The following is a 57355-nucleotide window of genomic DNA, read 5'->3' as shown; positions in this document are numbered from 1 at the left end:
ACCGACTTCATCGACAACGCGGCCGGGGTGGACACCTCGGACCACGAGGTCAACATCAAGATCCTGCTGGGTGCGGCGGTGGCCGACGGCGAGCTGAGCGTGCCGGACCGGGACGCGCTGCTGGCCGAGATGACCGACGAGGTCACCCAGCTCGTGCTCCGGGACAACTACGACCAGGCCCGGGCGATCGGCAACGCGCTGGCCCAGGCGGCCTCGCTGCTGCCGGTACACCGGCGGATGATCTCCGACTTTGAGCGGGCCGGGCACCTCAACCGGGAGCTGGAGGCGCTGCCGCCGGACGAGGAGCTGGCCACCCGTACCGACATCGGGCTGACCGCGCCGGAGTTCGCGGTGCTGCTCGCGTACGTCAAGATCGTGCTGGAGCGGGAGATCCTGGCCGACGGGCTGCCGGACGAGGAGTGGACCTTCGAGGTGCTCTCCGGCTATTTCCCGACCCCGCTGCGCGAGCGGTACGCCGACCGGATGCCGGAGCACCGGCTGCACCGGGACATCGTCACCACCATGCTGGTGAACGAGGCGGTGAACCGAGGCGGCATCTCCTTCATCTACCGGGTGGTGGAGGAGACCGGCGCCACCCCGGCCGACGTGATCCGGGCGTACGTGGTGGTCCGCGAGGTCTTCGGGCTGCGCGAGATCTGGGCCGACATCGAGGCGCTGGACAACCGGGTGCCGACCGAGGTGCAGACCGCCGTCTACCTGGACACCCGGCGGCTGCTCGACCGGGCGGTCCGGTGGCTGGTGACGAACCGCCGGTCCCCGATCGACGTGCCGGCCGAGACGGCCCGGCTCCGCGACGGGGTCTCCCGGCTCCTGCCCGAGCTGGGCAACCTCTTCTACGGCAGCGAGCGCGAGGCGCTGGAGGCGCACGTCGAGATGTGCGTACGGCGCGGGTTGCCCCGGGAGCTGGCCGAGCGCTCCACCCGGCTGATGTACAGCTTCGGCCTGCTCGACGTGGTGGAGACGGCGAGGGCGACCGGGCGGGACGTCGGCGAGGTGGCGGCAGTCTACTTCGTCCTCTCCGACCGGTTCCGGGTCGACTCGCTGCTGTCGAAGATCTCGCTGCTGCCCCGGGAGGACCGCTGGCAGACGCTGGCCCGGATGGCCCTGCGCTACGACCTCTACGCCGCGCTGGCCGCGCTCACCGCCGAGGTGCTCGGCGGGACTCCCGCCGACCTGTCGCCGGACGAGCGGGTGCAGGAGTGGGAGCGGTCGAACTCGATCTCGATTGGCCGTACCCGCAAGGCGATGGGGGAGTTCGACGAGTCCCGGGCGGATCTGGCCGCGCTCTCCGTACTGCTGCGGCAGATCCGTACCCTGGTCCGGACCTCGGCGGCCGGCTGAGCGGGCGGGCCGCGTCGGCGGCGTACCGGGCCGGGTTCTGCCGGTCCGGAACGCCGCCGATCCGGCGTCCGGTCCCCGTCGCCAGCGACCGGGCGTTCGGTCAGGGGATCCGGGTGGCGGAGACGATCACGTTGTTGCGGTAGCTGCCCTTCTTGCGGTCGAAGGTGCCGCCGCAGGTCACCACCTGGAGCCGGGCGGTGTCCGCCGAACCGTAGACCAGTTCGGACGGGAAGGACGTCTTCGGGTACGACTTCACCGAGTCCACCGCGAACCGGACGACCTTGCCGTCCTGCCGGGTGACCTCGACCCGGTCGCCGCGCTTGAGCGCCCCGAGTCGGAAGAAGACCGCCGGCCCCATCGCGGCCGAGTCGACGTGCCCGACCACGACCGCGTTGCCGAACTCGCCGGGGCTGGCCCCCAGCCGGTACCAGCCGGCGAGCTGGGCCTGCTTGAGCGGAGGCACCTGCACGGTCCCGTCGTCGTTCACGCCGACCGACATGATCTTCGCGTTCACCTTGATCTTCGGGATGGTGATCCGGACCGGTTCCGAGCGCGGCAGTTCGGCCGGCCGGGACGGCTCGACGGCCGGGCTGCCGGCCGCCGGGCTGCCCGGCGTGGGCGACGGCGCTACCGCCTGCGGGGTCCACTGGGCCTCCGGGGTCTCCTCGGGCTGCGGCGGCGCCTCGCCGGTCTCGATCTCGGCGGGCTGCGGCGGCTGCGCCGGGGGCGGGTTCAGGCCGGCGGTGAGCAGGGCGGTGCCGCCGAGTGCGAGCAGGACGACCAGGGCGGAGCCGGCGGCACGCCACGGTTTCCCGTGCCGGCCGCCGGCGCGCCTGGTCGACACCTCAGGCGGGTGAGCCATCGGTACGACGCCGGCGGATCATCAGGAAGCCACCGATCGCGGCCGCGCCCAGCATGCCCGCGCCGGCTGCCGCCCGACCCGAGTCCGTGCTGGCGGCGCCGCCGTCACCACCGGGTACGGAACCCCGGGGCAGTACGACGATCTTGCCCGTCGCCTCGCACGCGCCCCAGGCCCGGTAGTGCCCCGGCTTGGTCTTGTACGGCACCTTGGCCCAGGCCCAGTAGACGGCCTCGTCGCCGTAGGCGGCCGCCTGGCCGCCCTGGCCGCCGTCGGGCTGCCCGTCGCCCGCCTCCGGCTGGCCGCCCTCCTCGGGCAGCGGTGGCTGCCCACCGTCCGGCGGCAGCGGGGGCTGCCCACCGTTCGGCGGAAGCGGCGGCTGCTCGCCGTTCGGCGGGACCGGCGGCTGACCGTCGTCGTCCGGCTGACCGCCGTCCGCCGGTGGGCGCTGCCGCTCCGGTACTCGAACGCCGTCCTCCTCGACGGGCTTGAGCCAGAGCTTGCCGGTGACCTTCGACGACACCCAGGCTTTCTCCACCCGGTGCTCGCACTTCAGGATGACCTTGAACTTGTGTCCCGGCTTCACCCCCTTCGGCACGGTGTGGATGTGGCCGTTGTTCTCCCGCTCGTGTGGGGCGTCGTCCGCCAGAGCGGTTCCGGGCGCGCAGATCAGCAGGGACGCGGCACCGAGACCGGCGACCGCCACCACCTTCCCCAGCAACTTCCTACTCATGACTCGTAGTCACTCCTTCCCCGTTGGTTGTGCTCGACGGCGAGCCGAGCCAGAACCGACGCTAGCTAGTTTGTGAGGAGATGTCGGGATTATGGGTGTTCCTTCGGAAACATCGCCTGTGAGTGGTAGAGAGCTCTTCACATCGGCCCTGTCCGGATCGAGTCCCGCCGCCGGCCCGGACACACGGCGACGGGGGACAGCGGCGTACCGCTGTCCCCCGTACCGCCCCGGGTGGGGCGAGCATCGGCCCGGCTACCCGGCGAGCCGGGCGAAGGCGATGACGTTGTCCGGATAGGAGCCGGTCCGCTCGTCGAAGTCCCCGCCACAGGTCACCAGGCGCAGCCCCGGCGCCTCCGTCGGGCCGTAGACGAGCTCGGTGGGAAACTCGCTCTTCGGGTACGACTTCACGCCCTCCACCGCGAAGGTGGCCAGGCTGCCGTCCTCGCGGATCACCTGGATGCTGTCGCCGGGCAGCAGGGCGCCGAGCCGGAAGAAGACCGCCGGCCCGATCTCCTTCGAGTCGACGTGGCCGACGATCACGGAGTTGCCCGGCTCACCGGGGGTCGGACCCGGACGGTACCAGCCGGCCAGCTCCGCCTTGGCCAACGGCGGCACCTGCACCATGCCCTCCGGGGTGAGCCCCACGGGCATGATGGTGGCGTTCACCCCGATCTTCGGGATCGTGATCTTGATCGGTTCCGACCTGGCCAGTACCCGTGCGGCGGGCACCGGTGCCGGTGTCGCATCGGGTCCGCCCTCCGGCGCCGCGCTGGGTGCCGGTGCGGCAGGCCCGAGATCGCTCCCGGTGTCACCGGCAGCCGACCGGTCCGGGTCGTGCGATGCGGCACCGGCGCTCGGCTGCGGCGGCGCGACCGGGTCCGGCGCGTTGAGTGCGGCGCCGACCAGGCCGGCGCCGACCAGGGCCAGCAGTGCGACGAGGACGGTGCCGGCGATCCGCCACGGTCTCCCGTGACGGCCGCCGGCACCACTCGCCGTCGCGTCAGACGGCCGACTCATCGGTGCGGCGCTGCCGCATCAGCACCAACCCGCCGAGCCCGGCCAACCCGAGCATCCCGACCCCGGCGACCGCGAGATTGTCGCTGCTGCCGGAGGTCGCCCCGCCGTCACCGCCGTCGACCCAGCCCTTCGGCAGGATGATCAGCTCACCCTCGCCGCAGGAGCCCTTGAGTTCGTACGACCCCGGCTTGGCGTCCCACGGGATGGTGACGCTGGTCCAGTACTCGTGGCCGGCCTTCTTCTCCGTCCAGCCGCCCTTGCTCTCCTCGGCCTTCCTGCTCTCCTCGGCCTTCTTGCTCTCTTCCCAGCCGTTCTTGCTCTGCTCGGCCTTCTCCCAGCCGTGCTTGCTCTCCTCGGCCTTCTTGTCCTCTTCCCAGCTGCCCTTGCTCTGCTCGGCCTTCTCCCAGCCGTGCCTGGAGTCCTCGGCCTTCCTGTCCTCTTCCCAGCCGTGCCCGCCGTCATCCAGGGCCATTCCGCCGGTACCGCCCGGTGCCGCCGGTTGCCCGCCGGGCGGCTGGTAGCCCCCGGGCTGCTGAGGCTGGCCGCTGGTCGAGGGCGAGGGTGCCGGTACCGCGTCGGCCGACGGGCCGGGTGCCGCGGGCGCCTCCTCGGCGGTCGACGGGGCGGACTCGGCGCCGTACGCCCCGTTCTCCGCCGGGGCCGACCCGTGCTTCTCCTTGTAGCGGCGGTACTCCTGGTATTCCTGGTACTCCTTGTACTTCAGGAACTCCTGGTACTCGCGCTCCTTCTTGTAGTCCTCCCCGCCCTGGTACGCCTCGCCGCCGCTGGAGTGGCCGCCGGACTCCTCGGGCTTCCGGTCGGCCTTGTGGTCGTCCTTCTGCTCGCCCTTGTGGTCGTCCTTGTGATCGGCCTTGTAGTCGTCCTTGTCGTCCTTGTGGTCCTTCGGGGCGAGGTCCACCTTTCCGGTGACCTTCGACCACAGCCACGCGTGCTGTTGCGCCTCGGGGCAGACCTCGATGAGTTCCACCTTCTCCCCGGGCTTCGCGGCGTGCGGTTTCGCGTACGCCCGGCCCGAGCCGTCCCGCTGGTGCCCCTCGGGGTGGTAGCCGCCGTCCGCGAGCGCGGCCGAGGGGGAGAAAACGAGTAGAGAAGCGCCGCCGAGCGCGGCTCCTGCGATCATCCTGCCGAGGAACTTCTTGGACATGACTTTCGTCATCCTTCCCTCTTGCCTCAGCCCGTCGGGAGACGAGCCATGACCGAGATTAGCGAATTTGTGAGCTTTCATCGGATTTTCTCACCATTTCCCCGAACGGGTGCCGAGGCACCGGAAGGGCCGGCTGGGACGTCTGGCGGTTACCGAACGGCTCGGGCCCCGCTGCGTCGGCTCGGCGGGGTCGGGCGGATTCCGCTTCCGGTGTCCCCGCTCGGCCGGAACGGCTGTTGCGGCCGGTAGCACCGCGCTCGGGTCGATCCGGGCGATCGTGCGCACTCGTCCGGTTCCCGAGCCCGCGCCCATCGCCCAGGCCATCCCGCGCCGCTCGGCGGCCGGCGTCATCCCGTGCTGCCCGGCGGCCCGGCGTCATCCGTCGGTGCCGCTGGAGTGCTCGCGCCGCGCCCCCGGGTGCCACGGCGGCGGCGAGGCTCCAGGGTGGACGGAGGTGGCGGCCGACCGCCGGGGGCGGCCGTTCTCCGGTCCGCGCCGACCGCGCCCGAGCGTGCCGCTTTCTGTACCCGGACGCGGGTGGGGCGCGAGGTAGGATCCGGTCCGGAGCGGGTCCACTGTGCCCGGCCGGCCACGCCGCCGCAGGTCGTGGCGGTGGCCGGCGACGGACGCCGCGAGCAGGGAATCGTCATCCATCGGTATCGAGGTGTTGTGATGGAAGCGCTCCCATGCAAGAATTCATCCACTGTGCTGGGGGAGCCACACCGCGCAGCGGACGTCGAGGGCAGCCGGTTCGCCGGACGGCGTCGTCACGGTCGCTGACCCGAGCGGCCGGCACCACCACCAGTTCCGCCCGTCCGGGTCGGGCATACCGCAGTCCCCCATGGCGTGCACGGACGTACCCACCTGGCGCGTCGCCGTGTGACCGCCGCGCCGGTTCCGCCTAACGTGACCGGCTGGCTCAAGGAGATCAGTGGCATGAATTTACCGAGTAGATTGTCCGTCCGGCAGAAAGCCGTCGCGGTGGCCGGTGCGAGCGCTTTGGTCGCCGCCGGTCTGGTCACCATCCCGGCGTCCGTGGCACAGGCGGCACCCGGGTGCAGCGTCACCTACAGTGCCAACCAGTGGCAGGGTGGTTTCAGCGCCAACATCACCATCCGGAACGTCGGCGACGCGATCAACGGCTGGACCCTCCGGTTCAGCTTCGCGGACGCGGGACAGCGGGTGACCCAGGGCTGGTCGGCCAACTGGACGCAGTCCGGCACCCAGGTGACCGCCACGAACGTGTCGTGGAACGGCAACCTCGCCACCGGCGCCTCCACCGGCATCGGCTTCAACGGTTCGTTCAGCGGCAGCAACCCGGCGCCGACGTCCTTCAGCATCAACGGGACGACCTGCAACGGCACCGCGCCGACCACCCCGCCCACCGGCGGACCGACGGGCAACCCGACCAACCCGCCGACCACGAACCCGACCAGCAACCCCGCGGCCCGGGTGGACAACCCGTACGCGGGCGCCCGTGGTTACGTGAACCCGGAGTGGAAGGCCAAGGCGGAGAGCGTCTCCGGCGGCAACCGGATCTCCAACAACCCGACCGGTGTCTGGCTGGACCGGATCGCCGCGATCGAGGGCACCCCGGACAGCAGCTCGAACGGCTCGATGGGCCTGCGGGACCACCTGGACGAGGCGCTGGCGCAGGGTGCCGGCTACATCCAGCTCGTCATCTACAACCTGCCCGGCCGGGACTGTGCGGCGCTCGCCTCCAACGGTGAGCTGAAGGCGGACGAGCTGCCCAAGTACAAGACGCAGTACATCGACCCGATCGCCGCGATCATGGGTGACAGCAAGTACAGCAGCCTGCGGATCATCGCGATCATCGAGATCGACTCGCTGCCGAACCTGGTCACCAACGTGGCGCCGCGGGAGACCGCGACGGCGCAGTGCGACACGATGAAGGCCAACGGCAACTACGTCAAGGGTGTCGGCTACGCCCTGGCCAAGCTCGGTGCGGTCCCGAACGTCTACAACTACATCGACGCCGGCCACCACGGCTGGATCGGGTGGGACGACAACTTCCGGGCCTCCGCGCAGATCTTCGCCGAGGCCGCCCGCGCCGAGGGCAGCACCCAGGCCAACGTGCACGGCTTCATCGCCAACACCGCCAACTACTCGGCCACCGTCGAGCCCTACCTCAACGTGACCGAGCAGAACCGGCTCTCGAAGTGGATCGACTACAACCGGTACGTGGACGAGCAGCGCTTCGCCCAGGCACTCCGTACCGAGCTGGTCTCGCAGGGCTTCAGCTCCAGCATCGGCATGCTGATCGACACCTCGCGTAACGGTTGGGGCGGCTCGGCCCGGCCCACCGGCCCGAGGACCTCGGGTACCGTCGACGAGCAGGTCGACGGCTCCCGGATCGACCGCCGGATCCACCTCGGCAACTGGTGCAACCAGAGCGGTGCCGGCATCGGTGAGCGGCCGCGGTCCGCCCCGGCCAGCGGGATCGACGCGTACGTCTGGATCAAGCCCCCGGGCGAGTCGGACGGCTCCAGCACCCAGATCGACAACGACGAGGGCAAGGGCTTCGACCGGATGTGCGACCCGACCTACACCGGTAACCCGCGGAACAACAACAACATGAGCGGCGCGCTCTCCGGTGCCCCGATCTCGGGTGCCTGGTTCCCGGCGCAGCTCACCCAGCTGATGCAGAACGCCTACCCGGCGCTCTGAACCGGCTGGTAAGACTGGGGTAACAGCACGACGTCACCACCAATGGCGGTCCCCGGCCGGCGCGGCAACGCGTCGGACGGGGACCGCCGCGGTGTGCTGCCCCGACGGTTCCGGGTACCCCGGTCAGGGCACCGTCTTCTCCACCGCGGCCGCCGTACCCTCCCGGTCCAGCTCCTCGCCGGCCCGCCGTACGTTCTCCGGTGTCGGGTCGCGGCCCTGTGCCGCCGCCAGGTCCTCCGGGTCCCACGGCTGTTCCGCTCCGGTACGCGCGTCACCCGCGCCCCCCGTACCCTGCCCGTACGGGTCGCCGAGCAGGTCGTCGGTGGGCGGAAAATCGCCCGGAACGTCCTCCGGGTCGACGAAGTCCGGGTTCTCGGCGCCCGGCCCGCCGTCGGCGGCGAGCTGCGGTACGGCGGCGTCGTCCTCGATCGCGGCGGCCACCTCCGGGCTCTCCTCCAGCGGCCGGTTGCGGGTCGGATCGCGCTCGGTCATGCGTGCTGCCCTCCTGTGGCGGATGCGACGTGCGACTGACCGGTCTTCCGGATCGATACCCCGGAGGACCCGCGCCATGCCTGCCGACCGCCACCGCCCGTCCGACCGACGGGCCGCCCATCCGCCCGTCCGCTCGTCCGGCGGCCCGGGGCACCCCGGCGCCGGGAGCCGTGCCAGGTCGGGGCGCCGGCTCACTCCCGGTCGATCGGGCGCAGCCACTGCCAGAGCAGGAAACCGAGGCCGAGCGCCAGCATGGCGAGCCCGGCCCAGAGGTTGATCCGGATGCCCTGGGCCTTCTCCACCGCCGACGCGCCGTCGAAGACGCCGACCAGGCCGACGATCACGCCGTACGCGACGAAGAGCCCGCCGATCACCCGGCGGATGTCGAAGAGCCGGGCGGCGGCCGACCGACGCTCCTGCTCGGCGGAGTCCACCGGCGTCCCTTCCGGCGGCCGGTTCTGGTCTTCCATCGCCTCGTCCCTTCTCGCTGTCGCAGCTGGCGCGCGTCCCGGTCGGATCCTGCGGTGTGCCGCCTCAGAGCACCGGCAGGTAGAGCAGTGCGGAGAGCACCACCGCGATCCCGCCGAGCAGCAGCGGCGAGCGGTACCAGCGGGCGTCGCCGCCGAGCAGGGCCTGCCGGCCGTCGGTGCCGGCGAGCCCGTACACCAGGCCGCGCAGTTCGTCGTCGGACTTGCGGGCGGTCAGCGGGGTGACGACCACCGCGACGATCGCGACCAGCACGAACGCGATGCCGGCACCCCAGAAGCTCTCCTCCAGGTCGGAGTCGAACGGCAGCACCCCGGCCTGGTAGAGCAGATAGGTGGCGAGCGCGCCGAGGGTGCCGGTCAGCAGCGACCAGAATCCCGCCCAGGCGGTCATCCGCTTCCAGAACATGCCGATGATGAAGGCGGCGAAGAGCGGCGCGTTGAAGACCGAGAAGAGCACCTGGATGTAGTTCATGATGTTGTTGAACCCGGCCGCGATGAACGCGGTGCCGATCCCGACCAGCACCCCGCCGATGGTGGCGATCCGGCCGATCCGCAGGTAGTAGTCGTCCGGCCGGTCCCTGCGGACGTACGTCTGCCAGATGTCGTAGGTGAAGACGGTGTTGAAGCCGCTGACGTTGGCCGCCATGCCGGCCATGAACGAGGCCAGCAGCCCGGTCACCGCCACCCCGAGTACGCCGGTCGGCAGCAGGTCGCGCATCAGCAGCGGGATCGCGTTGTTGTAGGTCAGGTCGCCGGTCTCCGCGCCGAGCCCGTTGACCGTGACCACCGCGACCAGGCCGGGGATCACCGTGACCAGCGGGATCACCATCTTCGGGTACGCCGCGATGATCGGCGTACGCCGGGCCGCGCTCATGTCCTTCGCCGAGATCGCCCGCTGCACCTCGGCGAAGTTGGTGGTCCAGTAGCCGAACGATAGGACGAAGCCGAGCCCGAAGACGATGCCGATCCAGCTCGCGCCGAGCGGGTTGTCGGCGCTGCCGGTGTCCGCCCAGGTGTGCAGCCCGGCCTCGCCGAGGTCGGAGCCGCGTACGGCGTCCCAGAGCCCGTCGATCCCGCCGACCTTGGCCAGCCCGATGACGGTGATCGGGACCAGGCCGGCGAGGATCACGAAGAACTGGAGCACCTCGTTGTAGATCGCCGAGCTGAGCCCGCCGATCGTGATGTAGGCCAGCACGATCAGCGCACCGACCACGATGGAGAGCCAGAGCGGCCAGCCGAGCAGGGCCTGCATGATCAGGGCGAGCGCGTAGAGGTTGACCCCGGCGATCAGCACCTGGGCGACCGCGAAGCTGAGCGCGTTGAGCAGGTGGGCCGGCCGGTTGAAGCGCAGCCGCAGGTACTCCGGCACGCTGCGTACCTTGGAGCCGTAGTAGAAGGGCATCATCACGATGCCGAGGAAGACCATCGCCGGTACGGCGCCGATCCAGTAGTAGTGCAGCGTCATCAGGCCGTACTGGGCGCCGTTGGCGGCCATCCCGATGATCTCCAGCGCCCCGAGGTTGGCGGAGACGAAGGCGAGTCCGGTGACCCAGGCCGGCAGCGACCGGCCGGAGAGGAAGAAGTCCACACTGGTCTTGATCGCTCGCCGGGCGGCGAAGCCGACCCCGAGTACGGTGCCGAAATACAGCGCCAGGATCAGATAGTCCAGGGGGCTCATGTCCAGCCGCAGGCCGCCGTCCACGCCGTCACCTTCGTCCGTACGCTCGGTCCGTCTCCCGGCGACAGGTTCGTCGGGGCGAGGGGCCTACTACCCGAGGTGAAGAGTTTTCACTCCTGTCCCCGGCGTACCCGGATGCCTGATCGCCGACGGCTCCCCGGCGCCCGCCGGTTGGCGGGCCTCGGGGAGCCGTCGGGAGTCGGGTCGCGCCGGTCGGCGCCGGCTAACGGCCGAGCAGGCGGTCCAGGAAGTCCCGGTGCCGGCGGACCACCATCCGCAGCTGTTCGGTGTCGGCGGCGCCGTCGTCCTGCCAGCCGCCGAGTTCGTCACGCTGCCGGGTCAGGGCGGCGGTGACCGCCTCCACGGACTCCCGGACCAGCCGGTGGGCCTCCTCGGTGGCGCCCGGCGGGTCGTCGACGAAGCGGAGCTGCACGTCCCGCCACCGGTCCCGCAGGCCCCGCACGGTCTCCTCGTCGAGGATCGCGACGATCGGCTCGGCCGGCGCGGCACCGGGCGGCAGGTTTCCGTCCGCCGTCCCGGTCGTGGCCGTGCCGTTCGCCGTGCCGGTCTCGTCCGGCCCGCCGGCCTCCGCCCGGGCAGGGGTACCGCCGGTCAGCGCGTCGGGGTTGCCCGCGCTGAGCACGTCCGGGTTCACCGGGTGCGCCACCCCGACCGCCGAGCCCTCCGGCACGGGCCGGCCGAACGGGTCCGACTCGACCCCGTCGGCGGCCGGTACGCCGCCCCGGTTGGCGGTGGCGGCGTCGGCCGCACCGAGGCTGCGGTCCGGTACCTCCTGCGGGGCGACGCCGTCGGCCCGCTCGTCACCGATCCCGTCGGCCCGCTCGTCGTCGACACCGTCGGTCCGCTCGTCGTCGATCCCGTCGATCCGGTCGTCGACCGGACCGTCCCCGGAGCGGACGGTGTCCTCGTTGCGCGGGTCGCGGTGGCTGCCGGCCAGCGCGGAGGCTGCGACCGCACCGCCGACGCTGGTGGCGCCGAAGCTGGTGGGCAGCGGTGCCGGCTCGTGGAACTCCGGCGCACCCGAGCGGTCCCGGGGGTCGCCTCCGGCGTCGTCGGCGTCGTCGGCCCGCGCGGTCTCGTCGGCCGGCGTCTCGTCGACCCGCTCCGGGTCGTCGACCCGGGCGGCGGCGTCCGGGGTGTCGACCCGGGCGGTGGCGTCCGGATCGACGACCGCGTCCTTGCCGGCGTCCGCCCCGGCGGTCGCGGGCACCTTCCGGGTGTCGTCCCGGATGTCGTCCTCGGCCGCGGGGTCGGCGGATTCGCCGGTACCGGTGCCGCCGGTGACGTCGGCCTGGCTGGCGTGCGCCTGGCTGGCGTCGGCGAGGTCGCCCCGGTCACCGATGCCCGCGCTGTCGCGGTCGGCGTCGCCGGAGCGGCCCGCCGGGGAGCGCTCGGTCAGCGCGTCGTCGTCCAGCGCCGCGTCCTCGGCCTCCTCCTCCGCCGACCGGTCCTCGCCGCGCCGGTCGTCCCGGGCTCGCGCCGGTGCGGCCGGGTCGGACGAGAAGGCCGGCCCCGAACCGCTGGTGGCGAGGTCGTTGTCGTAGGAGCCGCGCTCGTCGAGCGCGTCCGGGCCTTGGTCGCCGGTGCCCTCCGGGTACCGGTCCCGCTGCCGGCCCTCGGCCCCGCCGGCCTCGACCTGGCCGGGGCCGGTCACGGGTACCGGCTCGGAACGGATCACGTCGGTGCCGCCGTTGTCGGTCTGCTGTTCCTGGTGACGCATGGCGAAGTGCCTCCTCACCGGCTCGGTACGTCCTGCGGGGTGTCCGGACGGGTCCCGTCCGAGGACTGGCGTACGGGGTCCTCGCCGAGCAGGTCGGCGAAGAGTTCCCGGTAGTGCACGACGGCCTGGCGGAGCTGCTCGGTGCTGGCCTCGCCGCGCTCGTTGCGTAGCTGGATCTCGTGCGCGTCCCGGTAGTGGGTCAGGGTGCGGGCGTGCTCGACGGAGAGGTGGGCGAGCTGCTCGTCGTACTCGCCGACCGGATAGCCGCGCTCGGCGATCAGCCGGGTGACCAGTTCGTCCGCCGCGCCCACCGCCTCGGCCGGGGAGTCGACGAAACGGGCCTGGATCTCCTCCCAGTCGGCCGCGTACCGCTGGCGGGACTCGGCGGAGAGCGGAGTGAGCGTCAACTCCGCGTGGCGGCGTTCACGTTCCCGGAGTTCCTGCTCGGCGGCGGACCGGCTCTGCTGCTCGGCGACCACCCGGTCGTACTCGGGACCGAAGCGGCTGCGCAGGGCACGGCGGCGGCTGGCCACCCAGATGGCCGGTACGGCGGCGGCGACGGCGAGGACCACAAGGATGATGAGGACGACTTCTATGGGCGACATGGCTCCTCCTTCGTCTCCTGCTATTCCCGCTCGGCCCTGATCACCAATCCAGATCTGGCACACTTTCGTGCCCGCCGGCGGGAACCGGCGCGCGGCGGCAGGAACCGGTCGAGGGCTGCCTGACCGGGCAGAACGCTCCGAACCGCCGCGCCGGGGGAGGAGGGTCGCCGCCGACGCCGTGCGGCACCCCCGCGCCGAGCGCCCGGCCGAGTGGCACGCGCGACAAAACTTGACTCATTCCAGAAAACGCGGTTGGCTGGTCTGGTGCCGCTCGGGACGGCACCGGTCGGAGCGTCCGAACCGCCGCCCGTCCCCGACACCCGGCCGGTCGCCCGACCGACCTGCCGGCGACCCCGCCCCGGGACGCACGCCGCCCCGGTGCCGGGGCACCACCTCGGCCACGACGGCGTGCCCGACGATCCGGGCCGTGAGGTGGACGGCCGCGTTGAACCGGACGGAACATCCGCTCTCCGGGCGGACGACGTCGCGTACCCGGCCGTTGCCCGACTGCCAGGAAGAGCACGGACAGGAGGAGACCTGATGAGTGATCCCCAGGAGAAGAAGCCGACGCTCACGACCCGGCAGGGTCACCCCGTACACAACAACCGGCAGCAGCGGACGGTGGGCTCGCGCGGTCCGGCCACCCTGGAGAACTACCACTTCCTCGAAAAGATCAGCCACTTCGACCGGGAGCGCATCCCGGAGCGCGTGGTGCACGCGCGCGGCTTCGTCGCGCACGGCGAGTTCGAGGCGTACGGGACGATCGGCGACGAACCGGCCTCGACGTACACCCGGGCCAAGCTCTTTCAGAGCCCCGGCAAGAAGACCCCGGTCTCGGTCCGCTTCTCCACCGTGATCGGCGGGCGGGACTCCTCCGAGGCGACCCGCGACCCGCGCGGCTTCGCGGTCAAGTTCCGCACCGACGACGGCAACTGGGACCTGGTCGGCAACAACCTGCCGGTCTTCTTCATCCGGGACGCGATCAAGTTCCCGGACGTGATCCACGCGCTGAAGCCGGACCCGGTCACCTTCCGGCAGGAGCCGAACCGGATCTTCGACTTCATGTCCAACACGCCGGAGTCGATGCACATGCTCAGCTGGCTGTTCAGCCCGCGCGGCATCCCGGCCAACTACCGGACCCAGGACGGGTTCGGGGTGAACACCTACCGGATGGTCAACGCGGCCGGCGAGGGCGTACTCGTCAAGTACCACTGGAAGTCGCAGCAGGGCATCGAGTCGCTGACCGAGGAGCAGGCCGCCGCCATCCAGGCGACCGAACTGGGGCACGCCTCGAAGGACCTCTACGAGGCGATCGAGCGCGGCGACTACCCGAGGTGGGAGCTGAACGTCCAGATCATGAGCGACGACGAGCACCCCGAACTGGACTTCGACCCGCTCGACGACACCAAGACCTGGCCGGAGGACGTCTTCCCGCTCCGCCCGGTCGGGATGATGACGCTGAACCGCAACGTCGACAACTTCCACAACGAGAACGAGCAGATCGCCTTCGGCACCGGCGTACTGGTCGACGGGCTGGACTTCAGCGACGACAAGATGCTGGTCGGCCGGACGTTCTCCTACTCCGACACCCAGCGCTACCGGGTGGGCCCGAACTACCTCCAGTTGCCGGTCAACGCGCCGCGGCCGGACGTCGCGGTCAACACCAACCAGGACGGTGGGCAGATGTCGTACGGGGTGGACCACCGGGGCGGCAACCCGCACATCAACTACGAGCCCTCCTCGGTGGCCGGGCTGGCCGAGGCCGACGAGTCGTACCGGGAGTACCGGCCGCACGTCTCGGGGCAGGTCATGCGGGCCCCGATCGAGCGGCAGAACGACTACGCGCAGGCCGGCGAGCGGTTCCGCACCATGCCCGACTGGGAGCGGGACGACCTGGTGAAGAACCTGGTCAACCAGCTCGGCCAGTGCGACAAGCACATCCAGGAGCGGATGGTCTGGCACCTGCGGCAGTGCGACGAGGCGTACGGGCGGCGGGTCGCCGAGGGACTCGGGCTGGCCGCCGGCGCCTGATCGGGGCGTACCCGGAAATCACCTCCCGGCAGTCGGACGGGGCGTCCCCCGGCGCGAGCGCGCGCCCGGGGGACGCCCCCTGCCCGGCTCCCGCCGGGGCCGCCGACCGCCTAGACTGCCCGGCATGACGCACCGACATTAATTCCCCGCCGGAGGCCGGCCCGGCCCGCGCTGCCGGGGCCCGCCCGGGACGTTCGTGACCCGATTTCCGAGTCCGAATCGTCCCCGTGGGAAGGCCTCATGCCCGTCACCTCGTCACCCGCGCCGACCGCTCGCGCGCGGCGTTTGACCACCACCTTCTACCTCTACGCGTTCCTGGACGACTTCGTCCTGCTCTACCCGGTGTACGCGCTGCTCTTCACCGACACCGGGTTGTCGGTCGCGCAGATCTCCTCGCTCTTCGTCGTCTGGTCGCTGACCGGGATCCTCCTGGAGGTCCCCTCCGGGGTCTGGGCCGACGCCGTGTCCCGGCGGCTGCTGCTCGCCGTCGCCCCGCTGCTCGGCGCCGTCGGCTTCGGGCTCTGGGTCGCGGCACCCTCCTACTGGGTCTTCGCGCTCGGCTTCGTGCTCTGGGGGGTACGCGGCGCGCTCCAGTCCGGCGCCGCCGAGGCGCTGCTCTACGACGAACTGGACCGGCTCGGCCTGGCCGACCGGTACGGCCGGGTGATCGGCCGGGCCAGCACCGTCAGCCTGCTCGGCGCACTGCTGGCCATCGCGGTCGCCACCCCGGTCTTCGCGGCCGGCGGCTACCCCGCGGTCGGGGTCGCCAGCGTGCTGGCCAGCCTGCTCTGCGCGGTCGTGGGACTGGCCCTGCCGGAACACCGGACGCCGGCACCGGGCGTCGGCGTCCCGACCGGCCCGGAGACCGCCGGCCCCGGGCTCGACCGGGGGTCCGGCGGCGGCGTCGCCCCGTCCGGGGAGCTGGTCCGGGTCGCCCCGGCACAGCCGGCGACCGAGGACCCGTCGCCCGGCCCCCTCGCGATCCTCCGGGTGGCGCTGGCCGAGGCCCGGAACAGTCGGGCGGTACGCCGGGCCCTGCTGCTGCTGCCGGCGATGCTCGGCATCTGGGGCGGGCTGGAGGAGTACCTGCCGCTGCTGGCCGGCGAGGTCACCCCGACGGCCGGCGTGCCGCTGCTGGTGCTGCTGGTCTGGGCCGGGGTGATGCTGGGCGGCCTGCTCACCCCGCTCGGGCAGCGGCTGACGGCGCGGCGGTTCGGCGCGGCGGTCGGGGCGGCCTCGATCGCCCTGGCCGTGGGGGCGCTGGCCGGCCGGCCGGCGGGCTTCGTACTGGTGGCGGCGGCGTTCTGCGTCCTCCAGATGGCCAGCCTGGTGGCGGACGTACGCCTCCAGGAGAGCATCACCGGACCGGCCAGGGCCACCGTGACCTCGCTGGCCGGGCTCGGCACCGAACTGGTCACCATCGGGGTGTACGGCGGGTACGCCCTCGCCTCGACGGTCGCCGGGCACGGGGTGGTCTTCGCGCTGCTCGCGTGCCCGTACCTGGTGCTGGCGGTGGCGTTGCGCCGGGCCGGAGCGAGCTGGGACCGGCGGCGGCCGGTGCCCGGCGGGCGGCGCTGACGCCGCCGTAGTGATTTGTCCGGCCGGAATTGCTGGTGGGGGTGGGTCGGTCCGAACGGCCCACCCCCGGTCACCGCATTGGCTCATCGACGGAAGTCGAGATCAATTGGCAAAGACAGTTATCAATTTATTTGCCAGATTGGATCAACCAGAGACCCGTTGTCCGGTAGTGCGCGCGGCTTTGATTACGTATCCTGCCGAAGGCACGCGCGCCCGTGACCCTCGGACTCTGGCCGGAGCCGCGGGCCGCCGGTGCGGGTGTCGACCCTGACACATCCCCTTCCGGCGAGGTCTGATGGAAACCCAGAACTGGCCGATCCGCTCGAAGATCGTCGCGCTGGTCGCCGTGCCGATCCTCGCGTTGTCGGCGCTCTGGATCTTCGCGACCACGCTCACCGTCGGACCCGCGTCGAACCTGCTCGCCACCCAGACCCTGCTGGACGAGGTCGGGCGGCCGGGGGAGACGCTGGTGGTGGAGTTGCAGCAGGAGCGCCGGCTCTCGGTGCGGCAACTGGTCGACCCGAGCGCCGCCACCGTCCTCGCCGAGCAGCGGATCCGCACCGACCGGGCGATCGCCGACTTCCGCCGCCGGACCTCCGACGCCGACCTGCGGGACACCACCGGCGCGCTGCTCGACGCCCGGATCGACCAACTGCTCACCGCGGTCGACGCGCTGCGCTCCGGACGCGTCTTCATCGACCGCCGGACCGTCGACGCCAGCGGAGCGCTCGGCCTCTACAGCGGGATCATCGACGCCGCGTTCCGGACCTTCTCCGCGCTGAACACGCTGCCGGACGAGACGCTGGCCCGGGAGGCCCGGAGCCTGACCGAACTCGGCCGGGCCCGGGAGGTGCTCGCCCAGGCCGACGCGCTGCTCGCCGGGGTGTTCAGCGCGGGGCGCTTCGCGCCGGGCGAGCACGCCCAGTTCGTCCAGATCGTCGGCACCCAGCGCTTCCTCTACTCGGCGGCGACGGCGGAGCTGCCGGACGCCGACCGGGTCGCATACCAGCAGCTCACCGAGGGGGACGCGTACGTCCGGCTGCGCCGGATGGAGGACGACCTGATCGCCCGGGGAGCCGGCGACAGCCTGCCGGTCGACGCCCGACAGTGGCAGAGCAGCTACGACTCGGTCCAGCGGCAACTGCGCGACTTCGAGCTGACCGGTGCCGACGCGCTCGCCGACCGCAGCCGGCCGGTCGCCGCCGGCATCCTGGTCCGGTTGGGTCTCGCCGGCCTGCTCGGCTTCGTCGCCGTACTCCTCTCCGCGATCATCGCGCTGCGGATCGGCCGTTCGCTGGTCCGGCGGCTGACCAGCCTGCGGGCCGCCGCGCTGAACATGGCCGACGAGCGGCTGCCCGACGTCGTCGGGCGGCTGCGCAAGGGCGAGGAGGTGGACGTCGAGACCGAGGCGCCACCACTCGACTACGGGCAGGACGAGATCGGCCAGCTCGGTCAGGCGTTCAGCGAGGTGCAGCGCACCGCCATCGCCTCGGCGATCGACGAGGCCGCGCTGCGCCGAGGTCTGCGGGACGTCTTCCTCAACATCGCCCGGCGCAGCCAGACCCTGCTGCACCGCCAGCTCGCGCTGCTGGACCGGATGGAGCGGCGGGCGGCCCAGCCCGACGAGCTGGAGGACCTCTTCCGGCTCGACCACATGGCCACCCGGATGCGGCGGCACGCCGAGGACCTCGTCGTGCTCGCCGGGGCGGCACCCGGCCGGGGCTGGCGCAACCCGGTCTCCATGGTGGACGTGATCCGGGGCGCGATCTCCGAGGTCGAGGACTACGCCCGGGTCGACCTGGTCACGGTGGCACCGGCGGCCACCGCCGGCCGGGCGGTCGGCGACGTCATCCACCTGCTGGCGGAGCTGATCGAGAACGCGACGTCGTTCTCACCGCCGCACACCCGGGTGCAGGTCACCGGGCAGGTGGTCGCCAACGGGTACGCGATCGAGATCGAGGACCGGGGCCTGGGCATGGCCACCGAGGCGATCGAGCAGGCGAACCGCCGACTCGCCGACCCACCGGACTTCGACCCGGCGAACAGCGCCCGGCTCGGGCTGTTCGTGGTCGCCCTGCTCGGCGCCCGGCACGGCGTACGGGTGCAGTTGCGTCCCTCCCCGTACGGCGGGGTGACGGCGGTGGCGCTCATCCCCGGCGACCTCGTGGTACCCGACACCTCCGCCCCGGCGGCCGACCGGGGTGACGGGGCCGGTCCGGAGTCGGCGGGCCCGACCCGGGGCGGCGGTCCCCGCCGGACCGGCGGCGGCGCGGACGGCTCGGAGACGATCGAACTGCCGGCCCAGGCCGGCCCGGCCGCCACCGTGCCGGCGGACGCTGCCGAGCCGCCCGCCGGACCCGGCACCACCACCGGGCTGGGGCCACGACGCAAGGCGGGTGCGGCGCTGGCGGCGCTGGTCGCCGCCGGCCGGCCGGAGACACCGCAACCTGACCCGGCGGCCGACGGCGCGGCGGAGCCGGCGGCTCCCCGACGGGACACCCCGACCTCCGACCCGACCGACGCCGGCCAGCCGGACTCCACCGCCGGCCCCGGCGGCGCCGCCCCGGAGGACGGGCCGGAGACCAGCCCGCGATCCGGCGTACGGATGCCGAGGGCCGGTGCGCTGCGCCGACGCGGCGTCGACCCGACCACCGCCCCGACCCCGGCCACCGCCCCGACCCCGGCCACCGCCCCGACCGGCGCCGCCGCGTCGACCGCCCAGACCACCGCCGCTCCGGCGGCCGCCGCACCGGCCGGTACGACGGCGCCCACCGGACCGGTGTCCCGCCCGGCGATGGACGACGACACCGTGGTCCTCCCGGCGGTCCCGCCCAGCGGCGGACCGGTACGCCCGGCCACCGGCCCGGTCGGCCCGGACGGCCTGCCCCGGCGGGTCCGGCAGAAGAGTCTCGCGCCGCAACTGCGCAACGGACCCGTGGCCAACTCCGACCGCTCCCCGGGTGCCGCCGCCGGTGGCACCGTCGGCGGCGAGTTGGACGAGCCGCAGCCGCGTACCCCGGAGCAGGTGCGGGCGGTGATGGCCGCGTTGCAGTCCGGCACGGCACGGGGACGGCGGGACGCCGAGGAGCTGACGCCGCCCGGCGACACCTCCGATGCCACCGCCCGGGTCGCCGATCCGGGTGTCACGAATTCTGAAGGGGACGGGTGAGTGGTGCACACGACGAAGGCGGGTGCGGACCTCAGTTGGCTGCTCGACGATCTCGTGGAGCGCGTACCGTCCGCGCAGCAGGCCGTACTGCTCTCCGCGGACGGACTGCTGATGGCCGCGTCGCGGGACCTGGGCCGGGAGGCCGCCGAACACATGGCGGCGATGGCGGCCGGCTTCCAGTCTCTGGCGAAGGGGGCCAGCCGGCACTTCCAGGCGGGACCGGTCCGGCAGACCGTGATCGAGATGGAGTCCGCGTTCCTCTTCGTCACCGCCGCCGGTCAGGGCGCCTGTCTCGCCGTACTGGCCAGCGCCGCGTCGGACATCGGCGTCATCGCGTACGAGATGGCGATGCTGGTGACCCGGGTCGGGCAGAACCTGTCCGCGCCGAGCCGAACATCGCGGGCGCCGGCAGATGCGGAGTGACGCACCGGGGCCGCACCACGACTGGCTGGACGACGACGCCGGGCCGGTGGTCCGGCCGTACACCATGACCGGTGGTCGGGTCCAGCCGTCGGCCGGCCGGTTCGACCTGATGGCGTTCGTGGTGGCCGGTCCGCCGGAGGACGACGGCGACGACGGTCCGCAGCCGCACCCGGAACAGCGGGCGATCATCGCCCGGGCGCAGCAGCCGATCACCGTCGCCGACCTCGCCGCCGACCTCAACCTGCCGGTGGGGGTGGTCCGGGTGCTCCTCGGCGACCTGCTCACCAGCGGCCGGATTTCGATGTACGACCCACCCACCTCGCGCCAGTTCCCCGACGACGACATCCTCAAGGCGGTGGTCAATGGACTCCGGGCTCTCTGACCAGGGGACGGCGAAGCGGCGCATCCCGCTCGCGCTGAAGATCCTGATTGCCGGCGGCTTCGGCGTCGGCAAGACGACCCTGGTGGGCGCGGTGAGCGAGATCCGCCCGTTGCAGACCGAGGAGGTGCTCACCGACGCCGGGGCCGGCACCGACGACCTCTACGGGGTGGAGGGCAAGCAGACCACCACCGTCGCGATGGACTTCGGCCGGATCACCATCAACCCCGATCTCCAGGTCTATCTCTTCGGTACGCCGGGGCAGGACCGGTTCTGGTTCCTCTGGGACGAGTTGGCGTTCGGCGCGCTCGGCGCGGTGGTGCTCGCCGACACCCGTCGGCTCGCCGACTGCTTTCCGTCGGTCGACTACTTCGAGCGCCGGGGGATCCCGTTCGTGGTCGGGGTCAACTGCTTCGACGGGGCGAAGCGGTTCGGTCCCGAGGCGGTGCGCAGCGCGCTCGACCTGGACGCGGACGTGCCGGTGGTGCTCTGCGACGCGCGGAGCCGGCAGTCCGGCAAGGTGGTGCTGGTCGCCCTGGTGGAGCACGTCGCCGCCCGCCGCGCCGAGCGGGTCTCGGCGAACTGAGCGGGTAGCCCCGCCGCCCGGCCCGGTCGATCGCGTCGACCGGCCGGGTTCAGCCGGTGACCACCAGCACGTCCAGCCGGCGGGGCCCGTGCACGCCCTCGACCCGGTCGAGTTCGATGTCGCTGGTCGCCGAGGGTCCGGAGACCAGGGTGATCGGCCGGGTCGGGTCGGCGAGCCGGGCGAGCGCCTCCGGCACCCCGCCGACCACCTGCGCGGCGTGGACCACGCAGAGGTGGTGGTCGGGTACCAGGCTTAGCAGCCGGCGCCCCTGGTCCGGGCCGCCGTCCAGCAGCAGCGTGCCGGTCTGCGCGATCGCCACCGCGCAGCCGGTGACCACGGCCACGCCCGGTGCGTCGAGGTCGGCCACCGTCAGCGGCTCCGGGTCGCCGTCCCGCCGGATCCGGCCGAGGTACGTCGAGAGCCACTCTTCCGGCGCCTGCCCGGGTACGACCACGGTCGGCACCTCGCCGAGCAGGTCGGCCAGCGCCTCGGGCAGCTCCTGCGGCGCGCAGCGGCGTACCGTGGCCCGGTAGTCGACCAGGCGGTCGACCAGCAGTTCGAGCAGCTCCGCGTCGGCGGGTGCCGCCACCTGGTTGCCGGCCGGGGCGGTGCGGTAGTCCCGGGGCACCGGGACGGTCCCGTCGGGCCGGGCGGCGCGGATCCGGGCCAGGATCTCCTCCCGGGCCGACGTGGATGCCGCCATCACCGGTCCTCCTGCTCGCTCGTGCGGTCCCGCCCGGCCCACCAGTCCCGGAACGTCTGGCTGGCCGGCAGCGGGGCGTCCCGGCTGGCGGTCCAGGCCGACAGTGGCCACGGCAGCCGGCGTACCTGTCCGCGTCGTCCGGCGGCCAGCCGCAGCGGGGCCGCGCCGCGCCGGGCGGCCCGGAGCGCGGCGGCGTACCGGCGGCGGTCCCGCATCGTCCAGGCCAGCGCCCGCATCGCGGTACGTTCCGCCGAGGGTCGGCCCCGGCGCGCGTCCACGCCAACCTGCCGCAGGTGCACCAGCACCTCGGGGATGTCGATCCGGACCGGGCAGGCGTCGAAGCAGGCGCCGCAGAGCGTCGAGGCGTACGGCAGGGTGCGGTTCGCGCCCGCATCCGGGCCGGTCATCTGTGGGGAGAGGATGGCGCCGATCGGGCCCGGGTAGACCGACCCGTACGCGTGCCCGCCGACCCGTTCGTAGACCGGGCAGACGTTCAGGCAGGCGGAGCAGCGGATGCAGCGCAGCGCCTGCCGGCCCACCGGATCGGCCAGGGTCGCGGTACGCCCGTTGTCGACCAGCACGACGTGCATGGTCTGCGGCCCGTCCCCGGGGGTGACCCCGGTCCAGAGCGAGGTGTACGGGTTCATCCGCTCGCCGGTCGAGGAGCGGGGCAGCAGTTGCAGGAAGACCTCCAGGTCGCGGAAGGTCGGCAGCAGCTTCTCCACCCCCACCACGGAGATCAGCGTCTCGGGGAGGGTCAGGCACATCCGGCCGTTCCCCTCGGACTCCACCACCGCCAGCGTCCCGGTCTCGGCGATCGCGAAGTTGGCGCCGGAGATCGCCACCTTCGCGCTGAGGAACTTGGCCCGCAGGTGTCGGCGGGCCGCCTCGGCGAGCGCGGGCGGGTCGTCGGTGAGCGTGTCGAGGTCGACCCCGGGCATCCGGCTGGCGAAGATGTCCCGGATCTGCCGGCGGTTGTAGTGGATCGCCGGTACCAGGATGTGTGACGGGGTGTCGTCGGCGAGCTGCACGATCAGTTCGGCGAGGTCGGTCTCGACCGCCGCGATGCCGGCCTCGTCGAGCGCCTCGTTGAGGCCGATCTCCTGGGTGGCCATCGACTTGATCTTGACTACCTCGGTGCTGCCGGTCCGCCGCACCAGCTCGGTGACCAGGGCACACGCCTCGGCCGAGTCCCGGGCCCAGTGCACGGTCGCCCCGGCGGCGGTGGCGGCGGCCTCGAACTGTTCGAGCAGCTCCGGCAGGCGGGCCAGTACGTCGTCCTTGATCGCCGCGCCGGCCCGGCGCAGCGCCTCCCAGTCCGGCACCTCGCCGACCACCCGCAGCCGCTTGTCCCGGATCGTGTGGGTGGCCCGGCGCAGGTTGGCCCGGAGCTGCCCGTCCGCCAGTTCGCGCCGGGCCGCCGTCGGAAACGGCAGCGGCGTGACGATGTTCCCGGTACCCGTGCTCATGCCCGCTCCCCGGTGCTCGCCAGGATCTCCGCGTAGTGGATGGCGCGCGGGCCGCCTGTCCCGGTGCCGTCGCGCCGGGACAGGCCGCCGCCGATGTGCGCCAGGCAGGAGTTGTCGGCCGCCGCCACGTACGCCGCCCCGGTGTCGCAGACCGCCGCGCACTTGTCGGCCAGCATCGCGGCGGAGACGTCGGCGTTCTTCACCGCGAAGGTGCCGCCGAAGCCGCAGCACTCCTCGGCGCCGGGCAGCGGCACCAGGTCCAGCCCGCGTACCGCGCGCAGCAGCCGCAGCGGCCGGTCGCCCAGCCGCAGCATCCGCAGGCCGTGGCAGGTCGGGTGGTAGGTCACCCGGTGCGGGAAGACGGCACCGACGTCGGTCACCCCGAGCACGTCGACCAGCAGCTCGGAGAGTTCGTGCACCCGGGGCGCGAGGTCGGCGACCGCCGCCGCCAGGCCCGGGTCCGCCACGGCGAGCCGGGGGTACGACTCCCGCACCATCGCCACGCACGAGCCGGACGGGGCCACCACGGCGTCGTACCGGCCGAAGGTGTCGACGAAGCCGTGCACCAGGGGCAGCGCCTCGGCCCGGTAGCCGCTGTTGGCGTGCATCTGACCGCAGCAGGACTGCTCGACCGGGAACTCGACGGTGTGGCCGAGCCGCTCCAGTACGCGTACCACGGCCCGGCCGGTGCCCGGATAGACCAGGTCGTTGACGCAGGTGACGAAGAGGGCTATCCGCATCGGGTTCCTTCGAAGAACGGCAGGTGCCGGTCGGCGGCGGCGAGCAGGTGGTCGCGCATGGCGGTGCCGGCGGCGTCCGGGTCGCCGGTGCCGATCGCGTCGACGATCCGCAGGTGCTCCCGGGTGCTGGTGCCGTAGTGCGCGGTGGGGAAGTGCAGCCGGAACAGGTGCAGGTGGGCGCGGAGCCGGACCACGGCCGCGTGCAGCATCCGGTTGCCGGACCGTTCGGCGAGCAGGTGGTGGAAGCGGGCGTCCTGGGCGGTGAAGGCGGCGATCGCGGCGAAGCCCTCGGTCCCGGGTGTCTGGTCGGGCAGCTCGGCCTCGCGGCGGAGTTCGGCCAGTTCGCCGGTGGGCCCGGCCGGGGCGTCGGCGGTGTCGGCGCCGGGCTGTCCGGCGAAGCGTTCGGCCAGCCGCCGTACCGAGGCGGTCTCCAGGATCAGCCGCATCTCCACCAGTTCGTCGAACTCGGTCCGGCTGAGCAGCGGGGCGGCGGTGTAGCCGGCCAGCGGCCGCTTCCGGACCAGTCCGTCGGACTCCAGCCGGGCCAGGGCCTCGCGGACCGGGGTCGGCGAGACCTCCAGCCGGCGGGCCAGCGCGTCGATGTTGATCCGCTCGCCGGGGGCCACGGCATGGTCCATCACGAGGGCGCGTACCGACTCGTAGACGTCGTCGGCGAGGGTGGTCCGGCGAGCCGGTCGGAGCAGCCCGTTCACGATCGAAGATCCTATAGGTTCCGGCCCGCAGCCGGAAGATCCTCGGGTCCGACCCGGCGTGATCGCCGGGCCGACGGCGCCGGGCTCTGGTTTGATCGGGCCGGAGCGGTGCGACCCGGGGCGGTCGGCCGGGAACGGAGCGAGGCATGTCGAGCGGTGCCGAGATCGTCTACATCGGCTGCTACACGGCGCAGAGCGGGGGACGGGGCACCGGCATCGTCGCCGCCCGCCGGGACGCCCGGACCGGCGGGCTCGACCCGCTCGGCGTGGTGGCCGGTACGCCGTCGCCGTCGTTCCTGGCCCGGCATCCCCGGCTACCCGTGCTCTACGCCGTCAACGAGCTGCCGGAGGGCACGGTCAGCGCCTGGACGATCCACCCCGACGGCGCGCTGACCCCGCTCGGGGTCCGCTCCACCGGCGGCGCCGAGCCCTGCCACCTCGCCGTCGACCCGGGCGGGGAGTTCCTCTTCGTGGCGAACTACGGCAGCGGCAGTGTCGCCGTACTCCCGCTCGACCCGACCGGGGCGCCCGGTGACCGGACCGACCTGGTCCGGCACGACGGCGCCGGACCGGTACCGGAGCGCCAGGCCGGGCCGCACGCGCACATGGTCTCGCCCGACCCGGCCGGCACCGGCCTGCTCGCGGTCGACCTCGGCACCGACACGCTCTACCGGTACGACCGGGACCCGCAGGGGCGGCTGCACGCCACCGCCCGGTACCCGACCCGCCCCGGCACCGGTCCCCGGCACCTGGCCCGGCACCCGGACGGTCGGCGCTGCTACCTCGCCGGCGAGCTGGACGCCTCGGTCACCGCGTACGCCTCGGACGGCACCGACCGGCTGGTCGAGCGGGGGCGGGTCGAGGCCAGCCGGCGCCCGGGTCACGTCCAGCCCTCGGAGATCGCGGTCGGCCCGGACGGCCGGTTCCTCTACCTGGCCAACCGGGGTGTCGGCACGGTGAGCGTCTTCGCGCTCGACGACGCGCTGCCCCGCCACCTGGCGGAGGTCCCCGGCGGCGGGGAATGGCCCCGGCACCTGGCGCTGCTCGGCGGGCACCTCTACGTCGCGCAGGAGCGGGCCGACGCGGTGCTGGTCTTCGCGGTGGACCCCGACTCCGGGATTCCGGCCGCCTCGCCCACCGAGGTGGCGGTGCCGAGTCCGACGTGCGTACTCGGGGCCGGGTCCTTAATTCTTGGATAAATATCCATAAGATCTTTTTGGCGGGTGGTGGGCCGATGGCGCCCTGTTGGGCGGCATTCTCGACGTTCCGGGGCCGGCCGACTACCTGAAGTGAACGATCTTCGGAAAGTCTGTGCTGCCTCGGTAACATTCCACCGTTCGCCCCTGGCACGACTTCGCAGAAGCCCTCAAGATGGTCAGGTGCCCGGCCGCCATCGCATGCGTAGAAGTATCCGAGGGGCGGGCGCCATCGCCAGCGCGATGGCGCTCGTCCTCGTCGCGGTGGGAGGGTGGTATGGCTATCAGCAGTGGGCGAGTTCCGACTGCTCCGGAGAGCTGACCCTCACCGTCGCCGCGGCGCCGGAGATCGCTCCGGCCATCGAGAAGACCGCTGCCGACCTGAGCACCGACGAGGTCGAGGTCGACGGTCTCTGCGTCGCCGTCCAGGTCACCGCCAGCGAGTCCGTGGACGTGGCCGCTGCCGTCGCCGGGCAGCACGGCGTGTCGCTCTCCGAGGTCGGACAACCCGGCGGCAGCACCACGCTGCCCAACGTCTGGCTTCCCGACTCCTCCACCTGGCTGCTGCGGCTGCGTCAGCAGGCACCCGCGTTCGCGCCGCAGAACAACGCCTCGGTGGCGCGCAGCCCCGTGGTGGTGGCCATGCCGGAGCCGCTGGCCACCACCGTCGGCTGGCCGGAGAAGAAGCTCGGCTGGAAGGACCTGCTCGGCAGGATCACCAGCGGACCGCAGCTCAAGACCGGCCTCGTCGAGCCGAGCCGGGACGCCGCCGGACTCTCCGGGCTGCTCTCGCTGGCCACCGCCGCCCAGTCCGGCGGCGGGGCGCAGGCCCAGCAGAAGACCACGGCCGCCCTGCGGGCCCTGGCCACCGGCGCCTCGGCGGTCCGCGAGGAGCTGATCGCCCGGTTCCCCCAGGCGACCGACCAGACGTCGATCGCCCGAGGACTGGGCGCCGCGGCACTCTCCGAAGAGGACGTCATCGAGTTCAACGCCAAGAAGCCGCCGGTTCCGCTCGCCGCCCTCTATCTGGAGCCCGCGCCGATCTCGCTCGACTACCCGTACGCGGTGATGCCCGGCACCGAACCGGCCAAGGCGGCGGCCGCCGAGAAGCTCTTCGCCGCGCTCGACAGCGGAGCCTTCCGCCAGCAGTTGGCCGGGCAGGGGCTCCGGGCACCGGACGGCACCTGGGCCGACGGCTTCGCGCCGCCCCGGGGCGCGCCGAGCCCCGCCGGCACCCAGCCGGCGCCGACCACCCCGGCACCCAACCCCGGCGGCACGGCCGGCGGCGGCGACGGCGCGACCATCGAGCGGGTGCTTTCGAGCTGGGCCGTCGCCACCCAGTCCGGTCGGATGCTGGCGATCATCGACATCTCCGGCTCGATGGCCGAGAAGGTGCCGACCGCCAACAACGCCACCCGGATGCAGGTGACCCTGGAGGCGGCCAAGCGCGGCCTGGCGCTCTTCGACGACTCCTGGGCACTCGGCCTCTGGGTCTTCTCCACCGAGTTGAACGGCTCCCGCGACTACCGTTCGCTGGTGCCGATCGGCCCGATGTCCGCCCAGCGGGAGCAGTTGGAGAGCAAGCTCGCCGGGATCACCCCCAAGCGGCTCGGCAACACCGGCCTCTTCGACACGATCCTCGCCGGCTACAAGGCGGTGCAGGAGGACTGGCAACCCGGCCGGGTCAACTCGGTGGTGATGCTCACCGACGGGAAGAACGAGGACGAGGACGGGGTCAGCCAGTCGCAACTGCTCGCCGAGCTGAAGCGGATCAACGACCCGGACCGCCCGGTCCAGGTGATCATCATCGGCATCGGTGCCGAGGTCAGCAAGGCCGAACTGGACTCGATCCCCAAGGTGACCGGCGGGGCCGCCTTCGTCACCGAGGACCCGGCCAAGATCGGCGACATCTTCCTCCAGGCGATCGCCGCCCGCAAGGAGTCCGCTCCGCGCTGACGCCGGCTCCGCTCGACCACGCCCGCCGTACCCGGCCAGTGCCGGTACGGCGGGCGTCGCGCTTCTCCGGCCGACGACATCACCGGCCGACAGACATCACCGGCCCGAGAACGTGAGCAGCCGGAGCACCACCGAGGCAAACAAATGACAGTAATCTGTCGGAAGCTCTCAGTGATGCCCCCGGTAGGTGAAGATGTCGAGGTGCCTCGGGGCCGCTCTGCCAGGGCGAGTGGCTGACCGGGTGTCCCCTGGAGCGAGGGAGGGCCGGTGACGTCGGCGACACTGCTGAGCCCCACCACGATGCCTCCGGAGCCCACCTCGGGGGCATCCGCCTCGTCATCCCGGACACGTCAGCGCGGCTACATCCGCGCGCTGCTGGCCCTCGACACCGTCATCCTGGTGCTCGCGGTGATCGGTGGCTACTTCGCCCGGTTCGGCGGCGACGAGCCGCGCGGCTCCGACATCCCGTACGTGATCGTCGGGCCGGCCCTGGTGGTCGCCTGGCTGGTCTCGCTCAGGGCGCTGCGCTGCTACGACCACCGGGTGCTCGGCTACGGCGCCGACGAGTACCGCCGGGTCACCTCGGCCAGCCTGCGGCTCGCCGGGGGAGTCGCGATCGCCGGCTACCTCGCCGACGTCGGGGTCTCCCGGGGATTCCTCGGCATCTCGTTCGCGGTCGGCACCGTCGGGCTGGTGATCGCCCGGTTCGCCGCCCGGAAACGACTGCACTGGTCCCGGTCCCGGGGGGCCGGCTGGTCCCGGCGGGTGCTGGCGGTCGGCGACACCGCACACGTACTCGAACTGGTGCACACGCTGCGCCGCGAGCCGTACGCCGGCTACCAGGTGGTCGGCGCCTGCATCCCGGACGCGCTGCTCGCGCCGGTGCCGCAGCGCCTCGGTGACGTGCCGGTGCTCGGCTCGTTCCGGGCGATCGTCGACGCCGCCGCGGCGATCAACGCCGACACGGTCGCGGTGACCGCCTCCAACGAACTGACCGCCACCCGGCTGCGTCGGCTCGGCTGGCAGCTGGAGGGCACCGGCGTGGACCTGGTGCTGGCCCCGGCGCTGACCGACGTCGCCGGGCCGCGGATCCACACCCAGCCGGTCGCCGGGCTGCCGCTCATCCACGTCGAGGCGCCGGAGTTCCGGGGCGCCCGGAAGGTCGTCAAGGCCTTCGTGGACCGGGCACTGGCCGCCACGGCGCTCGCGGTCGCCCTGCCGCTGCTCGCCCTCATCGCCCTCGCCATCAAGCTGGACAGCCGGGGGCCGGTGATCTTCCGGCAGATCCGGGTCGGCCAGGGCGGCCGGGAGTTCGGGGTGTACAAGTTCCGGACCATGGTGGTGAACGCGGACGCGCTCCTGGCCGAGCTGGCCACCAAGAACGAGACCGACGGCCTGATGTTCAAGATGCGGGTCGACCCGCGGGTCACCCGGGTCGGCCGGATCCTGCGCAAGTGGTCCCTCGACGAGCTGCCGCAGCTCGCGAACGTGCTGTTCGGGCACATGAGCCTGGTCGGGCCGCGCCCGCCGCTGCCGTCCGAGGTGGCCCGCTACGACGGTGACGTCGCCCGCCGGCTGCTGGTGAAGCCGGGCATGACCGGCCTCTGGCAGATCAGCGGCCGCTCCGACCTGAGCTGGGAGGACGGCATCCGGCTGGACCTGTACTACGTGGAGAACTGGTCGCTCGCCGCCGACCTGACCATCCTGTGGAAGACCTTCGGGGCGGTGGTCCGGACCCGGGGCGCCTACTGACCCCGGGTCCGGTACCTCCCCGCCCCCGGGGTCAGCCGCCGTACCAGTCCAGGCAGACCACCACGGCGTCGTCCACCAGATCGCTGCCGACGTACGCCCGCAGGTCGCCGAGGAGCGACCGTACCGCCTCCAGCGGTGCCATCGACCTGGTCCGCCGCACGGACCGGTAGAGCGCGGTGTCGCCGTACCGGCCGGAGCGGGAGGTCGCGTCGAGGACGCCGTCGCTGACCACGAAGAGCCGGTCACCGGGCGTCAACTGGAAACGCTGCGACTGGTAGATGGTGCCGTCGAACATGCCGAGCGGGAACTGGTCGTCCAGCGGCTGGTCGAGCACCTCGCCCTCGCGCAGCACCAGCAGCCGGGGCGAGCCGGCATCCACCGCGGTCACCGCCCCGGTGCGCAGGTCCAGCTCCAGCAGGAGCGCGGAGAGGTGCTGGATGCCCTGGTGGTAGGCGTAGATCGCCTGGTCGGCCAGGGCGGCCTGGTCGGCGAGTTCGAGACCGGCCCGACGGGCGTTGCGCAGCGCGTTGGTGCCGAGGCAGGTGAGCATCGAGGCGCTGACTCCCTCGCCCATCCCGTTCATCGTGGAGAGCCAGAGCCGCTGGCCGTCGTCGGCCCAGTCGAAGCTGTCGCCGCGCACCGCGTACGCCGGTTCGAGTTGGCCGGCGAGGCTGAACGAGGGACGGATCCGGCTCCGGCCGGGGAGCAGCTCCCACTGCATCTCGGCGGCGAGGGTGAGCCGGCGGGTCCGGGCGCCGACCACGTACTTGTCGGTGCCGGGCCGTACCGTGACCAGCTCGTGCGCCAGCCCGGTCGCCACCTGCGCCAACTCGTCGTGCCGCTGCGGATCCTCCGGTGCCGGGGTGAGCCGGAGTACGCCGAGCCGGTCGCCGCGCATCGTGACCGGGAGATGGAGCGTCCCGTTCTCCAGCACCGGGGTCTGGTGGTCGAAGCACCGCCAGGCCGGGGTGGCGGCCCCGACCACCGGGTCGCCACCGTGCAGCGGCACCAGGGCGGCGAGCCGGTAGTCGACCTGGAGCAGTTCCGTCTCCGTCGTCCCGTACGCCCGGTTCAGCTCGGCGCCGAGCCGCTCGATGACGAGGTCCGCCGGAGCCTCGGCCAGGGTACGGCGGATCTCGGCCAACCTGCCGGTCATCTGCGCCCCGCCGCTTTCGGGGCGGTCCGGAGGTACGGTTCCGGATGATCCGGATGGGCTGAGCCGGAACGCACCGGTGCGGTCGACTGTGTGACGGCGGTAGGGTCAGGATCACCATGGCTGAATCCGGCGGTCCTGGCGGACCGGATCCGACCCTCGCCACCGCGGTGGACACCGCCGCGGCGGCGCTGTTGTCGGTCTGGGACGCGGCCCGGGAGCAGACGAACGGGCGCCTCTCCAGCTCCCAGTTGCGGGCGCTGATGGTGGTCGAGCAGTTCGACGGGATCAACCTCCGGGGCCTGGCCGGGATCCTCGGCATGCTGCTCTCCTCGGCGAGCCGGCTCTGCGACCGGCTCGTCGCGGCCGGGCTGCTGGAGCGGGAGCCGGGCCGGGCGGATCGCCGGGAGATCTCCCTGCACCTCACCACGGTCGGTCAGAAGCTGCTGGCCGAGATCCGCGCCGACCGCCGGGAGCGGCTGGCCGAGACGCTCGCCGGGATGAGCCCGGCCGGCCGGCAGGCGCTGCTGCGTGGGCTCGTCGAGTTCGACCAGGCGTTCCGGGCGAACGTGGAGCCGACCGAACGGTCGGCCTGAGCGGGCCGCCGGCCGCCCGTCGGCGCGGCCCGGACGCCGGGCCGCGGGGAGACCCTCAGCCCGTCCTCCGGGTCGTCGAGGTGTGCGCATCAGCGCTGGCACTCCTGTCGGCGCAGAAGAACCTTCTCGCCCCCTTTGGTCCGTGCGGCCCGCAGGTGGAGGTCGGGCGCGTGCGTCGCGCCGTACAGGTCGAGAAGGTCCGATGGTTGATGATCGGAATAGTTGTCCAGGGGCAACAATAGCGACCAGACGCTCGGCCCCGCCGCCACGGTCGCCCTGGTTGCCGTGGCCGATTCCATGGTGCCCCGGCGGGACCGGCCAGGCGGGGCGGAACGGGCGGCGAGCGCCGGTCGGGCAGGCATCCGGCGCGCCAGCGGCGGCAGTTCCGGCCCGATCGATGCCGGGCGCCACCCGGGCCGCCCGGGCTACCGGGCGGTGCGGCCGAGCCACCGGGCGGGCTGTTCCAGCACGGTACGGACGACCGAGCCGGCGGCGCCGAGGGCGGCCGCGTCCCCGCCGAGCAGCGCGGCCCGGACGGTCACCGGTGACCAGGCGGCGGTCAGCACCCGGCGGCGGATCTCGCCCTCGACGGTCGGGGCCAGCCAGCGGGCCAGCGGCGCGTAGACGCCACCGAGCACCACCGTGTCCACGTCCAGCAGGTTGATCACCCCTGCCACGGCGACCCCGAGCGAGGTCGCCGCCTCCACCAGGGCCCGGCTCGCGGCCGGATCCTCCCGGGTGGCCGCCTCGACCAGCCGGGCGACCGCCGCACCCGGGGCCGGTGCCGGTCGACCCCGGGCCGGGTGGGCTCCGGCGGGTGGGTCGGTGAGGCGGGCGGCGGCGAGGATGGCCTCCTGGCCGGCGTACTGCTCCAGGCAGCCGCGACCGCCGCACCGGCAGGGCAGCCCCTCGGGGTGTACCGGCACGTGGCCGAGCTCGCCGCTCCAGCCCCGGGCGCCCCGGAACAGGGTGCCGTTCAGCACGATCCCGGCGCCGATGCCGACCTCGCCGGAGATGTAGATGAAGTTGCCGGACTCGGGCGGGCCGGCGTGCAGCTCGCCGAGCGCGGCGAGGTTGGCCTCGTTCTCCACCCCCAGTCCGCGCCCGCCCAGCGCCGGATGGCCGCCGAGCAGCGCCGGCACGTCCACGTCCCGCCAGCCGAGGTTCGGGGCGAGCCGGACCAGCCCGGTGGCGGTGACCAGGCCGGGCACCGCGAGCGCCGTACCGGCCAGGGTCAGGTCCTGCCGGTCCGCCTCGGCTGCCGCCTCGGTGATCAGTTCGCCGGCCAGCCCCAGGGCCTCGGCGGGAGGCACCGGCCGGAGGTCGACCCGGCGGACCGCTCGGTGTCGTACCGTCCCGGCGAGGTCGACCAGGACGGCGGCCAGGTAGTCGACGTTGATCTCCAGACCCAGGCCGGCGGGGCCGTGCCCGGCGAGCGTGAGGCCGACGGCGGGCCGACCGGCGCCGGACCGGGGGGTCGGGGCGACCTCGGTGAGCAGCCGTCCGGTGATCAGGTCGTCGACCAGCGCGGAGACGGTGGCCCGGGTCAGGCCGGTGGCGGTGGCCAGGTCGGCCCGGGACGGCGGGCGACCGGCGGTGGCGATCTGCCGCAGCACCAGGGCCAGGTTGTGTTCGCGCAGGCTCGCCTGGCGGACGGCGGTCACCGCCGCGCCGACCGGCACTGCCGCGGGTTGCGCCACGGTATTGACAATGCCATACCACGGCCAAATAATTCAACCGATAAACAAATCGGCCGGGTTGCCGGGGAGTCACCCCGGGGTTACGCACCCGCGCCCCACCTCAACGTCGAGTCGGTTCCCCTGGAGGTCAGCCATGGCAGCCCAACCAACCCCTGCCGACAAGTTCTCCTTCGGTCTCTGGACCGTGGGCTGGCCGGCCCGCGATCCCTTCGGGGACGCCACCCGGGAGGCCCTCGACCCGGTCGAGGCGGTCAACCGGCTCGCCGAGCTGGGCGCGTACGGGATCACCTTCCACGACGACGACCTGGTCCCGTTCGGCTCCGACGACGCCGCCCGCGACCAGCACATCTCCCGGTTCCGCAAGGCGCTGGAGGAGACCGGACTGGTGGTGCCGATGGTCACCACCAACCTCTTCACCCACCCGATCTTCAAGGACGGCGGCTTCACCAGCAACGACCGGGACGTACGCCGCTACGCGCTGCGCAAGGTGCTGCGCAACATCGACCTCGCCGCCGAGCTGGGCGCGGAGACCTTCGTGATGTGGGGCGGCCGGGAAGGCGCGGAGTACGACGCCGCCAAGGACATCCGGGCGGCGCTGGACCGCTACCGCGAGGCGGTCAACCTGCTCGGCCAGTACGTCATCGACCGGGGCTACGGGCTGAAGTTCGCGATCGAGCCGAAGCCGAACGAGCCGCGCGGCGACATCCTGCTGCCGACGGTCGGGCACGCGCTCGCCTTCATCAACGAGCTGGAGCACCCGGAGCTGGTCGGGCTGAACCCCGAGGTCGGGCACGAGCAGATGGCCGGGCTCAACTTCATGCACGGGATCGCGCAGGCGCTCTGGGCCGGCAAGCTGTTCCACATCGACCTGAACGGGCAGCGCGGGATCAAGTACGACCAGGATCTCGTCTTCGGGCACGGCGACCTGCTGAACGCCTTCGCCCTGGTGGACCTGCTGGAGAACGGTGGGCCGCAGGGCGGGCCGGCGTACACCGGGCCCCGGCACTTCGACTACAAGCCGTCGCGTACCGAGGACTTCACCGGGGTGTGGGCCTCGGCGGCGGCGAACATGCGGACGTACCTGCTGCTCAAGGAGCGGGCGGCGGCGTTCCGGGCCGACCCGGAGGTGCAGGAGGCGCTGGCCGCCAGCAAGGTGGCGGAACTGTCGACGCCGACGCTCAACCCGGGTGAGACGTACTCGGACCTGCTGGCGGACCGGAGCGCGTTCGAGGACCTCGACGTGGACGCGGTGGCGGCCCGTGGCTTCGGGTTCGTGCGGTTGAACCAGCTTGCGGTGGAGCATCTGCTCGGGGCTCGCTGAGTCTTCCCTGACCTGGTCGGGGTGCGTGGCCAGGGTCGCGCATCCCGACCGACCGTTGTGCTGATCTGCGACAACCGTCCGTGAGCCCAGAAGGAGGGCGTGAGATGGCGCTCGTTGCCGGGGTCGACTCGTCGACCCAGTCGTGCAAGGTGGTGATCCGGGACGCCGAAACCGGGGCGCTGGTCCGCAGCGGCCGGGCGGCGCATCCGGACGGGACCGAGGTCGACCCCGGGGCCTGGTGGGACGCGTTGGGGTCGGCGATCACCGAGGCCGGTGGGCTGGACGACGTGGCGGCGGTCGCCGTCGCCGGCCAGCAGCACGGGATGGTCTGCCTCGACGAGGCGGGCGAGGTGGTCCGGCCCGCGCTGCTCTGGAACGACACCCGGTCGGCGGGGGCGGCGGAGGAGCTGGTCGAGGAGCTCGGCGATGGCGAGGCCGGGCGGCGGGCCTGGGCGGAGGCGGTCGGCAGCGTGCCGGTGGCGAGCTTCACCGTCACCAAGCTGCGCTGGCTGGCCCGGCACGAGCCGGAGAACGCGGCGCGGGTCGCCGCGGTCTGCCTGCCGCACGACTGGCTCACCTGGCGGCTCGGCGGTGCGACCGGGCTGGACGCGCTGCGTACCGACCGGGGGGACGCGAGCGGGACAGGATACTGGTCACCGGCGACCGGTGAGTACCGGATCGACCTGCTGGAGCGGGCGCTCGGGCGGGCGGTGGCGGTGCCGACCGTGCTGGGGCCGGCCGAGGTGGCCGGGCGGTTGCCGAGCGGCGCACTCCTGGGGCCGGGGACCGGGGACAACGCCTCCGCCGCGTTCGGGGTGGGCGCGGTCGCCGGGGACGTGGTCGTCTCCATCGGTACCTCCGGAACGGTGTTCAGCGTCGCGGACACCCCGGCGGCGGACTCGTCCGGCACGGTGGCCGGGTTCGCGGACGCCACCGGACGGTTCCTGCCGCTGGTCTGCACGCTGAACGCGGCCCGGGTGCTGGACGCGGCGGCGGCGATGCTGGGGGTCGGGCTCGACGAGCTGGCCAAGCTGGCGTTGAGCACGCCGGCCGGCGCGGACGGGCTGGTGATGGTCCCCTACCTGGAGGGCGAGCGGACGCCGAACCGGCCGCTGGCGACCGGGGCGGTGCACGGGCTGACCCTGCGCACCTCGACGCCGGGGCATCTGGCCCGGGCCGCCGTCGAGGGCATGCTCTGCGCGCTGGCGGACGGGTTGGACGCGCTGCTCGCCGAGGGCGCGACGGCGAACCGGATCATCCTGGTCGGTGGCGGGGCCCGCTCCGAGGCGGTACGCCGGATCGCGCCCGAGGTCTTCGGCTGTCCGGTCCTGGTGCCGGAGCCCGGCGAGTACGTCGCCGACGGAGCGGCCCGGCAGGCCGCCTGGGTCGTCCAGGGTGGAGCGGAGCCGCCCGCCTGGTCGGCCGGCGAGTCCCGGGAGTACGTCGGCGCCGGCGTCCCCCGCATCCGTGAGCAGTACGCCCGCGCCCGTGACCTGATCCTGGACCGGCCGACGACCTGACCAACCGCCGCGCGCCTTCCGCCCGGCCGACCCACGGTCCTACAGGCATCCAAGATTGCCTATAGGACCGTGGGTCGATGTTTGGCACACTGCCTGTGGCCGGAGTTCCGGCCCGACCGGGTGGGTGAGGCTGGGGGGACTGTCGATGGAGGCGCCGGCGGTCGGCGAGGTGCGGGAGGAATCCGGGGCGCGGGCGGAGTCCGCGGAGCCGTCGGACGGGTCGGAGCCGGACCGGGAGCGGTCGGAGTCGACGGTGCCGCCGGGTCGGTCCCGGGCGCGGATCGCCGCGCTGCTGGAGTGGCTGCTGCTCGGCGGCGGGATGCTGCTGCTGGCGGTCTATCCCCGGCCGCCGATGATGGGGGACGGGCTGGTCCGCTATCAGGCGCTGCTCCAGCTGCTGGAGCAGCGGCAGATGCCGGAGATGGCGTACTCGTTGATCGGGCCGCTCTTCGCCACTCCGCTCTGGGTGATCGGCCGCTGGTACGGCGACCCGCAGCCGGTGCTGGCGCAGTACAACCTGCTGCTCTTCGGGTTCGCGCTGGTGGCGGTGCACCTGTTGCTGCGCGACCGGATGGATCGCCGGCTGCTCCGGCGGTTCCTGCTGCTGCTGGTCGCCGGGAGCATGGCCGCCGCACACGTGCAGGACTTCTACGGCGAGATGTTCACGGCGACGACGGTCGGGGTGGGGCTGCTCGCCGCGACGCTGCCCGGGACGGGCCGTACGACCCGGCTGGCCGGTTGGACCGGAGTGGTGCTCGGGGTCGCCAACACCCCCGCCTCGGTGGTGGCGCTCGGTCTCGTCGTCGGGCTGCTCTGCCTGCGGGAGCGGCGGCTGCGCTACCTGCTGGTGCTGCTGGCGGCCGGGCTGCTGGTCGCCGGGGAGGCGTGGCTGCGCTTCGGCGACCCGCTGCACCGGGCGTACGCGAACAACGGCGGCGGGCAGACCGTGATGCCGTACTCGGGCGAGCCGGGTTTCTCCTACCCGCTGCTGCTCGGGCTGGCGGCGATCCTCTTCTCGTTCGGCAAGGGGTTGCTCTGGTTCACCCCGGGACTGTTCCTGCCGGTGCGGCGGTGGCTGCCGGAGCGGGCCGGTCGGGACGTCGCCGGGGTCTGGCTGCTGTGGCTGGTCTTCGTGGCCGGGCTGGTGCTGGTCTACGCCTCCTGGTGGGCCTGGTACGGCGGCCTGTACTGGGGGCCGAGGTTCTTCCTGCTCGCCATCCTGCCGGCCAGCCTGGCGCTCGCCGTACGGCTGGGGGCGGCCGAGGCGGGACCCTGGGCGAACCTGGCCACCCTGGCCGCCGTGCTGCTCTCGGTCTGGGGTGCCGCCAACAGCCTGGTCTACGGGCAGCTCTGGCCGTGGACCTGCTACGACAACAACTACTACCTGGAGTCGCTCTGCCACTTCACCCCGGAGTTCAGCCCACTGTGGTATCCGCTGGTGGCGCAGCCGGCGCTGACCGGGTTGCAGCGGGTCGCGCTCGCCGGCCACGCCGTGCTGCTGCTCTGGCTGGTCGGGCCGGTGCTCGCCCGGCTCGCCCGGCAGGCGGGTGCGGCGCTGCGGTCCGGCCGGTCGGCCTGGTCGCCGCGGAACTGGGGCTGGTAGCGCTGACGCCGCCGGCTGCGGACCCGTCGGCGGTAGGCCGGCCGGCGCGCCCGGGGGAGCCGGTCCATACACGGTGGGTAGTCGGATCGCCGCTAGGTGTGTAGCTTCCTTACGGGCCGGTGAAACTGTCCGAGGAGGCCGCTGATGGAGGAGACCGAACGTGTCCGGCGCGCGGCGGTGTGCCGGGACGCATTCGAGCTGTTGCTGACCGGGGAGCCGGAGCCGGCCGCCGCGCAGCTCAAGGGGCTCACGGAGGCGGCGCCCGGCGCCCCGTACCGGACGGAGGCGGCGTTCCTGCTCGCCCTGGCGAAGGCGGTGCCGTACACGCACCGGCAGTTGGCCGGCGGCGCGGACGCGCTGCGGATCGCCGCCGAGGGGGACCATCCGATCTACACCCCGGCGGCCAAACTGCTGCTCGCCGGGCACGCCACCCGGGTCGAGGACTACGAGCTGGCAAACCGGTTCTGGAACCAGCTCGCCGGGCCGTACCGGCTCGGGTATAGCGCGGTGGCGTGGTTCCACATCGCCCTCAACCACGAGCGGGCCGGCGAGCCCGACCGGGCCCGGGACGCGATGGCGAAGGCGCGGGCCACCAGCGATCCGCAGTACGCCCCGAAGGCGATGAGCTGGATGATCACCTACTACAACAACCGGGGCCGGTACGACCGGGTGGAGGCGCTGGCCGAGATCGCGTTCGACTTTCCGGACGATCCACTGGGGCTGGACCGGTACATGCAGCGGAACCACCACGCGGTGATCGGCCGGCAGAAGCTGCTCGACCTGGCCGAGCCGGCCGGGGTGCTGGCCGGTGCCCAGATGCTCGCCCAGGCCAACGGCATCGAGGACGACCCGCTGCCGGTCGCGCTCGCGAACGACCTCCAGTTCCAGCCGACCCCGATGGCCGGGGTCGACCTGCCGTGGTTCGAGCCGTACCTGCGGCACCAGCCCGGCACCGAGGCGCTCTACACCGCCGCGCACCAGGCGCTCGCCTACGCCGACTACGTCTGCACCCAGGCCGCCATCCAGTACCTGGAGCGGAACAACGGGCCGGCGAACAGCTTCCGCAACATGGTGCAGTACCCCACCCGCTTTCCGTGGGGAGCGGTGATGCACGAGAGCATCCGGCAGCGCCTGCTCAACGTGTTGCACGCCCCCGACCACTTCATCCCGACCGACTGGGCGACGGTGCACGACCCGGAGTGACCGCGCCCCGGCCGCCGGGCGGGGTACCCGAGCCGGCTCGCCGTCTGGAATTCTCGCTCTCGTGCGGAGTGGATCGTGGCGGTGGAATCCGGCGGAGCGGCGGGTGCGGTCGGCCTTCGGCGGCGGAGACGAGGTCGACCTGCGCGGCACGGCGTACCCGGTCCGGGCGGAGTTGCTGGTCGAGCTGCTCACCGGCGGCGCCGACCGGGCCGGCTCCCGGGCCGGGCTGCGCCTGCGGTCGGCCCGGATCGTCGGCCGGCTGGACCTGCGGCACGCCGAGATCACCGTCCCGGTCTCGTTCGGCGGGTGCACCTTCGCCGACGTACCCGAGCTGACCGAGGCCCGGGCGGTCAACCTCGTCCTCGCCGACTGCGCCCTGCCGGGCCTGCGGGCCCGGCTGCTCGAACTGCGCGGCGACCTGGCGCTGCTGCGCTGCGTCGTCAGCGGCCCGGTCGACCTGCGGGACGCCCGGGTCGGCGGCACCGTCACCCTGAACGGCTCGCGGCTGGCCGATCGGGGCGAGTCGGCCGGTGAGGTCTTCCCGCCGATCGACCCCGGTACGGCGCTGGCGGCGGGCCGGCTGACCGTGACCGGCAACCTGCACGCCCGGCAGGGGTTCGTCGCCGACGGTCAGGTCTGGCTCGGCGGTGCCCAGGTCGGCGGCAACCTCGATCTCGACGGCGCCACCCTGCGGCATCCGACCGGGGCGGCGCTCAGCGCGGACCGGTTGACGGTGGCCGGCAGCCTCACCGCCCGGTACGGCTTCGCCGCCGAGGGTGCCGTACTGCTGATCCACGCCCAGATCGGCAACCAGCTCAACTTCCACCACGGCGCACTGCGCGGGGCGGGGGCGTTCGCCCTGCATCTCGGTGGTGCCCGGGCCGGCAGCGTCTGGCTGACCTTCGCCGAGCGGCCGACCGGGCGGGTCCGGCTCTCCGGTCTCCAGGCCGACTCCATCTTCGACGATCCGCGGACCTGGCCGGCGGAGCTGGACCTGATCGGCTGCACCTACCGGCTGCTGATCGCCCGCGCGCCTTCCCCGCCGGGCGAGCCGTCGCCGCCGGTGCCGGTCAGCGTCCGGCAGCGGCTGGACTGGCTGCGGCGCAGTCCCGAGGGCTACACCCCGCAGCCCTACGAGCAGCTCGCCGAGGTGTACCGGCGAAGCGGCCAGGAGGCGGAGGCCCGCCGGGTACTGCTGGAGCGGCAGCGCCGACGGCGGGCCACCCTGCGGGCTCCGGGTCGGCTCTTCGGCGCCCTGGTCGACGGCCTGGTCGGCTACGGCTACCGCACCTGGCTGGCCGCGATCTGGCTGGTCGCCTTCTGGGCACTGGGGACGCTCAGCTTCGCCCTGGACCCGTCGGTGGCCCGCAATCCGGCCGAGGCGCCGGAGCGGAACGCCGCACTCCAGTCGCTCGACCTGCTGCTGCCGATCGTCAACCTGGGGCACGACAACGCCTGGAAACCGGTCGGCGGCACCGAGTACGTCGCCGCGCTGCTGGTGCTGGCCGGTTGGGTGCTCACCACGGCGGTCGTCGCCGGGCTGACCCGTACCCTCGACCGCTGAGCGGGGGCTGGTGGGCGGGACCGCGACGCGGCCGGTGCGCCGCCCGGAAGAAGATCGTTTACCGGATCCGAATCGATCCGTATCGTAGCGATCACATTCCAACCGTGTGCTTCCGAGATCCCCCTCAGGTCCGGGTGTCCGTGGGCCGCCCGGGCGTGGCCTCATGGAAGGGCGTGCAGGTGCATCAATCCGCTGTGCCGACCCGGCCGCGATCAGCGGCCCGGCTCGTCGTACTCGCCACCGTCCTGGTCAGCATCGCCGCGCTGGTCGCCACCTCGCTCGGCGGCCCGTCCGAGGCGACCGGGCGGCACCGGCCGTTCCCGCTCGACCTGGAACGGGCCGGCATCCCGCAGATCCGCGCGGCGCTGGACGCCCGGCGGATCAGCTCGGAGGAACTCGTCCAGGCGTACCTGGAACGGATCCGGGCGCTGAACACCAACGGCCCGGGGCTGCACGCTGTCCGGGCGGTCACCCGGGACGCGGTCGCCCAGGCGAAGCGGGCCGACCAGGAGCGCCGGCAGGGTCGGGCGAAGGGGCCGATGCACGGCATCCCGGTGCTGATCAAGGACAACATCGACCTTGCCGGGCTGCCCACCACCGCCGGGGCGCTGGCGCTGGAGCACTCGTACCCGGCGCGGGACGCCTTCCTGGTCACCCGGCTGAAGGCGGCCGGGGCGATCATCCTCGGCAAGACCAACCTGACCGAGTTCGCCAACTTCACCACCAGCGGGATGCCGTCCGGCTACAGCGGACTCGGCGGCCAGGTCCTCAACCCGTACGACGTCAGCCAGACCCCGAGCGGCTCCAGCTCGGGTTCCGGCTCGGCCGCGGCGGCGGCGCTGGCCACCGTCACCATCGGTACCGAAACCTCCGGCTCGATCCTCAGCCCGTCGGTGGCGAACTCGCTGGTCGGGGTGAAGCCGACCGTCGGCCTGGTCAGCCGGACCGGGGTGGTGCCGATCGCCGCCAGCCAGGACACCGCCGGCCCGATGACCCGGAGCGTCTACGACGCCGCCGCCCTGCTCAGCGCGCTGACCGGGATCGACCCGGAGGACCCGGTCACCGAAACCAGCGCGGGCGTGGTCGGCACCGACTACACCAGGGCGCTCTCCACCACCGCCCTGCGGGGCAGCCGGATCGGTGTCGCCAGCAGCCCGACCGGCAACCAGGGGGCGCTGTTCACCGAGGCACTGGACGTGCTGCGGGCCCGGGGCGCCACGGTCGTGCCGGTCACCGTCAACACCGGCGGCCTGCCGCCGAGCATCCTGACCTACGAGTTCAAGCGGGACCTGAACGCCTATCTGGCCCGGCTGCCCCGGCACGCGCCGATGGACACTCTCGACGACGTGGTGCGGTGGAACCTGGCGCACGCCGACGAGGGCGCGATCAAGTTCGGCCAGACCCAGCTCGTCGCCTCGAACGAGGTCGACCTGACCGATCCGGCGGCGAAGGCGGAGTACGAGACCAACCGGGACGCGGGGATCGCCGGGGCGCGGGAGCGGATCGACTCGGTACTCGCCGCCGAGAACCTCGACGCGATCGTCTTCGTCGGCAGCGGGTCGGCCGGGATCGGCGCGCGGGCGCAGTATCCGTCGGTCGCGGTCCCGATCGGGTACGACCCGGCGAACGGCCGCCCGGTCGGGATCTCCTTCCTCGGTACCGCCTACACCGAGGCCCGACTGCTCGCCCTGGCGTACGACTACGAGCAGGCGTCGGCCAGGTGGCGGCCACCGTCGCAGGTCAACCCGTCGCTCTTCCGGTGCGCCGACTTCGACGACCGGGAGTCAAGCTGCGCACCCTGACGTCCCCGCCAAACGGAGGACGGAGCGTGACGTCGGGGCGTTCGGGCTGGTGTGGAACGCGATCTGACCCGAGATGACGAAACCCCCGGCCCGTATTCCCGGGCCGGGGGGTCATTCGTCGTTGTGGGGCGGAGGTCAGCCGTGCGACTTCGCCAGGCTGACGAACGCCCGCCAGGCGGTCGGGCCGAAGGTCAACGTCCCGCCGTCGCGGTCCTTGGTGTCCCGGACCAGCACCCGGCCCGGAAGGTTGGCGGCCACCTCGACACAGTTGCCAGATGACCCGTTGGATCGGGTACTTTTCCGCCAAGCTGGTTCATTGCTCATTGATAATCCTCAACATCATGTCTCGGGTCTGGTCGGCGGTCAGCGCCAGCTCGTTCACCGCCTCCCAGACTAGTTCCAGCTCAAGCACGTCACGAGGAGTGGTAGCGACCCGCCCCTGTAGCAGGTCATCCAGGTAGCCGACCCGCCGCCCGTCGGGCATCGTGGCAAGCGCGAGCGGTCCTCCCAAACCAGCATGGATCCCAGCCGCGTCAGGGACAACCCGGATGCGGACGGTTGGTCGGTGGCCGACATCCACCAGATGCCCAAGTTGAGCCTTGAGGATCTCGGCCGGCCCACGATGCAATGCGGATTCCTCAATCATCACGATGAACTCGACCGGTGGCATGCGATCCAGCACGGCAGCCTGACGGCTGCAACGGGTTGCGACTACCTCGTCAAGCCGGCCGATGTTCGATGGCACGGCGGCGAACACCAGCCGCATATATTCCTCGGTCTGGAGCAGGCCGGGAATCAGCGTCGGTTCCCACGCGCGCAACAGAACCGCGCGACGCTCGTGCTCGACCCAGGGGCGCAGCCACGGGCGGAGATCTTCCTGTGCCGCCTTCGCCAGTTCCTGGATTTCGCTGCCGGTGCCGAACACCTCGTCCAGGCGCTGCGCCGTACCTTCCTGCGGAATGAGCTTTCCCGACTCGAAATACTGCACAGAGGACTTCGACACGCCGATTGCGGCGGCGAGCCTGTCCTGAGACAGCTTCCGCTGCGTGCGCAGTTCGCGGATGCGGGCCGGAAGCGATGCCGATTGACCATTCATGGTTATCACCCCGGGTGGTCAGCAGGTGTCGTCGCCATCATTGGGCGGTCGTCCTGTTCATCTTCCGTTACCGCGCACTCGCGGTCCAGGGTGGAGGGCAGACGGAAAAGAACGGGAGGGTAAAAGAATGAGACAGGTACGTGGGACCGGACTTCGCCATCGTCGGGTCTGGTGGCGCCTGTGGCGGTATTGCTGGTGTGGACACCGGTGGATCTGCCCCGACTCGGCCCGGCGGGTGCCGGTGTCGTACTCGCCGAAAGCGCGTCCCCTGACGAGCGTCGCGTCCGGCCGGGCGGTCCGGGCTGCCACGGTCGACGGCAGGATCGCTAGGGAGGCACGGGTCGGGCACGAGGACGTGCCGCCACCCCCACCACCCCGGCAGTCGGCGGAGCCACAGCGTCCGTGGCTGGATTTCCTCGGCTCCCGCAACGCGGGCCGGTACGCCCGGTGGAAGGGCCCGACCCCGGCGCAGCAGCACCGAGCCCGGCACGCCGAGCGGGTGTGAACCCGTGGTCGGGCCGTGGGCGCGCTGGGAACGGCACGTCGCGCGACGGCGGGCACGTGAGCGCGGCACGGACGGGCAGCACGTCCCCACGGAGACGTACGCCTGCCGTGAATGCGAACACGACTGGCCCTGCGCGCCGGCCCGGCTCTCCCTGCTGATCGGGTTCGACGGTGACCGGGTGGGCTTGATGATGTATCTCGCCGCGCACCTCGCCCGCGCCCTGGAGGCGCTGCCCGATCGGCATCCGGCGCTGGTCGTCGGGCAGATCATCTACTGGGTGCCCCGGCGCCGGTAGCACCGGTTCGGCATCCCGGGACGTCGGTACCGGCCCCTACCATCGGCACATCATCGGGGCCGGCACGACGATTCGTCGGCTCGGCGACTGGGTAGCAGCACCATGACAGCCAAGCATCCCCCCAAGAGGAGGCGTGTCATGGGTATCGGCACCAGCATCTTCCTGATCGCGCTCGGTGCGATCCTCACCTTCGCCCTGAACGTCAGCGTCGGCGGTCTGGACCTGGACGTGGTCGGCTGGATCCTGATGGCGGCCGGCGTACTGGGCCTGATCATGACCATGGTGATCTGGAACAACCGGCGCCGGGCGGTGGTGACCACCACCGAGCCGACCGAGTACCGCCAGGTCACCACGACCGAGCCGACCGAGTACCGGCGGGTGGAGGAGCGGCGCGACGTGCTGCCGCCCCGGTAGTCGGGGCCGGCTGGGGTGTGGCTCGGTGGCTGGGGGCACCGGGCGCACGCCACGCCCCAGCCGGCACCTGGAAATAGCGCCGCAGACCGGTTCCGCGTCACATCCTCACCACGGATCAGCGGATTCTCACTCCGTGTAGCCGCTGGCCTGGAGGTCGAAGAGTTCCCGATAGAGCCCGCCGGCCTCGACGAGCTGGTCGTGGTCGCCCTGCTCGATCAACCGGCCGTCCCGCATCACGTAGATCCGGTCGGCGTGCCGCACGTTGGCCAGCCGATGGGTGATCAGCACGATCGTCCGGTCCGGGTGCCGGCGGAGCTGCTGGAAGAGCGCGTGCTCGGCCCGGGCGTCGAGCGCGGCGGACGGCTCGTCGCAGATCAGCAGCCGACCCTCCCGATAGAGTCCCCGGGCCGCCACCAGCCGCTGCCACTGGCCGCCGGAGAGGTCGTGACCGTCCCGGAAGCTGCGGTCGAGCAGCGTGTCGTAGCCGCGCGGCAACCCGCTGACCATCTCGTGCGCGGAGGCGGCCGTCGCCGCCGCCACCACGGAGGGCCCGGCCTCTTCGGGCCGGTCGTACCGGCCGATCGTGATGTTCTGCCGGGCGGTGAACGGGAACTTCCACCAGTCCTGGCTCAGCACCGCCACCTGCGCGCCGACGGCGCCCGGGTCGAGGGTGTCGATGTCCACCCCGTCCCAGCGGATCGCCCCACCGGTCGGCTGGTAGAGCCCGGCGAGCAGCTTGGCCAGGGTCGTCTTGCCGGAGCCGTTCTCGCCGACCAGGGCGATCACCTCACCCCGGCGTACGGTCAGGCTGACCCGGTCCACCGCCGGCCGCTCGGTGTCCGGGTAGTGCAGGCTGACCTCGTCGACCTCGATCTCGTCGAAGCCGGCGACCGCCGCGCCGCCCCCGCCCCGGGTACGCCCGTCGGCCCGCTCCAGGAAGGTCAGGAAGTCGCGGTAGTAGAGCGCGTCCTCGTACAGCCGGTTGGTGGCGTGCACCGTGTTGCCCAGGCTGGTCCGGGCGGCCTGGAGCGCCAGCAGCGCGGTCGCGGCGGCGGCCAGCGGCACCACGCCGGCCAGCAGCAACCAGCCGAGTACGGCGTAGACCGCGAAGGTGGCCAGCCCGGCGATCGAACCACCGCCCACCCGGGTCGAGGTCTGCGACCGGACCAGCCGGAGCTGGGCCCGGGTCTCCATGGTCATCACCCGGCGGTACTCGCCGAGCAGGAACCCCCGCATCTGGTACGTCCGCACCTCGACCGCGGTGTGCCGGTTCGCCATCAGGGTGGCGAGCATCCAGAGCCGGCGCCGCCGGGTGATCCGGGCCAGCAGCGCGATGTACTCCCGGCGGGCGATCCGGACCGCGGTCACCGCCGACGGCACCGCCGCGACCAGCAGGCAGGGCAGCAGCAGCGGCTGGATGACCGTCACGGCGGCGGCGGTGGCGGCCACCCCGACCAGGCCGGTGATCAGGTTGACGGTGTCGTCGACGATCGACGCCGCCTCGGTCATTCCCCGGTCCCGGGCCCGGTCCATCTCCTCGGCGAAGCCGGCGTCGTCGAAGGCGGCCAGGTCGACCGCGGTGGTCGCCTCGAAGAGCCGTAGCTCGACCCGGTAGTTGATCTGCGGGGGGAGCCGGGCCTGGGCCCAGCCGGCCGCGATGGTCAGGCCGCCCTTGGCCATCACCGCCAGCGCCGCCACCACCAGGCCGGGCGCGGCCGACCGGACCCGGTCCGGGGTCGGCCCGGAGGCGAAGAGTTCCCGCAGTACGGTGCTGGTGGCCAGCAGACCGAACGTGATCATCATGCCGGCGACGATGTTGAGGCCGATCGCGGCCAGCGTGTCGGCCCGGCTGACCCGCCAGGCCAGCAGTACCGCCTCCCGGATGATCGCCGGCAGTCGGCGGGCCACCGCCCAGAAACTCGTCTCGGCGAAGGCGGCGCCGTGGTGCATCCAGCCGGCGTCGGCCAGCTCCGGCAGCGCCGCCGGATCGTCCTCCCCGTCCGCCCGGCCGGCGTCCGCGCGATCTTCCGCTGCCCGATCCTCCGCTGACCGATCCTCCGCCGCGCGATCTTCCGCTGCCCGGTCGGCCACCCGCTGGCGTACGTTCGTCCTCGTCGGCTCCAACCAGCACCTCCAGGAATCCGAACCGCTCTCGACGATCCGTCCCAGGCGTCGCGCCATCACGGACAGTCGCGTGCACACTACGATCCCGCACCGACGGCCTCACCGGAATGCCGTACCAACCGGCAGAATTCCCCGATAGCCGACCCGGCGGTACCGTCACCCCGCCGTTACCTGATCCTGGTTGAGTGCCGGACATGACGATCGGTGGCCAGCGAGTCGCCCGAGGCGGGGGACCGGTCCACCGGTTCTACAGCGTCGCGGTCTTCGTGGTGCTCGCCTCGCTGGACAACGTGGCGATCGGACTGGTACCGCCGCTCTACGGCTCCATCGCGCCCGCACTCGACGTCGGCGTCGGCGCCGTCGGCGCGGTCACCGCGACGAGCTTCCTGGTCAGCGCGGTGGCCGCGGTCGGCTGGGCGTACGTCGGGGACCGCACCAACCGCAAGCCGCTGCTGATGATCGGCACGCTGCTCTGGGCCGCCGGCACGGCGGGCAGCGCGCTCGCCCCCAGCTACCTGGCCTTCTTCGGCGCGCAACTACTGGCCGCGATCGGCCTCGGCGCGGTGGGTTCGGTCGGCTTCTCCGTGGTCACCGATCTGGTCAGCCCGCGCCGCCGGGGCCTGGTGCTGAGCTTCTGGGGCCTCTCCCAGGGCGTCGGCACCCTGGCCGGCACCCTGGTCGGCGGCGTCCTCGGCGCGCAGGACTGGCGCCGCCCGTTCCTGCTGCTCAGCGTCGCCGGTCTGGTGGCGACCGTGGCATACCTGCTCACCTACGACATCCGGCGCGGCCAGAGCGAGCCGGAGCTGACCGACGCGCTGGCGGTCGGCGGCGACTACGACTACCGGATCAGCCGGAGCGATCTGCCCGGCATCCTGGGCCGCCGGACGAACCGCTGGCTGGTGTTGCAGGGGCTCACCGCGCAGGTGGCCTTCGGCTCGCTGGTCTGGCTGCCGGCGCTGTTCCGGGAGCGGGCCGAGGCCCAGGGGTACTCGTCGGCCACCGCGACCGTCGTGGGCAGCATCTTCGCCGTACTCTTCCAGCTCGGCGGGGTGCTCTCCATCGTCGGCGGGCTCATCGGCGACGCCGCGCAACGGCGTACCCCCCGGGGGCGGGCGATGGTCGCGGCGATCGGGGTGCTGGCGGCCGTACCCTTCTACCTGGTCCTCTTCTTCGTGCCGATCCGGATCGACGTGCCCGACGGCGCCGGTGCCGGCGCGGTGGCCGCGGCGGTGCTCGGCAGCGTCCTCACCGAGCCGACGGTCGGGCTCAGCCTGCTCACCGCCCTGGTCGCGCTCGGCCTCACCTCGGCCAACTCGCCGAACTGGTTCGCGCTGATCGCCGACGTCAACCCGCCGGAACACCGGGGTACGGTCTACAGCCTCGGCAACCTGGTCAACGGGGTGGGCCGGGCGGCCGGCAACGGGCTGATCGGGGTGGCCGCCTCGGCGCTGCGGGTGGCCTTCCCGCCGCCGCTGAACTTCGCGGTCGGGCTCGCCGCCTTCCAGCTCTTCTTCATCCCCACCGGGATCATGTACTGGCTCGCCGCGCGCAGCGCCCCCGGGGACATCCGCCGGGTGCACGAGCTGCTCACCGTACGGGCCGAGGAGGTCACCCCGGACGACATCGGGCCGGCCCGCTCGGCACGGTCGCCCTCCAGCTAGTAGTGCTGGGGTCGGGGTGGCTGCCCGGGGGGACTGTCGAGCTGCCCCGCTTGTGCACCACCCCACCGTCCCGCCTGTACACCAACCCACTGTCCCGGGCCGTCCGGGTAACGCGGCAACCCGGCGCTGCGTGCCCCGTCTGTGCACCCAGCTCGACAGTCCCCGGAACGAACTACCACTGCCCGGACCGGCCGAGCCGGGTCACCCGTCCGTAACGGTCTCCTCGGCGACCCGGATCCAGACCGTGACGTCGGTCGGCACCCGCCCGTCGACGTCGAGCGGGCCGCTGGCGTGCACCAGCTCGGCACCCGCCGGCAGCTCCACCGGTTCGGCACCGAAGTTGGTCAACACCCGCAGCTCCCCGTTGCGGAAGTGGAGCACGTCGTCCGGGCTGGTCAGCCAGTACACCGTGCCGGAGCCGAGCCGCAGCTCCCGGCGCAGCCGCAGGCTGGTCCGGTACAGCTCGTACGTCGAGCCGACCACCCCGCGCTGCCGGTCCAGGGCGTACTCGGCCCAGAGCGGCGGCTGCGGCAACCAGCTCGCGTCCCCCGGCCCGAAGCCGTACGACGGGGCGTCCGCCTCCCACGGGATCGGCACCCGGCAGCCGTCCCGGCCCCGCTCGGTGTGGCCGCTCCGCTGCCAGGTCGGGTCCTGCCGGGACTCGTCCGGCAGCGAGGTGTGCTCCGGCAGTCCCAGCTCCTCACCCTGGTAGAGGTAGGCGGAGCCGGGCAGCGCGAGCATCAGCAGGGTGGCCGCCCGGGCGCGGCGCAGCCCGACGACGGCATCCGGCTGCGGGTCGTCGACGCCGATGCCCCGGGGCCGGGGCGTGCCGACCGGCAGTCCGAGCCGGCTGGCGTGCCGCAGCACGTCGTGGTTGGAGAGCACCCAGGTGGTGGGTGCGCCGACCGCCGCGCTGGCGGTCAGCGAGCGGGTGATCACCGCGTACTGGACCGGGGCGGTCCAGGCCGCCTCCAGGTATTCGAAGTTGAACGCCTGGTGCATCTCGTCCGGCCGGACGTACCGGGCCAGCCGCTCGGCGGGCTGCACCCACGCCTCGGCCACCAGGATCCGCTCGCCCGGGTACTCGTCCAGCACCCGGCGCCACTCCTGGTAGATCGCGTGTACGCCGTCCTGGTCCCACATCGGCGGACGGGGCCCCTCGGTGCCCTCGCCGGTGACCGGCTCCACCGGCGGGTGCGCGTCGGCCAGGTCGAGCTGCTTGACCAGCCCGTGCGCCACGTCCACCCGGAACCCGTCCACGCCCCGGTCCAGCCAGTACCGCAGGATGTCGTGGAACTCGGCGCGCACCTCCGGAAGGTCCCAGTTGAGGTCGGGCTGGCCACGGTCGAAGAGGTGCAGGTACCACTGCCCGGGGCTGCCGTCCGGTTCGGTCACCCGGGTCCAGGCCGGGCCGCCGAAGACGCTCTGCCAGTCGTTCGGCGGTTCGTTGCCGCCGGGGCCGCGACCGTCCCGGAAGACGTAGCGCCGCCGCTGCGGGCTGCCCGGCTCGGCCGCCAGCGCGGCGGTGAACCACGGATGCGCCGAAGAGGTGTGGTTGGGCACCAGGTCGACGATGAGCCGCAGGCCACGGGCGTGGGTCTCGGCGATCAGCCGGTCGAAATCCGCCAGGGTGCCGAAGAGCGGATCCACCCCACGGTAGTCGGCCACGTCGTAGCCGGCGTCGGCCTGCGGGGACGGATAGAACGGCGACAGCCACACCGCGTCCACGCCCAACTCGACCAGGTGGTCCAGCCGGGCGGTGATCCCGGGCAGGTCGCCGATCCCGTCGCCGTCGGAGTCGGCGAACGACCGCGGATAGATCTGGTAGATGACCGCGTGCCGCCACCAGGGCCCGGCCTCGGCCGGCCCGGTGCCGCTCTGCGCGGGGGTGGGTCCGGTGTCGGAGGAGATCGTCTCGGTGCTGTTCAGGGTGCTCTCCCATCGGTCGCGACTCGCGGGCGGACCCGGCCTGGGCTCCGGGTGAGGGTCGAGGTTCAGTTTGCCCGGGGTGGGCCGGTCGAATCCCGTACGACGAGCCGGGTGGGCAGGATCACCGGGGCGGGTTCCTCCCCGGTCCGGGCCCGGCCGGCCAACGGGCCCAGCAGCGTACCGGCGGCGAGCCGGCCCTGTTCGGCCGCCGGCTGGGCGACGGTGGTCAGGCCGAACGCGCCGGCCAGGTCGTGGTCGTCGATGCCGATCACGCTGACCTGCTCCGGCACCCGGATCCCGGCCGTCCGCAGCGCCTTCAGCACGCCCATCGCCACCTCGTCACAGCTGGCGAAGATCGCCGTGGGCAGCTCGCCCCGGGCGATCAGCCGCTCGGTGGCCAACCGGCCCCCCTCGGCGTCCGCCCGGGCCTGCGCCCCGAGCCCGGGGTCGGGTCCGATGCCGGCGGCGTCGAGCGCCTCCCGGTAGCCGCGGTACCGCTCCAGGTGGGCCGGATGCGCGAACTCGTCGGCCGGGTCACCCCGGACACAGGCGATCCGGCGGTGGCCGAGGCTCAACAGGTGCTCGGTGGCGGTCCGGCCGGCCGCCACGTCGTCGATCCGGATGCTCGGCCAGCCCGGTACCACCGTGCCGGAGCTGACCGTGACGCCCGGCAGCGCCAGGCTGGCGATCGTGGCCAGGTCGTCGGCGCGCATCGGGGTGGCGACCAGCATCACCCCGTCGACCCGCTTGGGCAGGTTGGACTTGTGCAGCAGGCGCGTCCGGGCGTGCTCCCGACCGCCGACGTTGTAGAGCAGCAGGTCGTAACCGGCGGCGTGCAGGACCTCCTCGGCGGCCTCCACCACGGCACCGACGAACCAGGGGGTGATCCGGGGGACGATCACGGCGACGGTGCCGGTCTTGCCGCCGGCCAGGCGGGAGGCGCTGGGCGAGACGGCGTAGTCGAGTTGCTCGGCGGCGAGGAGTACCCGGATCCGGGTCGTCTCGGAGACCGTCGGCAACCCGCGCAGCGCGCGCGAGACGGTGGCGGTGGAGACCCCGGCCAGCCGGGCCACGTCGTCGATTGTGGTCACAGTGCCATCCTGATCCGGCCGTGCCGCCGGCCACGGCTGCCGGGTCCGGGTCCCGGCCGCCGGGCGGAGCCTCCCGCCCGGCGGCCGTCGCCCGGGACGGCCGGTCAGCCCTTGACGCCGCCGGCGAGCAGGCCACGCACGAAGAAGCGCTGGAGGGACAGGAACACGATCAGCGGTACGACGATCGAGATGAACGCGCCGGAGGTGAGGCGCTGCCACTCGTTGGCCCGGGTACCGGCCAGCTCCGCCAGGCGTACGGTCAGCGGTGCCGTCTCGCTGCCGCCCCCGGCGAAGATCAGCGCCACCAGCAGGTCGTTCCAGACCCAGAGGAACTGGAAGATGCCGAACGCGGCCAGCGCCGGCACGATCAGCGGCAGCACGATCGAGCGGAAGATCTTCGGATGGGTGGCGCCGTCCACCCGGGCCGCCTCCATCAGGTCCTTCGGCAGCTGCGAGATGAAGTTGTGCAGCAGGAAGACGGCGACCGGCAGCGCGAAGCAGGTGTGTGCGAACCAGACCTGGACGAACTTCTCCTCGTCGTCGAGGTTCCACGCCGGCATCAGCTCGACCCCGCCCAGGCTGACCCCCTCGGAGAAGAAGCTGAGCAGCGGTACCAGCGCCATCTGCAACGGCACGATCTGCAACGCGAAGATGCCGATGTAGATCCAGTCCCGTCCCCTGAAGTTGATCCACGCCAGGGCGTACGCCGCCAGCGCGGCGAAGGCCAGCGGAAAGAGCACCGACGGGATCGTGATCACCAGGGAGTTGACGAAGTAGCCGGCGAGCTGCCCGGAGGAGGCCGAGCGGCCGAAGAGCACCTCCTGGTAGTTGTCCAGGGTGAACTGCGGGTTGGTGAACGCCGTCCACCAGCCGGTGGTCTTGATCTCGTCCTCGGGGCGGAACGAGGAGACGAAGAGGCCGAAGGTGGGGACCGTCCAGAGCACCGCGATCAGGATCGACGCGGCGGTGGCGTACGGGTTGTTGAGCCGGCGGCGCACCCGGCCGGCCCGGGTGACCGGCGGGGTGGCCACGGACTGTGTGCCGGCCAGCGCGGGAGGCGTGGTGGTGGTCATCTCATACCTCCCGCTGCTTGCGCAGGTTGCGGACCTGGTAGATCACGATCGGGATCACCAGGACGAAGAGGAAGACGGCCAGCGCCGACCCCTGGCCGGTCTGGCCGAACCGGAACGCCTGGTTGTACATCTCGTTGGCGATCACGCCGGTGTCGAAGTTGCCGTTGGTGGTGGTCCGGACGATGTCGAAGACCTTGAGCGTGGCGATCGAGACCGTGACCACCACGACGATCAGGGCCGGCCGGATGCTCGGCAGGGTGATCTGCCAGAACATCTGCCAGGGGTTCACCCCGTCCAGCCGGGCCGCCTCGACGACGTCGCCCGGGATCGCCTTGATCGCGGCCGAGAGGACCACCATCGCGAAGCCGGCCTGGATCCAGATCATGATCACGATCAGCAGCAGGGTGTTCAGCGGCGGGTCGTTGAGCCACTGCCGAGGCTCGCCGCCGACCATCACCCAGACCTGGTTGAGCAGGCCGATCTGGTCGTACTCGCCGGAGCGGTAGGCGTAGACGAACTTCCAGATGATGCTGGCGCCGACGAACGAGATGGCCATCGGCATGAAGATCAGCGCCTTGGCCACGGACTCGAACCGGGCCCGGTCGACCAGTACGGCGTAGACCAGTCCGATCGTGGTGGCCACCAGCGGGACCAGGACCACCCAGATCAGGGTGTTGGTGAGGATGCCGAAGATCTCGTCCTGGGCGAACATCCACCGGTAGTTGACCAGCCCGACCCAGTTCTCGCTGCCGCCGTCCATGAAGGAGAGCACGGTGGTCCGGACGGCGGGCACGACCAGGCCGATCGCGAGCAGCGCCAGGGTGGGCAGCAGGAAGAAGAGCGCGAGCGCGCCCTCCGGGCGGTTCGCCACGGAGCGGCGGCGCGGTCGGGGACCGGCGGCGGCCGCCGGCCCGCCGGCCGAGGCCGCGACCAGCGCCGCCTCGCGGCGCCGGGCGAACCAGTTGGGTACGACGTCGAGCAGCACGAGCAGTCCGCCGACCACGACCGCGAAGGCGGCCAGGCCGTAGAGCAGCATGAGCAGCTTCGGTGTCTCGTCGGCGAAGTCCATCAGCGCCTCCAACGCCACAACGTTCGGGAAGCCGACGGTCCGGCCCGCAGCGGCGCGGGCCGGACCGTCAGGGGTGTCACTTCGGCCAGGAGCCTTCGACGAAGTCGAGGGTGCTCTTGGTGTCCTTGCCGTTGACCCAGTCGATCATGCCCTTCCAGAGGGTGCCGGAGCCGACCGCGGCGGGCATCAGGTCGGAGCCGTCGAACCGGAAGACGGCGCTCTTGTCGAGCAGCACCTCCATGGAGAGCTTGTCGACCGCCTGCTCGACCTTGCTGACGTCGAGCTTGTTGTTCGGCGTGATCCAGTTGCCCAGCGCCGCCCGCGAGTTGGCGTACTCGCCGGTCATAAGGTATTGCCGGACGGCCTGCACCGCCGGCCCGTCGGTGAAGGCCACGGTGAACTCGCCGCCGCCGAGCACCGGCTTGCCCCTGGCCGGGTCGACCGCCGGGAAGTAGAAGGCGTAGATGTCGCCGTCCGGGCCGATCTTGGTGCCCTCGGGCAGGTAGTTGGCGTAGAAGTTCGCCTGCCGGTGCATCGAGCACTGGCCCTGGAGGATCGGCAGGCCGCCCTCCTGGAACGGGGTGGTGGTCAGGCTCTTGACGTCACCGTAGCCGCCGTTGACGTACTTCGGATTCTTCAGGACCTGGCCGGCCTGGTCGACCGCCTGGAGCACCCGGGGGTCGTTGAACGGGATGGCGTGGCTCGTCCACTGGTCGTAGACCTCCGGGGTCTGCGTACGCAGCATCAGGTCCTCGATCCAGTCGGTCGCCGGCCACCCGGTGGCCTCGCCCGACTCCAGCCCGACGCACCAGGGCTTCTGGTTCTTCGCCGCGATCTTGTCGCTCAGCTCCATCAGCTGCTGCCAGGTGGTCGGCACCTGGTAGCCGTTGTCGGCGAACGCCTTCGGCGAGTACCAGACGAAGGACTTCACGTTCGCGCCGAGCGGCGTGCCGTAGAGCTGCCCACCGGCGGTGGCGTACTTGAGCCAGTCGGCCGGGTAGTTCGCCTCGGCCAGGCTCTTCTGCTCCGCCGTCATCGGCTTGAGCTTGTTGGCCTGGGCGAACCGGGCGAGCAGACCGGGCTGCGGGATGAAGGCCAGGTCGGGCGGGTTGCCGCCGTCGACCTGGACCTGGAGCTGGGCCTCGAACTCGCCGCTGCCGTCGTAGTCGATCTCGATGCCGGTGCAGTCCTCGAACTGCTTCCACGACTGCCGGAGCAGGTCGGCCTCGGCGTCCCGGATCGACGCGTAGATGGAAACGCTCTCGCCGTCGTGACCCTGGTAGGCGGAGTACGGTGCGCACTCCGCGGAGTCGGGGTCGAGCCCGCTCTCACTGTCGCCGGAACAGGCGGTGGCGCCGAGTGCCAAAGCCAACACACCGGCGATCGCGAAGGCCTGGCGTGGTCTGGACTGGACCGCCATGCCGTCCTCCTTTCGTGCCGGCGTGCCGGTTGCCTGTGGCTTCCGAGCCGGCCTGTGGGCGTCACCACATGTAAGCGCTTGCAGCCAGGGGCGTCCAGACCCGGTGAGCCACGAGGCCGTAACGATTCGGAAACCCGGCGGTCCCCGCCGGCCGGCCGGCGGGTGGCGGCTACTCGGCGACCGGCAGCGCCGGGGCGGCCTCGGGCTCGTCGAGGATCGCGGCGAAGCGCTGCTCGGCGAGGTCGAGCTGACCGAGGATGTGCGCACGGGCCTCGGCGCCGAGCGGGGTGTCCGGCCGGGTGACCAGGTCGCGGAAGAGCGGCACCAGCGGGCGGTACTTCCGGGCCGAGCGGTGCACCCGGTCCCCGGTGGTGTGGATGACCCCCACCCCGTTGTCGGTGAAGTCGGACACCTTGATCACCCGGGCCCAGGGTTCCCGGTCCAGGCTCTCCGCCAGGTGCGCGCGGTACTGCTCGTCCCGGTCCCGCTCCGGGTCGTACTCCGGATTGGTGACCGCCGCGATCAGCCGGGCGACCCGGGGGTTGAACCGCCGGGCCACCTCGGCCAGCGCCGCCTCGGTGGCCGCCGGGCCGGTCGTCCCGGCCGGCAGGCCGGCGAGTTCGGCCGGATGGTCCTCCACCGCGTCGTGCAGCAGTGCCGCCGCGATCACGTCGACGTCGGTCACCGAGTAGTAGCAGATGATCCGGATGGCCACCCGGAGCAGGTGGTTGAGATAGGGCTCGCGGACCCGGCGGTCGTCGCGGTGCAGCGTGCCGGCGAGGTCCAGCGCCGCCGCCAGCCGGCCCTGCTCGGCCGGGGCGAAGCGCTCCGCCTCCAGCGCGAACCGGTCCCGCAGGCCGGCCTCGCCGTAGACCTCGGTCACGGCGTGCAGCGGCATGCTCCTCAGGTACGTCGGCGAGGCCATGTCGTCCAGGTATACCGGATCGGCTCCACGGCCGGGTCGCCCCCGCGCCCGGCTCCGCTCTTCCGTCGAGTGAAGTTTTCTGCCACGATCCATTCGTACATAGAAAACTTTCGCCATGGGAGGTCTCGTGCGCTTCCGCCTGTTCGCTTCCGTCGGTGCCGGCCTACTGGTGGCCGCCGCGGTGCTGGTCCCGGCCTCGCCGGCCGCCGCCGCACCCACCTTCAAGGTGCCCTTCCCCTGCGGCCAGTCCTGGTCCGGGCAGACCCGGACCAACCACAGCCCGACCAACGCCGTCGACTTCAACCGCACCGACGACCAGGGCGACCCGGTGGTGGCCAGCGCCCCCGGCACCGTCGACGTCGTCACCGACCTCGGCAACACCAGCTACGGCAAGTACGTCCGGATCAACCACGGCGGCGGGTACACCACCTACTACGCCCACCTGAACAGCTTCAACACCGCCGTCGGGCGGACCGTCGGCTACGGCACCGTGATCGGGTACGTCGGCACCACCGGCGGGTCCACCGGCCCGCACCTGCACTACGAGCAGCGCCTGAACGGCTCCGCCATCCAGGTGCGGTTCAACGGCACCCTGGCGCTCTACTGGGGCACCCGCACCTACACCAGCGACAACGCCTGCTCCGGCGGCGGCACCGGATCCGGCACGGTGAACACCGCGGGCAGCCCGCTGACCGTCCGGTCCGGCCCCGGCACGGGCTACTCCTCGGTCGGCACGGTCGCCGACGGGGCCACGGTGACCATCGGCTGCCAGACCACCGGCACGACGGTGACCGGCACCTACGGCACCAGCAACATCTGGGATCGGATCGGCACCGGTCGGTTCATCTCCGACGCGTACGTGCTGACCGGTTACGACGGCTTCATCCCCGGCGTGCCTCGCTGTTGACGCCTCGGCCACCGGTAGGCCGGAAAGACGAATCGCCGGGGCCGCCGAGCCCGGGTCATCCAGGGGGAGAGGGAGACCCGGGCGCGACGACCCCGGCTTGCCTGTGGGGGTCTTGTTCTCGTAGTGACAGGGGGTTGGTGATCCGAGGCCGGCGCTGCGCCTACGTCGGCCTGGGATCAACTGCTGAAGATGCTGACGCCGAAGGGTCCGACGAGCAGCCCGACGATGATGAGCACCACACCCCAGAGGATCTGCCGCCGGAACAGTGCCAGCACACCGGCGACCACCAGTACAACCGCGAGGATCCAGAGCAAGAATTCCATGGCTCAGGAAATACCCCCCGCGCTGATCGCGGAAACCTTGCCCGCGGTCGCCCCCGCGAAGGGCGGGTGCAGGTGGAACACGCTGTACGCCTGCTTGATCACCGGGTGCGCGACGTTGCGGACCCGTACCCCGCCCGGAGTGGTGCCCCGCTCGCTGCCGGCGTGCGCGTGCCCGTGCAGCGCCAGCTCGGTCGGCGCGGAGTCGATGGCCTGACCGAGCAGGTACGAGCCGAGGAACGGATAGATCTCCAGCGGCTCCCCGGCCAGGGTGTCGGGCACCGGGGCGTAGTGGGTCAGCGCGACCCGTACGTCGCAGTCCATCTCGCGCAGCGCCTCGCCGAGCTGCTCGGCGATGTCGCTGGTGGTCCGGACGAACGCCTTCATCTCCGGTTCGCCGAACTCGCTGGCGCACCGGCCGGCGAAGCCACCGCCGAAGCCCTTCGCGCCCGCGATGCCGAGCCGTACCCCGGAACACTCCAGCACCACGTTGGTGCCCTCCAGCACCAGGATGCCGGCGTCCTCGAGTACCCGGATCACC

47 protein-coding genes and 1 pseudogene (2 of these 48 cut by a window edge) are annotated in these 57355 nt (G+C 72.4%); 22 read left to right on the top strand and 26 right to left on the bottom strand.

What is annotated here, in order from left to right; all coding sequences use genetic code 11:
* A protein-coding gene (locus tag C6W10_RS22735; protein ID WP_107260327.1) for an NAD-glutamate dehydrogenase crosses the window boundary here: on the top strand, positions 1-1362 show its 3' end. It extends 3690 nt beyond the left edge of the window; the window shows 1362 of its 5052 coding nt (coding positions 3691-5052); the start codon falls outside the window, past its left edge; it ends in the stop codon at positions 1360-1362.
* 100 nt (positions 1363-1462) lie between these two features.
* On the opposite strand, the gene C6W10_RS22730 is transcribed toward C6W10_RS22735, so the two are convergent.
* The 4 genes from C6W10_RS22730 to C6W10_RS22715 all read right to left on the bottom strand — a co-directional run bounded on the left by C6W10_RS22730 (position 1463) and on the right by C6W10_RS22715 (position 5136).
* Positions 1463-2206 (bottom strand): class F sortase, encoded by a 744-nt coding sequence (locus C6W10_RS22730; protein ID WP_107260325.1) that lies wholly within the window; start codon positions 2204-2206, stop codon positions 1463-1465.
* Position 2207: 1 nt separating this feature from the next.
* Positions 2208-2954, bottom strand: a complete 747-nt coding sequence (locus C6W10_RS22725) for a hypothetical protein (protein WP_107260323.1) — start codon at positions 2952-2954, stop codon at positions 2208-2210.
* Between the two features lie 252 nt (positions 2955-3206).
* Positions 3207-3971, bottom strand: coding sequence for a class F sortase (locus C6W10_RS22720; protein ID WP_107260321.1), 765 nt, complete (start codon positions 3969-3971; stop codon positions 3207-3209).
* The gene (locus C6W10_RS22715) at positions 3955-5136 is read right to left on the bottom strand and encodes a hypothetical protein (RefSeq protein WP_107260319.1); all 1182 of its coding nucleotides are present in this window, start codon (positions 5134-5136) and stop codon (positions 3955-3957) included. The genes C6W10_RS22720 and C6W10_RS22715 overlap by 17 nt, the downstream gene beginning before the upstream one ends.
* 936 nt (positions 5137-6072) lie before the next feature.
* On the opposite strand from C6W10_RS22715, the gene C6W10_RS22710 reads away from it, so the two are divergent.
* A complete protein-coding gene (locus tag C6W10_RS22710; RefSeq protein WP_107264198.1) occupies positions 6073-7824 on the top strand; it encodes a glycoside hydrolase family 6 protein in 1752 nt (583 codons plus the stop codon).
* A gap of 123 nt (positions 7825-7947) precedes the next feature.
* On the opposite strand, the gene C6W10_RS22705 is transcribed toward C6W10_RS22710, so the two are convergent.
* The 5 genes from C6W10_RS22705 to C6W10_RS22685 all read right to left on the bottom strand — a co-directional run bounded on the left by C6W10_RS22705 (position 7948) and on the right by C6W10_RS22685 (position 12828).
* A complete protein-coding gene (locus C6W10_RS22705) occupies positions 7948-8316 on the bottom strand; it encodes a hypothetical protein (RefSeq protein ID WP_107260317.1) in 369 nt (122 codons plus the stop codon).
* 191 nt (positions 8317-8507) lie between these two features.
* The gene (locus tag C6W10_RS22700) at positions 8508-8786 is read right to left on the bottom strand and encodes a hypothetical protein (RefSeq protein ID WP_107260315.1); all 279 of its coding nucleotides are present in this window, start codon (positions 8784-8786) and stop codon (positions 8508-8510) included.
* A 64-nt stretch (positions 8787-8850) separates the two neighbouring features.
* Complete coding sequence (locus C6W10_RS22695; RefSeq protein ID WP_107264197.1) at positions 8851-10482, bottom strand: sodium:solute symporter family protein; 1632 nt, start codon at positions 10480-10482, stop codon at positions 8851-8853.
* 223 nt (positions 10483-10705) lie between these two features.
* Positions 10706-12223: a hypothetical protein gene (locus C6W10_RS22690; protein ID WP_107260313.1), complete on the bottom strand. Its 1518-nt coding sequence runs from the start codon at positions 12221-12223 to the stop codon at positions 10706-10708.
* A gap of 14 nt (positions 12224-12237) precedes the next feature.
* A complete protein-coding gene (locus C6W10_RS22685; RefSeq protein ID WP_107260311.1) occupies positions 12238-12828 on the bottom strand; it encodes a hypothetical protein in 591 nt (196 codons plus the stop codon).
* 540 nt (positions 12829-13368) lie between these two features.
* On the opposite strand from C6W10_RS22685, the gene C6W10_RS22680 reads away from it, so the two are divergent.
* The 6 genes and pseudogenes from C6W10_RS22680 (at position 13369) to C6W10_RS22655 (ending at position 20994) form a co-directional block, all read left to right on the top strand.
* The gene (locus tag C6W10_RS22680) at positions 13369-14859 is read left to right on the top strand and encodes a catalase (RefSeq protein WP_107260309.1); all 1491 of its coding nucleotides are present in this window, start codon (positions 13369-13371) and stop codon (positions 14857-14859) included.
* Positions 14860-15099: 240 nt separating this feature from the next.
* Entirely contained in the window at positions 15100-16437 is a 1338-nt protein-coding gene (locus C6W10_RS22675) for an MFS transporter (RefSeq protein WP_107260307.1), read from the top strand.
* Positions 16438-16732: 295 nt separating this feature from the next.
* Positions 16733-19243: pseudogene (locus C6W10_RS39510) on the top strand (nitrate- and nitrite sensing domain-containing protein); the annotation flags it as partial.
* A 363-nt stretch (positions 19244-19606) separates the two neighbouring features.
* Positions 19607-20029 (top strand): roadblock/LC7 domain-containing protein, encoded by a 423-nt coding sequence (locus tag C6W10_RS22665; RefSeq protein WP_107260304.1) that lies wholly within the window; start codon positions 19607-19609, stop codon positions 20027-20029.
* Positions 20019-20411, top strand: coding sequence for a DUF742 domain-containing protein (locus C6W10_RS22660; RefSeq protein WP_107260302.1), 393 nt, complete (start codon positions 20019-20021; stop codon positions 20409-20411). The genes C6W10_RS22665 and C6W10_RS22660 overlap by 11 nt, the downstream gene beginning before the upstream one ends.
* A complete protein-coding gene (locus C6W10_RS22655; protein ID WP_107260300.1) occupies positions 20392-20994 on the top strand; it encodes an ATP/GTP-binding protein in 603 nt (200 codons plus the stop codon). The genes C6W10_RS22660 and C6W10_RS22655 overlap by 20 nt, the downstream gene beginning before the upstream one ends.
* 49 nt (positions 20995-21043) lie before the next feature.
* Here the strand turns inward: C6W10_RS22655 and C6W10_RS22650 are convergent, their stop codons facing one another.
* From C6W10_RS22650 to C6W10_RS22635, 4 genes are read right to left on the bottom strand one after another with little or no spacing between them, the layout of a single operon-like run.
* Positions 21044-21697 carry an LUD domain-containing protein gene (locus C6W10_RS22650; RefSeq protein ID WP_107260298.1) on the bottom strand — a complete coding sequence of 218 codons (654 nt, stop codon included), beginning with the start codon at positions 21695-21697 and terminating at the stop codon, positions 21044-21046.
* Positions 21697-23166, bottom strand: coding sequence for a lactate utilization protein B (locus C6W10_RS22645; RefSeq protein ID WP_107260296.1), 1470 nt, complete (start codon positions 23164-23166; stop codon positions 21697-21699). Before C6W10_RS22645 ends, C6W10_RS22650 begins: the two co-directional genes overlap by 1 nt.
* Positions 23163-23906 (bottom strand): (Fe-S)-binding protein, encoded by a 744-nt coding sequence (locus C6W10_RS22640; protein WP_107260294.1) that lies wholly within the window; start codon positions 23904-23906, stop codon positions 23163-23165. The genes C6W10_RS22645 and C6W10_RS22640 overlap by 4 nt, the downstream gene beginning before the upstream one ends.
* A complete protein-coding gene (locus C6W10_RS22635) occupies positions 23897-24619 on the bottom strand; it encodes a GntR family transcriptional regulator (protein WP_234361386.1) in 723 nt (240 codons plus the stop codon). The genes C6W10_RS22640 and C6W10_RS22635 overlap by 10 nt, the downstream gene beginning before the upstream one ends.
* A 146-nt stretch (positions 24620-24765) precedes the next feature.
* Here C6W10_RS22635 and C6W10_RS22630 point away from each other — a divergent pair, with 146 nt between their 5' ends.
* From C6W10_RS22630 to C6W10_RS22620, 3 genes are all read left to right on the top strand, one after another.
* The gene (locus C6W10_RS22630; protein WP_107260292.1) at positions 24766-25818 is read left to right on the top strand and encodes a lactonase family protein; all 1053 of its coding nucleotides are present in this window, start codon (positions 24766-24768) and stop codon (positions 25816-25818) included.
* Between the two features lie 240 nt (positions 25819-26058).
* Positions 26059-27771: a substrate-binding domain-containing protein gene (locus C6W10_RS22625; protein WP_234358924.1), complete on the top strand. Its 1713-nt coding sequence runs from the start codon at positions 26059-26061 to the stop codon at positions 27769-27771.
* A gap of 267 nt (positions 27772-28038) precedes the next feature.
* Complete coding sequence (locus C6W10_RS22620; protein WP_369936805.1) at positions 28039-29523, top strand: sugar transferase; 1485 nt, start codon at positions 28039-28041, stop codon at positions 29521-29523.
* A 31-nt stretch (positions 29524-29554) separates the two neighbouring features.
* Here the strand turns inward: C6W10_RS22620 and C6W10_RS22615 are convergent, their stop codons facing one another.
* A complete protein-coding gene (locus C6W10_RS22615) occupies positions 29555-30679 on the bottom strand; it encodes a PP2C family protein-serine/threonine phosphatase (protein WP_107260287.1) in 1125 nt (374 codons plus the stop codon).
* A gap of 116 nt (positions 30680-30795) precedes the next feature.
* Here C6W10_RS22615 and C6W10_RS22610 point away from each other — a divergent pair, with 116 nt between their 5' ends.
* Positions 30796-31272 carry a MarR family winged helix-turn-helix transcriptional regulator gene (locus tag C6W10_RS22610; protein ID WP_107260285.1) on the top strand — a complete coding sequence of 159 codons (477 nt, stop codon included), beginning with the start codon at positions 30796-30798 and terminating at the stop codon, positions 31270-31272.
* A gap of 425 nt (positions 31273-31697) precedes the next feature.
* On the opposite strand, the gene C6W10_RS22600 is transcribed toward C6W10_RS22610, so the two are convergent.
* Positions 31698-32972, bottom strand: coding sequence for an ROK family protein (locus C6W10_RS22600; RefSeq protein WP_234361385.1), 1275 nt, complete (start codon positions 32970-32972; stop codon positions 31698-31700).
* A 133-nt stretch (positions 32973-33105) separates the two neighbouring features.
* Between C6W10_RS22600 and xylA the strand changes: the two genes are divergently transcribed.
* The 6 genes from xylA (at position 33106) to C6W10_RS22570 (ending at position 41985) form a co-directional block, all read left to right on the top strand.
* Complete coding sequence (gene xylA, locus C6W10_RS22595) at positions 33106-34293, top strand: xylose isomerase (RefSeq protein ID WP_107260281.1); 1188 nt, start codon at positions 33106-33108, stop codon at positions 34291-34293.
* Positions 34294-34397: 104 nt separating this feature from the next.
* Positions 34398-35813, top strand: coding sequence for a xylulokinase (gene xylB / locus C6W10_RS22590; protein WP_107260279.1), 1416 nt, complete (start codon positions 34398-34400; stop codon positions 35811-35813).
* 145 nt (positions 35814-35958) lie between these two features.
* Positions 35959-37416, top strand: coding sequence for a hypothetical protein (locus C6W10_RS37475; protein WP_159104718.1), 1458 nt, complete (start codon positions 35959-35961; stop codon positions 37414-37416).
* Positions 37417-37560: 144 nt separating this feature from the next.
* Positions 37561-38619 (top strand): hypothetical protein, encoded by a 1059-nt coding sequence (locus C6W10_RS22580; RefSeq protein ID WP_107260278.1) that lies wholly within the window; start codon positions 37561-37563, stop codon positions 38617-38619.
* A gap of 61 nt (positions 38620-38680) precedes the next feature.
* A complete protein-coding gene (locus tag C6W10_RS22575; RefSeq protein ID WP_159104717.1) occupies positions 38681-40183 on the top strand; it encodes an oxidoreductase in 1503 nt (500 codons plus the stop codon).
* 179 nt (positions 40184-40362) lie between these two features.
* Positions 40363-41985 (top strand): amidase family protein, encoded by a 1623-nt coding sequence (locus C6W10_RS22570; RefSeq protein ID WP_199853728.1) that lies wholly within the window; start codon positions 40363-40365, stop codon positions 41983-41985.
* Between the two features lie 135 nt (positions 41986-42120).
* On the opposite strand, the gene C6W10_RS22565 is transcribed toward C6W10_RS22570, so the two are convergent.
* Positions 42121-42309, bottom strand: coding sequence for a DUF397 domain-containing protein (locus tag C6W10_RS22565; RefSeq protein WP_107260274.1), 189 nt, complete (start codon positions 42307-42309; stop codon positions 42121-42123).
* Entirely contained in the window at positions 42299-43081 is a 783-nt protein-coding gene (locus C6W10_RS22560) for a helix-turn-helix transcriptional regulator (RefSeq protein ID WP_159104716.1), read from the bottom strand. Before C6W10_RS22560 ends, C6W10_RS22565 begins: the two co-directional genes overlap by 11 nt.
* A 509-nt stretch (positions 43082-43590) precedes the next feature.
* On the opposite strand from C6W10_RS22560, the gene C6W10_RS22555 reads away from it, so the two are divergent.
* Together C6W10_RS22555 and C6W10_RS22550 are read left to right on the top strand one after the other, a co-directional pair.
* Positions 43591-43881 (top strand): hypothetical protein, encoded by a 291-nt coding sequence (locus C6W10_RS22555; protein WP_107260271.1) that lies wholly within the window; start codon positions 43591-43593, stop codon positions 43879-43881.
* A gap of 138 nt (positions 43882-44019) precedes the next feature.
* The gene (locus C6W10_RS22550; protein WP_107260269.1) at positions 44020-44295 is read left to right on the top strand and encodes a DUF6458 family protein; all 276 of its coding nucleotides are present in this window, start codon (positions 44020-44022) and stop codon (positions 44293-44295) included.
* Between the two features lie 126 nt (positions 44296-44421).
* On the opposite strand, the gene C6W10_RS22545 is transcribed toward C6W10_RS22550, so the two are convergent.
* Complete coding sequence (locus tag C6W10_RS22545; RefSeq protein ID WP_369936801.1) at positions 44422-46419, bottom strand: ABC transporter ATP-binding protein; 1998 nt, start codon at positions 46417-46419, stop codon at positions 44422-44424.
* A 194-nt stretch (positions 46420-46613) separates the two neighbouring features.
* On the opposite strand from C6W10_RS22545, the gene C6W10_RS22540 reads away from it, so the two are divergent.
* On the top strand, positions 46614-48080 hold the full coding sequence (locus C6W10_RS22540; protein WP_107264192.1) for an MFS transporter: 1467 nt from the start codon (positions 46614-46616) through the stop codon (positions 48078-48080).
* A gap of 201 nt (positions 48081-48281) precedes the next feature.
* On the opposite strand, the gene C6W10_RS22535 is transcribed toward C6W10_RS22540, so the two are convergent.
* The 6 genes from C6W10_RS22535 to C6W10_RS22510 all read right to left on the bottom strand — a co-directional run bounded on the left by C6W10_RS22535 (position 48282) and on the right by C6W10_RS22510 (position 55587).
* Complete coding sequence (locus C6W10_RS22535; RefSeq protein ID WP_199854068.1) at positions 48282-49910, bottom strand: glycoside hydrolase family 13 protein; 1629 nt, start codon at positions 49908-49910, stop codon at positions 48282-48284.
* A gap of 164 nt (positions 49911-50074) precedes the next feature.
* Positions 50075-51100 carry a LacI family DNA-binding transcriptional regulator gene (locus tag C6W10_RS22530; RefSeq protein ID WP_107260265.1) on the bottom strand — a complete coding sequence of 342 codons (1026 nt, stop codon included), beginning with the start codon at positions 51098-51100 and terminating at the stop codon, positions 50075-50077.
* A 104-nt stretch (positions 51101-51204) separates the two neighbouring features.
* Positions 51205-52173, bottom strand: coding sequence for a carbohydrate ABC transporter permease (locus tag C6W10_RS22525; protein ID WP_107260263.1), 969 nt, complete (start codon positions 52171-52173; stop codon positions 51205-51207).
* Position 52174: 1 nt separating this feature from the next.
* Positions 52175-53242 (bottom strand): carbohydrate ABC transporter permease, encoded by a 1068-nt coding sequence (locus C6W10_RS22520; RefSeq protein WP_107264191.1) that lies wholly within the window; start codon positions 53240-53242, stop codon positions 52175-52177.
* A 76-nt stretch (positions 53243-53318) separates the two neighbouring features.
* Positions 53319-54662 carry an ABC transporter substrate-binding protein gene (locus C6W10_RS22515; protein WP_107260261.1) on the bottom strand — a complete coding sequence of 448 codons (1344 nt, stop codon included), beginning with the start codon at positions 54660-54662 and terminating at the stop codon, positions 53319-53321.
* A gap of 169 nt (positions 54663-54831) precedes the next feature.
* Positions 54832-55587, bottom strand: a complete 756-nt coding sequence (locus C6W10_RS22510) for an HD domain-containing protein (RefSeq protein WP_107260259.1) — start codon at positions 55585-55587, stop codon at positions 54832-54834.
* A gap of 127 nt (positions 55588-55714) precedes the next feature.
* On the opposite strand from C6W10_RS22510, the gene C6W10_RS22505 reads away from it, so the two are divergent.
* Positions 55715-56494: a M23 family metallopeptidase gene (locus C6W10_RS22505; protein ID WP_234358926.1), complete on the top strand. Its 780-nt coding sequence runs from the start codon at positions 55715-55717 to the stop codon at positions 56492-56494.
* Between the two features lie 176 nt (positions 56495-56670).
* On the opposite strand, the gene C6W10_RS38060 is transcribed toward C6W10_RS22505, so the two are convergent.
* Positions 56671-56817: a GPGG-motif small membrane protein gene (locus C6W10_RS38060; protein ID WP_199853034.1), complete on the bottom strand. Its 147-nt coding sequence runs from the start codon at positions 56815-56817 to the stop codon at positions 56671-56673.
* Positions 56818-56820: 3 nt separating this feature from the next.
* A protein-coding gene (locus C6W10_RS22500) for a metallophosphoesterase (RefSeq protein WP_107260255.1) crosses the window boundary here: on the bottom strand, positions 56821-57355 show its 3' portion. The gene runs 239 nt beyond the window's last position; the window shows 535 of its 774 coding nt (coding positions 240-774); its start codon lies beyond the right edge, outside the window — the gene reads right to left on this strand; it ends in the stop codon at positions 56821-56823.

Origin of the sequence: Plantactinospora sp. BB1, from assembly GCF_003030385.1 — a bacterium.
Classification (GTDB): domain Bacteria; phylum Actinomycetota; class Actinomycetes; order Mycobacteriales; family Micromonosporaceae; genus Plantactinospora.
The sequence above is the reverse complement of the archived record's forward strand: the minus strand, read 5'-3'. Positions and strand labels throughout refer to the sequence as shown.

Excerpts from the sequence above, each read along its gene's own strand:
- C6W10_RS22720 (WP_107260321.1), bottom strand. The coding sequence starts at position 3,971 with ATGAGTCGGCCGTCTGACGCGACGGCGAGTGGTGCCGGCGGCCGTCAC.
- C6W10_RS22695 (WP_107264197.1), bottom strand. The coding sequence starts at position 10,482 with ATGAGCCCCCTGGACTATCTGATCCTGGCGCTGTATTTCGGCACCGTA.
- C6W10_RS22685 (WP_107260311.1), bottom strand. The coding sequence starts at position 12,828 with ATGTCGCCCATAGAAGTCGTCCTCATCATCCTTGTGGTCCTCGCCGTC.
- xylA (WP_107260281.1), top strand. The coding sequence starts at position 33,106 with ATGGCAGCCCAACCAACCCCTGCCGACAAGTTCTCCTTCGGTCTCTGG.
- C6W10_RS22525 (WP_107260263.1), bottom strand. The coding sequence starts at position 52,173 with ATGACCACCACCACGCCTCCCGCGCTGGCCGGCACACAGTCCGTGGCC.
- C6W10_RS22625 (WP_234358924.1), top strand. The coding sequence starts at position 26,059 with ATGGCGCTCGTCCTCGTCGCGGTGGGAGGGTGGTATGGCTATCAGCAG.
- C6W10_RS22610 (WP_107260285.1), top strand. The coding sequence starts at position 30,796 with ATGGCTGAATCCGGCGGTCCTGGCGGACCGGATCCGACCCTCGCCACC.
- C6W10_RS22715 (WP_107260319.1), bottom strand. The coding sequence starts at position 5,136 with ATGTCCAAGAAGTTCCTCGGCAGGATGATCGCAGGAGCCGCGCTCGGC.
- C6W10_RS22560 (WP_159104716.1), bottom strand. The coding sequence starts at position 43,081 with ATGAATGGTCAATCGGCATCGCTTCCGGCCCGCATCCGCGAACTGCGC.
- C6W10_RS22540 (WP_107264192.1), top strand. The coding sequence starts at position 46,614 with ATGACGATCGGTGGCCAGCGAGTCGCCCGAGGCGGGGGACCGGTCCAC.
- C6W10_RS22580 (WP_107260278.1), top strand. The coding sequence starts at position 37,561 with ATGGAGGAGACCGAACGTGTCCGGCGCGCGGCGGTGTGCCGGGACGCA.
- C6W10_RS22515 (WP_107260261.1), bottom strand. The coding sequence starts at position 54,662 with ATGGCGGTCCAGTCCAGACCACGCCAGGCCTTCGCGATCGCCGGTGTG.
- C6W10_RS22550 (WP_107260269.1), top strand. The coding sequence starts at position 44,020 with ATGGGTATCGGCACCAGCATCTTCCTGATCGCGCTCGGTGCGATCCTC.
- C6W10_RS22700 (WP_107260315.1), bottom strand. The coding sequence starts at position 8,786 with ATGGAAGACCAGAACCGGCCGCCGGAAGGGACGCCGGTGGACTCCGCC.
- C6W10_RS22645 (WP_107260296.1), bottom strand. The coding sequence starts at position 23,166 with ATGAGCACGGGTACCGGGAACATCGTCACGCCGCTGCCGTTTCCGACG.
- C6W10_RS22705 (WP_107260317.1), bottom strand. The coding sequence starts at position 8,316 with ATGACCGAGCGCGATCCGACCCGCAACCGGCCGCTGGAGGAGAGCCCG.
- C6W10_RS22650 (WP_107260298.1), bottom strand. The coding sequence starts at position 21,697 with ATGGCGGCATCCACGTCGGCCCGGGAGGAGATCCTGGCCCGGATCCGC.
- C6W10_RS22710 (WP_107264198.1), top strand. The coding sequence starts at position 6,073 with ATGAATTTACCGAGTAGATTGTCCGTCCGGCAGAAAGCCGTCGCGGTG.
- C6W10_RS37475 (WP_159104718.1), top strand. The coding sequence starts at position 35,959 with ATGGAGGCGCCGGCGGTCGGCGAGGTGCGGGAGGAATCCGGGGCGCGG.
- C6W10_RS22655 (WP_107260300.1), top strand. The coding sequence starts at position 20,392 with ATGGACTCCGGGCTCTCTGACCAGGGGACGGCGAAGCGGCGCATCCCG.
- C6W10_RS22690 (WP_107260313.1), bottom strand. The coding sequence starts at position 12,223 with ATGCGTCACCAGGAACAGCAGACCGACAACGGCGGCACCGACGTGATC.
- C6W10_RS22725 (WP_107260323.1), bottom strand. The coding sequence starts at position 2,954 with ATGAGTAGGAAGTTGCTGGGGAAGGTGGTGGCGGTCGCCGGTCTCGGT.
- C6W10_RS22615 (WP_107260287.1), bottom strand. The coding sequence starts at position 30,679 with ATGACCGGCAGGTTGGCCGAGATCCGCCGTACCCTGGCCGAGGCTCCG.
- C6W10_RS22565 (WP_107260274.1), bottom strand. The coding sequence starts at position 42,309 with ATGAGCAATGAACCAGCTTGGCGGAAAAGTACCCGATCCAACGGGTCA.
- C6W10_RS38060 (WP_199853034.1), bottom strand. The coding sequence starts at position 56,817 with ATGGAATTCTTGCTCTGGATCCTCGCGGTTGTACTGGTGGTCGCCGGT.
- C6W10_RS22660 (WP_107260302.1), top strand. The coding sequence starts at position 20,019 with ATGCGGAGTGACGCACCGGGGCCGCACCACGACTGGCTGGACGACGAC.
- C6W10_RS22675 (WP_107260307.1), top strand. The coding sequence starts at position 15,100 with ATGCCCGTCACCTCGTCACCCGCGCCGACCGCTCGCGCGCGGCGTTTG.
- C6W10_RS22510 (WP_107260259.1), bottom strand. The coding sequence starts at position 55,587 with ATGGCCTCGCCGACGTACCTGAGGAGCATGCCGCTGCACGCCGTGACC.
- C6W10_RS22520 (WP_107264191.1), bottom strand. The coding sequence starts at position 53,242 with ATGGACTTCGCCGACGAGACACCGAAGCTGCTCATGCTGCTCTACGGC.
- C6W10_RS22640 (WP_107260294.1), bottom strand. The coding sequence starts at position 23,906 with ATGCGGATAGCCCTCTTCGTCACCTGCGTCAACGACCTGGTCTATCCG.
- C6W10_RS22680 (WP_107260309.1), top strand. The coding sequence starts at position 13,369 with ATGAGTGATCCCCAGGAGAAGAAGCCGACGCTCACGACCCGGCAGGGT.
- xylB (WP_107260279.1), top strand. The coding sequence starts at position 34,398 with ATGGCGCTCGTTGCCGGGGTCGACTCGTCGACCCAGTCGTGCAAGGTG.
- C6W10_RS22630 (WP_107260292.1), top strand. The coding sequence starts at position 24,766 with ATGTCGAGCGGTGCCGAGATCGTCTACATCGGCTGCTACACGGCGCAG.